The 57,319-nt window shown below is 63.6% G+C and carries 51 protein-coding genes (1 of these 51 cut by a window edge); 36 read left to right on the forward strand and 15 right to left on the reverse strand.

Annotated elements, in window-relative coordinates:
* Positions 1-221: 221 nt before the first annotated feature.
* The gene (locus tag BRAS3843_RS32485) at positions 222-437 is read right to left on the reverse strand and encodes a CsbD family protein (protein WP_008973455.1); all 216 of its coding nucleotides are present in this window, start codon (positions 435-437) and stop codon (positions 222-224) included.
* Positions 438-578: 141 nt separating this feature from the next.
* Here BRAS3843_RS32485 and BRAS3843_RS32490 point away from each other — a divergent pair, with 141 nt between their 5' ends.
* Positions 579-1,097: a cupin domain-containing protein gene (locus BRAS3843_RS32490; RefSeq protein WP_008973456.1), complete on the forward strand. Its 519-nt coding sequence runs from the start codon at positions 579-581 to the stop codon at positions 1,095-1,097.
* 98 nt (positions 1,098-1,195) lie between these two features.
* On the forward strand, positions 1,196-1,678 hold the full coding sequence (locus tag BRAS3843_RS32495) for a VOC family protein (RefSeq protein WP_035983570.1): 483 nt from the start codon (positions 1,196-1,198) through the stop codon (positions 1,676-1,678).
* A gap of 205 nt (positions 1,679-1,883) precedes the next feature.
* Here BRAS3843_RS32495 and BRAS3843_RS32500 read toward each other — a convergent pair whose 3' ends face one another.
* On the reverse strand, positions 1,884-3,314 hold the full coding sequence (locus BRAS3843_RS32500) for an MATE family efflux transporter (protein ID WP_008973458.1): 1,431 nt from the start codon (positions 3,312-3,314) through the stop codon (positions 1,884-1,886).
* A gap of 398 nt (positions 3,315-3,712) precedes the next feature.
* On the opposite strand from BRAS3843_RS32500, the gene BRAS3843_RS32505 reads away from it, so the two are divergent.
* The 4 genes from BRAS3843_RS32505 (at position 3,713) to BRAS3843_RS32520 (ending at position 7,313) form a co-directional block, all read left to right on the forward strand.
* On the forward strand, positions 3,713-4,999 hold the full coding sequence (locus BRAS3843_RS32505) for a phospholipid carrier-dependent glycosyltransferase (protein ID WP_035983572.1): 1,287 nt from the start codon (positions 3,713-3,715) through the stop codon (positions 4,997-4,999).
* 420 nt (positions 5,000-5,419) lie between these two features.
* A complete protein-coding gene (locus BRAS3843_RS32510) occupies positions 5,420-5,650 on the forward strand; it encodes a hypothetical protein (protein WP_008973461.1) in 231 nt (76 codons plus the stop codon).
* A gap of 123 nt (positions 5,651-5,773) precedes the next feature.
* Positions 5,774-6,037 (forward strand): hypothetical protein, encoded by a 264-nt coding sequence (locus BRAS3843_RS32515; protein ID WP_035983574.1) that lies wholly within the window; start codon positions 5,774-5,776, stop codon positions 6,035-6,037.
* 103 nt (positions 6,038-6,140) lie between these two features.
* The gene (locus BRAS3843_RS32520; RefSeq protein WP_008973463.1) at positions 6,141-7,313 is read left to right on the forward strand and encodes a crosslink repair DNA glycosylase YcaQ family protein; all 1,173 of its coding nucleotides are present in this window, start codon (positions 6,141-6,143) and stop codon (positions 7,311-7,313) included.
* An 85-nt stretch (positions 7,314-7,398) separates the two neighbouring features.
* Here BRAS3843_RS32520 and BRAS3843_RS32525 read toward each other — a convergent pair whose 3' ends face one another.
* A complete protein-coding gene (locus BRAS3843_RS32525) occupies positions 7,399-7,830 on the reverse strand; it encodes a DUF2809 domain-containing protein (protein WP_139025044.1) in 432 nt (143 codons plus the stop codon).
* Between the two features lie 126 nt (positions 7,831-7,956).
* On the opposite strand from BRAS3843_RS32525, the gene BRAS3843_RS32530 reads away from it, so the two are divergent.
* The 19 genes from BRAS3843_RS32530 (at position 7,957) to BRAS3843_RS32620 (ending at position 30,603) form a co-directional block, all read left to right on the forward strand.
* On the forward strand, positions 7,957-9,291 hold the full coding sequence (locus BRAS3843_RS32530) for an MFS transporter (protein WP_008973466.1): 1,335 nt from the start codon (positions 7,957-7,959) through the stop codon (positions 9,289-9,291).
* Between the two features lie 265 nt (positions 9,292-9,556).
* A complete protein-coding gene (locus BRAS3843_RS32535) occupies positions 9,557-10,663 on the forward strand; it encodes an efflux RND transporter periplasmic adaptor subunit (protein WP_008973467.1) in 1,107 nt (368 codons plus the stop codon).
* A gap of 138 nt (positions 10,664-10,801) precedes the next feature.
* Positions 10,802-13,942, forward strand: a complete 3,141-nt coding sequence (locus BRAS3843_RS32540; protein ID WP_008973468.1) for an efflux RND transporter permease subunit — start codon at positions 10,802-10,804, stop codon at positions 13,940-13,942.
* Between the two features lie 46 nt (positions 13,943-13,988).
* Complete coding sequence (locus tag BRAS3843_RS32545) at positions 13,989-14,597, forward strand: TetR family transcriptional regulator (RefSeq protein ID WP_008973469.1); 609 nt, start codon at positions 13,989-13,991, stop codon at positions 14,595-14,597.
* A 73-nt stretch (positions 14,598-14,670) separates the two neighbouring features.
* Complete coding sequence (locus BRAS3843_RS32550; protein WP_008973470.1) at positions 14,671-15,294, forward strand: flavin reductase family protein; 624 nt, start codon at positions 14,671-14,673, stop codon at positions 15,292-15,294.
* 402 nt (positions 15,295-15,696) lie between these two features.
* A complete protein-coding gene (locus BRAS3843_RS32555) occupies positions 15,697-16,980 on the forward strand; it encodes an acetyl-CoA C-acetyltransferase (RefSeq protein ID WP_008973471.1) in 1,284 nt (427 codons plus the stop codon).
* A 2-nt stretch (positions 16,981-16,982) separates the two neighbouring features.
* Positions 16,983-19,079, forward strand: a complete 2,097-nt coding sequence (locus BRAS3843_RS32560) for a 3-hydroxyacyl-CoA dehydrogenase NAD-binding domain-containing protein (protein ID WP_035983575.1) — start codon at positions 16,983-16,985, stop codon at positions 19,077-19,079.
* Positions 19,076-19,507 carry an acyl-CoA thioesterase gene (locus BRAS3843_RS32565; protein WP_008973473.1) on the forward strand — a complete coding sequence of 144 codons (432 nt, stop codon included), beginning with the start codon at positions 19,076-19,078 and terminating at the stop codon, positions 19,505-19,507. Before BRAS3843_RS32560 ends, BRAS3843_RS32565 begins: the two co-directional genes overlap by 4 nt.
* 489 nt (positions 19,508-19,996) lie before the next feature.
* Positions 19,997-20,239 (forward strand): hypothetical protein, encoded by a 243-nt coding sequence (locus BRAS3843_RS32570; RefSeq protein WP_008973474.1) that lies wholly within the window; start codon positions 19,997-19,999, stop codon positions 20,237-20,239.
* A 245-nt stretch (positions 20,240-20,484) separates the two neighbouring features.
* On the forward strand, positions 20,485-20,676 hold the full coding sequence (locus BRAS3843_RS32575) for a hypothetical protein (RefSeq protein WP_008973475.1): 192 nt from the start codon (positions 20,485-20,487) through the stop codon (positions 20,674-20,676).
* 156 nt (positions 20,677-20,832) lie between these two features.
* The gene (locus BRAS3843_RS32580; RefSeq protein ID WP_008973476.1) at positions 20,833-21,666 is read left to right on the forward strand and encodes a DeoR/GlpR family DNA-binding transcription regulator; all 834 of its coding nucleotides are present in this window, start codon (positions 20,833-20,835) and stop codon (positions 21,664-21,666) included.
* Between the two features lie 129 nt (positions 21,667-21,795).
* Positions 21,796-23,340 (forward strand): glycerol-3-phosphate dehydrogenase, encoded by a 1,545-nt coding sequence (gene glpD / locus BRAS3843_RS32585; protein ID WP_008973477.1) that lies wholly within the window; start codon positions 21,796-21,798, stop codon positions 23,338-23,340.
* The gene (locus tag BRAS3843_RS32590) at positions 23,337-24,419 is read left to right on the forward strand and encodes an ABC transporter ATP-binding protein (protein ID WP_008973478.1); all 1,083 of its coding nucleotides are present in this window, start codon (positions 23,337-23,339) and stop codon (positions 24,417-24,419) included. Before glpD ends, BRAS3843_RS32590 begins: the two co-directional genes overlap by 4 nt.
* A gap of 12 nt (positions 24,420-24,431) precedes the next feature.
* Positions 24,432-25,517 (forward strand): ABC transporter ATP-binding protein, encoded by a 1,086-nt coding sequence (locus BRAS3843_RS32595; RefSeq protein WP_008973479.1) that lies wholly within the window; start codon positions 24,432-24,434, stop codon positions 25,515-25,517.
* Positions 25,517-26,413, forward strand: coding sequence for a sugar ABC transporter permease (locus BRAS3843_RS32600; protein WP_008973480.1), 897 nt, complete (start codon positions 25,517-25,519; stop codon positions 26,411-26,413). Before BRAS3843_RS32595 ends, BRAS3843_RS32600 begins: the two co-directional genes overlap by 1 nt.
* Positions 26,414-26,421: 8 nt before the next feature.
* The gene (locus BRAS3843_RS32605) at positions 26,422-27,228 is read left to right on the forward strand and encodes a carbohydrate ABC transporter permease (protein ID WP_008973481.1); all 807 of its coding nucleotides are present in this window, start codon (positions 26,422-26,424) and stop codon (positions 27,226-27,228) included.
* A gap of 129 nt (positions 27,229-27,357) precedes the next feature.
* Positions 27,358-27,687, forward strand: coding sequence for a DUF2160 domain-containing protein (locus BRAS3843_RS32610; RefSeq protein ID WP_008973482.1), 330 nt, complete (start codon positions 27,358-27,360; stop codon positions 27,685-27,687).
* A gap of 71 nt (positions 27,688-27,758) precedes the next feature.
* A complete protein-coding gene (locus tag BRAS3843_RS32615) occupies positions 27,759-29,555 on the forward strand; it encodes an ABC transporter substrate-binding protein (protein WP_083841483.1) in 1,797 nt (598 codons plus the stop codon).
* A gap of 334 nt (positions 29,556-29,889) precedes the next feature.
* Positions 29,890-30,603: a hypothetical protein gene (locus BRAS3843_RS32620; protein ID WP_008973484.1), complete on the forward strand. Its 714-nt coding sequence runs from the start codon at positions 29,890-29,892 to the stop codon at positions 30,601-30,603.
* On the opposite strand, the gene BRAS3843_RS32625 is transcribed toward BRAS3843_RS32620, so the two are convergent.
* The gene (locus BRAS3843_RS32625; protein ID WP_035983561.1) at positions 30,592-31,401 is read right to left on the reverse strand and encodes a tetratricopeptide repeat protein; all 810 of its coding nucleotides are present in this window, start codon (positions 31,399-31,401) and stop codon (positions 30,592-30,594) included. The genes BRAS3843_RS32620 and BRAS3843_RS32625 overlap by 12 nt on opposite strands.
* Positions 31,402-31,653: 252 nt before the next feature.
* On the opposite strand from BRAS3843_RS32625, the gene exbB reads away from it, so the two are divergent.
* The 4 genes from exbB (at position 31,654) to BRAS3843_RS32645 (ending at position 36,331) form a co-directional block, all read left to right on the forward strand.
* Positions 31,654-32,412: a tonB-system energizer ExbB gene (gene exbB, locus BRAS3843_RS32630; RefSeq protein ID WP_008973486.1), complete on the forward strand. Its 759-nt coding sequence runs from the start codon at positions 31,654-31,656 to the stop codon at positions 32,410-32,412.
* 4 nt (positions 32,413-32,416) lie between these two features.
* Positions 32,417-32,842 carry a TonB system transport protein ExbD gene (gene exbD / locus BRAS3843_RS32635; protein WP_008973487.1) on the forward strand — a complete coding sequence of 142 codons (426 nt, stop codon included), beginning with the start codon at positions 32,417-32,419 and terminating at the stop codon, positions 32,840-32,842.
* Entirely contained in the window at positions 32,839-33,759 is a 921-nt protein-coding gene (locus tag BRAS3843_RS32640; RefSeq protein WP_008973488.1) for a TonB family protein, read from the forward strand. The genes exbD and BRAS3843_RS32640 overlap by 4 nt, the downstream gene beginning before the upstream one ends.
* Positions 33,760-33,952: 193 nt before the next feature.
* The gene (locus BRAS3843_RS32645; protein WP_008973489.1) at positions 33,953-36,331 is read left to right on the forward strand and encodes a TonB-dependent receptor; all 2,379 of its coding nucleotides are present in this window, start codon (positions 33,953-33,955) and stop codon (positions 36,329-36,331) included.
* A 229-nt stretch (positions 36,332-36,560) separates the two neighbouring features.
* On the opposite strand, the gene BRAS3843_RS32650 is transcribed toward BRAS3843_RS32645, so the two are convergent.
* Complete coding sequence (locus tag BRAS3843_RS32650; protein ID WP_008973490.1) at positions 36,561-37,652, reverse strand: alkene reductase; 1,092 nt, start codon at positions 37,650-37,652, stop codon at positions 36,561-36,563.
* A 124-nt stretch (positions 37,653-37,776) separates the two neighbouring features.
* On the reverse strand, positions 37,777-38,280 hold the full coding sequence (locus tag BRAS3843_RS32655) for a DUF1993 domain-containing protein (protein ID WP_008973491.1): 504 nt from the start codon (positions 38,278-38,280) through the stop codon (positions 37,777-37,779).
* 338 nt (positions 38,281-38,618) lie between these two features.
* Between BRAS3843_RS32655 and BRAS3843_RS32660 the strand changes: the two genes are divergently transcribed.
* The 5 genes from BRAS3843_RS32660 to BRAS3843_RS41060 all read left to right on the forward strand — a co-directional run bounded on the left by BRAS3843_RS32660 (position 38,619) and on the right by BRAS3843_RS41060 (position 43,539).
* Positions 38,619-39,641, forward strand: a complete 1,023-nt coding sequence (locus BRAS3843_RS32660; RefSeq protein WP_008973493.1) for an ABC transporter substrate-binding protein — start codon at positions 38,619-38,621, stop codon at positions 39,639-39,641.
* A gap of 64 nt (positions 39,642-39,705) precedes the next feature.
* Entirely contained in the window at positions 39,706-41,175 is a 1,470-nt protein-coding gene (locus tag BRAS3843_RS32665; RefSeq protein WP_008973494.1) for a sugar ABC transporter ATP-binding protein, read from the forward strand.
* 4 nt (positions 41,176-41,179) lie between these two features.
* Positions 41,180-42,163: an ABC transporter permease gene (locus tag BRAS3843_RS32670; RefSeq protein ID WP_008973495.1), complete on the forward strand. Its 984-nt coding sequence runs from the start codon at positions 41,180-41,182 to the stop codon at positions 42,161-42,163.
* The gene (locus BRAS3843_RS32675) at positions 42,160-43,110 is read left to right on the forward strand and encodes an ABC transporter permease (RefSeq protein ID WP_008973496.1); all 951 of its coding nucleotides are present in this window, start codon (positions 42,160-42,162) and stop codon (positions 43,108-43,110) included. The genes BRAS3843_RS32670 and BRAS3843_RS32675 overlap by 4 nt, the downstream gene beginning before the upstream one ends.
* A 192-nt stretch (positions 43,111-43,302) precedes the next feature.
* Positions 43,303-43,539, forward strand: a complete 237-nt coding sequence (locus tag BRAS3843_RS41060; RefSeq protein ID WP_139025046.1) for a hypothetical protein — start codon at positions 43,303-43,305, stop codon at positions 43,537-43,539.
* 137 nt (positions 43,540-43,676) lie between these two features.
* Here BRAS3843_RS41060 and BRAS3843_RS32680 read toward each other — a convergent pair whose 3' ends face one another.
* From BRAS3843_RS32680 to BRAS3843_RS32690, 3 genes are all read right to left on the reverse strand, one after another.
* Positions 43,677-45,014, reverse strand: a complete 1,338-nt coding sequence (locus BRAS3843_RS32680) for a TAXI family TRAP transporter solute-binding subunit (protein WP_008973498.1) — start codon at positions 45,012-45,014, stop codon at positions 43,677-43,679.
* A 78-nt stretch (positions 45,015-45,092) separates the two neighbouring features.
* Complete coding sequence (locus BRAS3843_RS32685; RefSeq protein ID WP_008973499.1) at positions 45,093-46,238, reverse strand: HlyD family secretion protein; 1,146 nt, start codon at positions 46,236-46,238, stop codon at positions 45,093-45,095.
* Positions 46,239-46,275: 37 nt separating this feature from the next.
* Complete coding sequence (locus tag BRAS3843_RS32690) at positions 46,276-46,752, reverse strand: DUF3302 domain-containing protein (RefSeq protein ID WP_008973500.1); 477 nt, start codon at positions 46,750-46,752, stop codon at positions 46,276-46,278.
* A gap of 326 nt (positions 46,753-47,078) precedes the next feature.
* Here BRAS3843_RS32690 and BRAS3843_RS32695 point away from each other — a divergent pair, with 326 nt between their 5' ends.
* Complete coding sequence (locus BRAS3843_RS32695) at positions 47,079-47,483, forward strand: hypothetical protein (protein WP_244425532.1); 405 nt, start codon at positions 47,079-47,081, stop codon at positions 47,481-47,483.
* Between the two features lie 286 nt (positions 47,484-47,769).
* Here the strand turns inward: BRAS3843_RS32695 and BRAS3843_RS32700 are convergent, their stop codons facing one another.
* The 6 genes from BRAS3843_RS32700 to BRAS3843_RS32725 all read right to left on the reverse strand — a co-directional run bounded on the left by BRAS3843_RS32700 (position 47,770) and on the right by BRAS3843_RS32725 (position 54,760).
* Positions 47,770-48,540: an outer membrane beta-barrel protein gene (locus tag BRAS3843_RS32700; protein ID WP_008973502.1), complete on the reverse strand. Its 771-nt coding sequence runs from the start codon at positions 48,538-48,540 to the stop codon at positions 47,770-47,772.
* A gap of 824 nt (positions 48,541-49,364) precedes the next feature.
* Positions 49,365-50,399 carry an oligopeptide/dipeptide ABC transporter ATP-binding protein gene (locus BRAS3843_RS32705; RefSeq protein WP_008973505.1) on the reverse strand — a complete coding sequence of 345 codons (1,035 nt, stop codon included), beginning with the start codon at positions 50,397-50,399 and terminating at the stop codon, positions 49,365-49,367.
* A complete protein-coding gene (locus BRAS3843_RS32710; protein ID WP_008973506.1) occupies positions 50,392-51,372 on the reverse strand; it encodes an ABC transporter ATP-binding protein in 981 nt (326 codons plus the stop codon). Before BRAS3843_RS32710 ends, BRAS3843_RS32705 begins: the two co-directional genes overlap by 8 nt.
* On the reverse strand, positions 51,369-52,190 hold the full coding sequence (locus BRAS3843_RS32715; RefSeq protein ID WP_008973507.1) for an ABC transporter permease: 822 nt from the start codon (positions 52,188-52,190) through the stop codon (positions 51,369-51,371). Before BRAS3843_RS32715 ends, BRAS3843_RS32710 begins: the two co-directional genes overlap by 4 nt.
* Positions 52,187-53,110, reverse strand: coding sequence for an ABC transporter permease (locus BRAS3843_RS32720; RefSeq protein ID WP_008973508.1), 924 nt, complete (start codon positions 53,108-53,110; stop codon positions 52,187-52,189). The genes BRAS3843_RS32715 and BRAS3843_RS32720 overlap by 4 nt, the downstream gene beginning before the upstream one ends.
* Before the next feature lie 60 nt (positions 53,111-53,170).
* Positions 53,171-54,760, reverse strand: a complete 1,590-nt coding sequence (locus BRAS3843_RS32725; protein ID WP_085967060.1) for an ABC transporter substrate-binding protein — start codon at positions 54,758-54,760, stop codon at positions 53,171-53,173.
* A 971-nt stretch (positions 54,761-55,731) separates the two neighbouring features.
* Here BRAS3843_RS32725 and BRAS3843_RS32730 point away from each other — a divergent pair.
* Positions 55,732-57,319, forward strand: the 5' portion of a protein-coding gene (locus tag BRAS3843_RS32730) for a tetratricopeptide repeat protein (RefSeq protein WP_175361175.1). The gene runs 674 nt beyond the window's last position; only the first 1,588 of its 2,262 coding nucleotides appear in the window; it begins with the start codon at positions 55,732-55,734; its stop codon lies beyond the right edge, outside the window.

Genomic DNA, 57,319 nt, shown 5'->3' on the forward strand with positions numbered 1-57,319 from the left:
GGTTTCGCGGAACTGATCCCTCCGATCGACGTACGGTGCTGATGACTGCTACGGCGCCGGTGGCTGCGCCCTCTCCCCTTGTGGGAGAGGGCTACACCGATGCCGGCGTCAGGCTCACTTGGGTGAGGGGTAATCGACAGCGACAAAAAAAAGACCGGCTCCCGCGAGGGAGCCGGTCTGTCGACGCGCGCGCACTTAAAAGAGCGTCGAGCGAACCTCGCTTAGAGGTTCTTGTTCACGGAAGACGCCGCGTTGTTGGCGGCATCCTTGGTGGCCTGCTTGGCGTCGCCCATGGCCTTCTGGCCCTTGCCCTTCACCTCCTGGACCGCGCCTTCGCCCTGCATGCGATCCGAACCGACAGCCTCGCCGATACCCTGCTTGGCCTTGCCGACGGCCTCATTGGTCGCGCCTTTGATCTTGTCCGTGGTGGCACCCATGATCGATCTCCGTTTGTTAGGACCTCGCGGAGACAACGTCTGTTGCGCTAAAAGGTTCTCGGAACCTTGATGGCGTTATCGCGACATTTTAGCTAGACTGGGCGCGGTTCCCTCCACGAAGAAAAATCGAAGAAGAAGTTCATGTCAGGTTCTCACGATCACGGCGCTCACGACCATCAGCATGATCATCCGGACGATCGCTGGAAGCATGACGGCGTGCGCGTCATTCCCGGCAATCAGCTCGATCCGAACGTGCCCTCGACGCCCGGCATGGATCGCAAGGCCGCGATCAATTTCGCGCGTGTCGGCGCGCAGAAGCTGTGGGCGGGAACCGTGACGATCAAGCCGGATGCCAAGACCGGCGCGCATCATCACGGTCATCTCGAGAGCATCATCTATGTGGTGAAGGGCAAAGCGCGGATGCGCTGGGGTGAGAAGCTGCAGTTCACTGCCGAAGCCGGCCCGGGCGATTTCATCTTCGTGCCGCCTTACGTGCCGCATCAGGAGATCAATGCCAGCCCCGACGAGGTGCTGGAATGCGTGCTGGTACGAAGTGACGGCGAGGCGGTCGCCATCAACATCGATATCGAGCCGGTCGAAAGGCCGGAGACCGTGCTGTGGGTCGACCCCGTGCACCGGGACCCGAACGAGGGACATTGATCGGCCGGCTTCCGGCGGCGGAATTTTTTTTGTTCCGCTGTCGGAAGCGTGTCGGTTCCTTCGTCCTCCGGGCACTGTCAGCCAACGAGGAACCTGTGATGTCCAAGATCGTCCCCTGCCTGTGGTTCAAGGGCGATGCCGAAGAGGCCGCCAATTTCTATGTGTCGCTGCTTCCCAACTCCCGGGTCGAGACCGTGCAGCGCAGTCCGATTGACACCCCGTCGGGAGCGGCAGGGTCGGTGCTGGTCGTGGAGTTCACGCTGGCGGGACAGCGCTTCATGGGGCTGAACGGCGGGACGAAGGTCGAGCACACGGACGCGGTGTCGTTCAAGATCGGTTGCGAGGATCAGGCCGAGGTCGACCGTCTGTGGGATGCGCTGTGCGCCAATGGTGGCCAGCCGGTGCAATGCGGTTGGCTGAAGGACCGCTGGGGCATGCGCTGGCAGATCGTGCCCGATGCCATGATGCGATATCTCGCGAGCCCCGATCGCGCCGCCGCGAACCGCGCGATGGCCGCGATGATGAAGATGGTCAAGCTCGACCTCGAAGGCCTGCGCCGCGCCTATGAGGCCGTGACTTAGACGTCCGTTTCTAAAGTCTCGGTCCTATCAATACAGCCCCAGCTGTCATCGTCCGCGAAGGCGGACGATCCAGTACGCCGTGACGTCTCTGTTCGATCTCTTCTGCCGCGGAGTACTGGATGCTCCGCCTCCGCGGAGCATGACACTGTTGGAGATGGCGAGAGCTAGATCCATACTCGACAGCCGATTTCATGGAAACGATGTTCTAGAGCCGCCAGATCCGGCGTGAGGCGAGCACGACGCTGCAGATCGCGGCATAGGCCACCAGCGACAGCATCACCATGGCGGCAAGCGCCGCCCTGCCGCCGCCGAACTGTGCGACGACAAGCCAGCCGCCGCCGGCCGCGATCAGGATCCGTGCCGTCGAGCCTATGAACGGCCACAGCACATGGCCCGCGCCTTGCCCGGCAAAGGCCAACACGAAGCCGAAGCCGAGCGCGGCATAGGCCGGCGCGACCAGGCGGAGATAGGTCGCGCCCTCGCGCAGCACGTCCGGCTCGTGGCTGAACAGCGCAAGCCAAAGCGGGGGATGCAACGCGACGCCACAGCCGATCGCGCCGACCAGGGCGGCCCCCACCGCTGCGCTGACCCAGGCGATGTGCCGGGCGCGCGCGCCTTGTCCGGCCCCGATATTGACGCCGACCATGGTGAGCGTTGCGGTGCAGAGGCCGAACAGGATCGGGATCATGATGTAGTCGAGCCGTGACGCAATGCCGTAAGCGGCAAGCTCATGGGTGCCGAAGCGGCCGACCGCCGAGGTCACCAGAATCACGGTGAGGTTCACCAGCACGGCGTTGACTGCGGTCGGAAGTCCGACCTTGAGGATGTCGGCGAACAGCCGCCGCTGCAGCGGCGCGACACGAAAGTGCAGGCTGGAGCGGCCCGAGGCCATGTAGCGCACCAGCACCAGCATCGCGCCGGCGTAATAGAGCCCGAAGGCGATGCCGGCGCCGCCGATCCCGAGCCCGGGCAGCGGGCCGAAGCCGAAGATCAGAAGCGGCGACAGCGGGATCATCACCAGCGCACCGATCAGGGTGACCAGCGCCGGCACCCGGACATTGCCGGAGCCGCGCAGCGCCGCGGCCTGCAGATTGACGATCCATACCGGAATGGCGCCGGCGAACAGATAGTTGGAATATTTCTGCGCGGCCTCCAGCGCGCCGGCGCGGCCGCCGAGCGCGTGATACAGCGCCGGGCCGCCCAGCGCGGTGCCGATGGTGAAGAAGGCTCCGAAACCGACCGACAGCAGGATCGCATGGAACACGATCGCATCGGCATCGTCCTTGCGCCCGGCGCCAATCGCGCGGGCCACGGCCGACGAGACGCCGCCGCCGATGCCGCCATTCGACATCATCGTCATCAGCATGAACAGCGGAAACACCATGGCGACGCCCGCCAGCGCATCGGTGCCGAGGAAGCCGACATAGTAAGCTTCCGCAACGTTCACCGCGGTCTGCGCCAACAGCACGGTCATGGTCGGCAGCGCCAGCCTGAACAGCGTCGGCAGCACCGGGCCGTTCAGGAGCGCGGCCCGGGCGGCGTCGGCCTTGGAAGCGGGCGGCCTGGCCGCAATCGGCGGCGGCGCCACGGCCTCGGCCGTATCGGCGCGTGCAAGGGCAGTGGCGTCGCTATTCATGGTGTCACATTCCGGGGCGGATCTGATAAATGATGATCATCATGCAATATCGCCAGCCGATTGCAAGGCGCAAGTCCATGCGGGTCATGAAATGTTGATGGGGGGCGGTCAGACGAGCAGTCCGACGCAGCCATCGACGGTATTGCCGCCGGCTGCGGTCCCCGGGATGCCGATATGTGTGGCCAGTCAGGGAGGCGATGGACAGGGCGAGTGGCGCAATACCAGTCGATTGCTCTATGATCGTAGCTCAAGATCGGCAGCCACGTCGTTGTCGAGGCGCAACAGCGGGGGGCATGGGTGTCCCCGGTTGGTGACGCAAATCTCGAGCGCAGTTGAAGGCGATGCAGAGAAGAGCTGCTTTTGATCAGCCCGTGCCAGGCAAGCCGCGCGCCTCCCAGATCGCTTCATGTGCGCCAAGCCTCTCGGTCGCACGCTGTCTCGTGATAGCGCTCAGCATCTTCGTGGTCACGCATGTCGCGCTCCTGATCGGCCTGTCCAAGCCGGAGAAATTCGTCTTCGACGAGGTGCACTACGTGCCGGCCGCGCGGCAGATGCTCGGGCTGGCGCCGGCGACGCCGCAGCTCAACCCCATGCATCCGCCGCTGGCCAAGGAGTTCATTGCGCTGTCGATCCGGACGTTCGGCGACAATGCCTTCGGCTGGCGTTATCCCGGTGCGCTGTTCGGCGCGCTCGCGGTGGTGGCCATCTACCTCTGCGGTCTTGCGCTGTTTGGGACGCAAGCGCCGGCGATCGCGGCCGCCTTGATCGCATGGTTCAATCAGATGCTGTATGTGCAGGCGCGCATCGCCATGCTCGACATTTTCGCGCTTGCTTTCAGCCTGCTCGCGATTGCAGCGTTCCTATATGGCTACAGGCGGCCGCGCCCGCAGCTTGCCTTCGCGCTCGCCGGTGCGGGCTTCGGATTTGCGGCTGCGTGCAAATGGAGCGGTGTGTTTGCTTATCTCACGGCGATCGGCGTCGTCGCGCTGGTCCGGCTGCTGCAGTATTGGCGAACCTCGTTCGCCGAGCCGAACGAGGATGACTGGTACCGGCCAGACCTCTGGGACGGCATGACATCCTATCAGATCGCAATCTGTTTCCTGATCGTCCCCGCAGTCTGCTACGTCGCGACTTTCATCCCGCTCTATGGCCTGTCGATCACCGCCATCGCCGAGGCGCAGCGCCGCATCTTTGCCGACAACATCACCACCGCGATCGCCGGCCACACCTATATGAGCGCTTGGCCGAGCTGGCCGCTGCTGCTGCGACCGGTGTGGTTGCTGTTCGACAAGACCGACGATCAGCACATTGCCGCGGTGGTGCTGCTCGGAAATCCGCTGGTGCTGTGGCCGGCGTTGCTGGCGCTGCTGGTTTGCCTGCGCGACTTCATCGTCGCGCGCCGCGACAGCGCGTTCCTGATCCTTGCATTCTATTTCGGCTGCTATCTGCCTTGGGCGCTGCTGCCGCGGGCGCTGAGCTTCCTGTACTATTATCTGCCGTCGGCGACGCTCGCGAGCCTGGCGCTGCCTTACGCTCTGACCCGGGTCCGCGCACCTTGGCTGCTATGGCTTTATGTGGCGCTGGTCGCGGCCGGCTTCATGGCAATGCTGCCGATCAGCGCCGCCTTCGTCGGCACCTCGATGCCGACGTTCAACCGCCTGATGCTGTTTCAGAGCTGGATCTGAGTGCCCGCGGTTCAAGCCCAATATTCCCCCTCGTAATCGCGCGTGGTGGCAATTCGATGTGGAAACGCTAGGATGGGTTCAAACCGCTTGATTTGATCCGGTGTCACATCGCGGGAACAGGGAACGCGGCCGAGGGAGGTACGTTCTCGTTGTGATTGCAAGCAGGTTGCGTTGCTGCCGGCGAGCCGCAAAGCGGTCGTGAGGCCGCCGATGTCCGGACAACAAAGCGGCCAGATGCGACTCTAGGCGGAGGTCTCGCCAACACAATTTGGCAGAGCTCCGGGCGCGCGACGATCTTCGCCAGGAGCAAGACAAGAGCAAGAAACGAGCAGAAAAGCAGACGACGTGTTCAACTCTCCGCGCCGGCGCGATACCCAAGGCTACCGCACAGGCAATTCCGATCAGGCTGGGTCCAGTTCCATGTCGATCTTGATCGGTGCCGGCATGATCGCGGCTGCCATCCTGTTGTCGACGCTGATATCGGCCTTGAGCAGCCGCTATATCGGCCTCGAAAGCCCGACGGAGGACACCGCCTGGCTGGTCGACCGCCTGACCGGCCGGATCTACAAATGTCAGGCCGCGGAACTCGGCCGCGCAGCCTGCAAACCGGACACCGCGACCGGCAGCATTCCCAATAAGGCGAAGCCCTGAGGCCGCTTTGTCGGCTTCCTCTCACAAAACTGTCGTCGGGCCGAAATCTTTCGAGGAGAAGGTTCCTGCTCCGGAACGCCGGTCGAGCACCGGCGTCCTTCTCTTCGAACCGAGGTCCAGATGATAAAGATCCTGATCGCCGCCGCAGCTGTTTCCGTCCTGGCATTCTCTCCGGCGTCCGCAGCCATGATGGCCTGCACCGCGGACAACATGGCGAAATCGGCTGCCGCGATGGCGCCGATGCCGACCGAGGCGAACAAGGAGATGGCGATGGCCAACACCGATATGAGCCAGGGCAAGATGCACAGCGCCTGCATGCATTACATGAAGGCGCAGAAGATGAGCATGACCAAGACCGACGGCAGCATGATGGGAATGCCGAAGTAAGCTCGCTTTCGTTCGATCTGACGCCGCGCTGCCCGCCCTGCGGGCGGCGCGATGTCGATTCCATCTTGTGCGAATTAGTCCGAATCCCGCTAGACTGTGCGCGATGTTGCGCGCAATCACCCCAATTCATCTCACCCAGCTCCAGGCAAGGCGCATCTGGCTGCAGGCCCAGCGGCTCGATGAAGAGGCGCCGTTTGGAGCTGGGCCGGACGCCGTGGCGGCAGCCACAGCCCATCTCGGCTATGTGCAGATCGACACCATCCACGTGATCGAGCGCTGCCACCATCACATCCTGTTCACCCGCAATCCCGCCTATCGGCGCGCCGATCTGAGGCAGGCTCAGAGCGTCGACAAGAGCGTGTTCGAGTATTGGACGCATGCGCTGGCCTATGTGCCGAGCAAAGACTTCCGCCTCTTCCTGCCCACCATGCGGCAATATCGTCGCGCAGGTCATCGCTGGCTGAAATCGGTCAAACCGGAGGACATGCGCAAGGTGATGCGGCTGATCCGGCAGGGCGGCGCCCTGACGATCCGCGACATCGATGACGACGTGCTGACCGAGAAGGAGCATCTATGGGCGAGCCGCAAGCCGTCGAAGCGCGCGCTGCAACTCGGCTTTTATCAGGGCGTGCTGACGATCTCCGGCCGCGAAGGCATGCTCAAGACCTATGAGCTGACCAGCCGGCATTTCGGCTGGGACAAGCCGCCCAAACCGGCAAGCGAGGCCGAGACGGCGGCCTATCTGCTTGATCGTGCCCTGCGCGCGCAAGGCGTCGTGAGCCTTGATTCCATCTGCCATCTCGATGCGCCGGCAAAGCCCAAGGTGCGCCGCCTGATCGAGGCGCGGATGCGGCGCGGCGAACTGGTGGCGGTCGATGTCGAAGGCGCGGGCAAGCAGGCGCATTGGATGCGGCCGGAGACACTTGATGGCATCGGCGATCTCGGCTCGGATCGCGTGCACATTCTCTCGCCGTTCGATCCTTTGATCATCCAACGCAAGCGCACCGAATTGTTTTTCGATTACGCGCATCGGTTCGAGGCCTATGTGCCGAAGGAGAAACGGCAGTTCGGCTATTTCGCGCTGCCGGTGCTGGTCGGCGAGGACATCGTCGCCGCGCTCGATCTCAAGACCGACCGGCAGAAGCGCAAGCTGTTGATGCAGAAATGGACTTGGGTCGGGCCGGGCAGGGCGGCCAAGGGCGAGGCGCGGAAAGCGCTGAAGCGCCGGATCGAGGACGAGCTGCACCGGTTCGAGCGGTTTCAGCTGGGGGACTGAGCAACGAATCGTAGGGTGGGTTGAGCGAGGCGAAACCCACCATCACGCAAAGAAAGATGATGGGTTTCGCTGCGCTCAACCCATCCTACGAGGTCGAGCAAGAGGAAGCGCGATCAATTTCCATGGCGAGCAGAATGCCCACTGCGTAGGCCAGGATATTCCAGATTGAAAAAATCCGTCCGAGCAGCAGCGCGCCGGCGAGCGTCAGGCGGAAGCTGTCGAGCCAGGGCGTGTGCACGAGCCGGACCAGCTCGACGACAACAGCGATCGCCAGTGCGATGGCAGCCACTCGCAGCGGCCGCAGGCGCGGGGCAAACGCGGCGAGCAGGACATACACCATCGTCGCCCACAAGACCGAGCCGCCATATTTGACGGCGAAGGCCGGCACGCCGAGCCCGCGGCCATAGAAGCGCAAGCCAAGCCCGAGCGCGATCACGATCACTGCCAGGCCAAGGGCGCGGGTGGAGCGCCACAGCATTGCGGCGCGGGAGGCCAGACACGGCGGCGATGCGGTCATCCGTACCATGCGCGGTCGAAATGCGCTGGACATGCGGGACAGCTGCACGATTCCAATTGACTCGACGCCGTCGATGCTAAAAACCCGCTGTCAATCGCGAAACAAGAATAGTCCGGGAGAAGCGCCATGGGCCTGTCCGCCACCACCTCCGTCGCGCGCGAGCGCTTAAGCGACATCGAGACCTCGACCATCCGCGCCATCTCCTGGCGGCTGATTCCGTTCCTGGTGCTCGCCTATTTCTTCTCCTATCTCGACCGCGTCAATCTCGGTTTCGCCGCGCTCACCATGAACGCGGAATTGAAGTTCACGCCGCTGATCTTCTCCTGGGGCGCCGGCATCTTCTTCATCGGCTATTTCATCTTCGAGGTGCCGAGCAACCTGGCGCTGGAGCGGTTCGGCGCCAGCCGCTGGATCGCGCGCATCATGGTGACGTGGGGCATCATTTCGGCGCTGATGGCGACCGTGTCCGGGGTCTGGAGCTTCTACACCCTGCGCTTCCTGCTTGGCGTGGCCGAGGCCGGCTTCTTTCCCGGCATCATCCTCTATCTGACCTATTGGTATCCGGCCCAGTATCGTGCGCGCTTCCTGGCGGCGTTCGCGGTGGCGGTGCCGATCTCGACCGTGATCGGCGCGCCGATCTCGGGTCTGTTGCTCGGGCTCGACGGCGTCATGGGCCTGCAGGGCTGGCAATGGCTGTTCATCCTCGAGGGCATCCCGTCGATTCTGCTCGGCGTGGTTACCTGGTTCTATCTCACCGACAGGCCTGAGCATGCCACCTGGCTTTCGGCCGAGCAGAAGGCGTGGCTTGCCGCGCGGCTCGATGCCGAGAACGCCGCCAAGCGGGCGGCCCGCCACATGACCTTGGGCGAGGCGTTGTCCTCGCCCAAGGTGATCATGCTGAGCCTGATCTATTTCGGCTTCGTTGGCGCCCTCTATGGCATGCAGTTCTGGCTGCCGCAGATCGTCAAGGCGTTCGGTCTCACCAATGCGCAGACCGGCTTCGTCACCGCGATCCCCTATCTGTTCGGCACCGTGGCGATGATCCTGTGGGCGCGGCATTCGGATGCGACGCGCGAGCGCGTGTTCCATGTCGGTGCGCCGCTGATGTTGATTGCCGTCGCGCTGGCTTTGTCGAGCTACCTCACCGATCCCACTCTGACGATGGTGGTGCTGACAATCGCCGCGATCGGGGTGTTCTGCGTGTTCGGCGTGTTCTGGACGCTGCCGACCGCGTGGCTGTCGGGAACGGCCGCGGCCGGCGCGATCGCGCTGATCAATTCGATCGGCAACCTCGCCGGCTTCGGCGGCCCGTATCTGATCGGCTGGATGAAGGACACCACCGGCTCGACCGCCAACGGCCTGCTCGCGCTCGCGGTGCTGCCCTTGATTGCGGGGGTGCTCACCTTCCTGGGCGGCCATGAGAGCAAGATCGAATTCGCAGGGCAGACGCCGGCGGAGTGAAAGCTGCTCGCTGGTCATTCCGGGGCGGTCGCGAAGCGACCGAAACCGGAAACTCGACGTGGATGGTCGCGCAAAACAAGCTCGAGATTCCGGGGTCGACGCTGGCGCGTCGCCCCGGAATGACGGTTTTCCTATCAGGAGTATTTTAACACCGTTGCCTGCGGCAACATGTCTTAACGTTCACGTAATCCTGATCGCTGACGATTATTGACATTCGTCAATCGACAATCGACACTCTATTGCAACTGCAACAATGGAGTGTCCGATGCTGCTCCGCTCGTTTTTACTCAGCTATTCCAGGCTGTTGACCGGCGTCGCGCTGGCGGCAGGGACGATTGCCCTAGCCGGCTGCAACGATACCGTGGCCCAAAAGGCCGAACCGATCCGGCCGGTGCTGGTCGCGACCGTCCACTATGAGGCTGAAACGCCGGAGCGGAGCTTCGTCGGCACCATCAGGCCGCGGATCGAGGCCGACATCGGCTTCCGGGTCGCCGGTAAGGTCGCCAAGCGCCTGGTCGAGGTCGGCCAGAAGGTCGAGGTCGGCCAGCCGCTCGCCACCCTCGATGAGGTCGACCTGAAGCTGCAGGCCGAGCAGGCCGAAGCCGAGTTCCGCGCCGCCACCGGCGTGCTGGCCCAGGCCGCCGCCGCCGAGACCCGCGCCAAGGAGCTGCGGTCGCGCGGCTGGACTACGGATGCGCAACTGGATCAGGCAAGCGCGTCAGCCGACGAGGCGCGTGCGCGGCTCAACCGTGCCGAACGCTCGGTCGAGCTGACCAAGAACTCGCTGTCCTACGCGACGCTGGAATCCGATGCCCGCGGCGTGGTCACGGCGACCATGATCGAGCCCGGTGTCGTCGTGGCCTCCGGCCAGGCGGCCATCCGTGTCGCGCGCTTTGCCGAGAAGGAAGCGGTGGTAGCGATCCCCGAGACGCTGCTCGAGCGCGCCAAGACCGGCACGGCCTATGTCACTTTGTGGTCGGACCCCGACAAGAAATATACGGCGCGCTTGCGCGAGATCGCGCCCGCGGCCGACGCCGCCACGCGCACCTATCTCGCCAAATTCTCGCTGCCGGATGCCGATGACAACGTCTCGCTCGGCATGACCGCGACGCTGACCCTGGCTGATCCCGCCACCACGCGTGTGGCGCGGCTGCCGCTGTCGGCGCTGTTCAGCGAAGGCCGCGAGCCGTCCTTCTATGTCGTCGACGACAAAGGCCAGGTTGCCCTGAAGCCGGTGACGGTGAAGTCCTACGAGAGCAACGACGTGCTGGTCACCGGCGGCGTCGACGAGGGCGAGAAGGTCGTCGCCCTCGGCGTGCAGAAGATCGATCCCACCCAGAAGGTGCGGGTCGTGTCGGCCCTGTCATTTTAGTTCACCGTCGTTCCGGGGCGATGCGGAGCATCGAACCCGGAACCTCGAGATTCCGGGTCTGGTCCTTCGGACCATCCCGGAATGACGATTTCCAACAAGCAGTCTCGCAAGCGGCAACAGACTAATCGGAGAGCAGCCATGAAGCGGTTCAATCTCTCGGCCTGGGCGGTCAGCCATCCGCCGCTGGTGCTGTTTTTGATCCTCGCGCTCGGCCTGATGGGCTTCTTCTCCTATCAGAAGCTCGGCCGCGCCGAGGATCCGTTCTTCACGGTGAAGGTGGTGAACGTCTCGGTGATGTGGCCGGGCGCCACGGCTGCCGAGATGCAGAGCCAGGTCGCCGATCCGATCGAGAAGAAGCTGCAGGAACTGCCCTATTTCGAGAAGGTGCAGACCTATTCGAAGCCGTCCTTTGCCGCGCTGCAGGTCACCTTCCGCGACTCCACGCCGCCGAAGGACGTGCCGCATCTGTTCTATCTGTTGCGCAAGAAGCTCGACGACGTCCAGGCGTCATTGCCGTCGGGAATTCTCGGGCCCTTCGTCAATGACGAGTTCTCCGACGTCGATGCCATCCTGTTCATGATGACCGGCGACGGCGCCGACTACGCGCAGCTGAAGAAGGTTGCCGAGGGCCTGCGGCAGCGGCTGTTGAAGGTGAACGGCGTTACCAAGGTCAATCTCTACGGCACCCAGGACGAGCGCATTTATGTCGAGTTCAGCCATGCCAAGCTGGCTACGCTCGGCATCACGCCGCAGGCGCTGTTCGACTCGCTCGCCAAGCAGAACAATGTGACCCCGGCCGGCACGGTCGAGACCAACGCGCAGCGGGTGCCGCTGCGCGTCACCGGTGCGCTCGACGGTGCCAAGGCCGTGGCCGAGACGCCGGTCGAAAGCAATGGCCGCGTGTTCCGGCTGGGCGACATCGCCACCGTCACCCATGGCTATGTCGATCCGCCGAGCTTCAAGGTGAGCCAGGAAGGCAAGCCCGCGCTCGGCATCGGCGTCGTCACCGCCAAGGGCGCCAACATCCTGGAGCTCGGCAAGGACGTGCATGCCGCGGCCGACGATTTCATGAAGGCTGTGCCGCAGGGCATCGAGATCGAGCAGATCGCCGACCAGCCCAAGGTGGTCGAGCATGCCGTCGGCGAGTTCGTGCACTCCTTCATCGAGGCGCTCGTCATCGTGCTGTTCGTCTCGTTCCTGGCGCTGGGATGGCGCACCGGCATCGTGGTGGCGCTGTCGGTGCCGCTGGTGCTCGGCATCGTCTTTGTCGTCATGAACGCGATGGGGCTCGACCTGCACCGCATCTCTCTCGGCGCCCTCATCATCGCGCTCGGCCTCTTGGTCGACGACGCCATCATCGCGGTCGAGATGATGGTGGTGAAGATGGAGCAGGGCTGGGACCGCATGCGCGCGGCGTCCTTTGCCTGGGAGTCCACGGCGTTCCCGATGCTGACGGGAACGCTGGTCACGGCGGCCGGCTTCCTGCCGATCGGCTTTGCCAATTCGGCGGTCGGCGAATATGCCGGCAGCATCTTCTGGATCGTTGCGATCGCGCTGGTGGCGTCCTGGTTCGTCGCGGTGATCTTCACGCCCTATATCGGCGTGAAGCTGCTGCCCGACATGAAGGCCCATCACGGGCACGACGAGCACGCGATCTACGACACCCGGATGTATCGGGCCTTGCGCCGTATCGTGCGCTGGTGCGTCGACCATCGCATCACCACGGTGGCGGCGACCGTCGGCGTGTTCGTCGCGTCGATCGTGGCTTTCGGCCATGTCCAGCAGCAGTTCTTTCCGCTCTCGGAGCGGCCCGAGCTGTTCCTGCAGCTCCGGCTGCCGGAGGGCACGGCTTTCAACGTCACCGAAAAGGCAGCGAAGAAGGCGGAGGCGCTGCTCAAGGATGACAAGGACATCGCGACCTATACGGCCTATGTCGGCCAGGGCTCGCCGCGCTTTTGGCTCGGCCTCAATCCGCAGTTGCCGAACGAGGCCTTCGCCGAGATCGTGATCGTCGCCAAGGACGTCGCCGCACGCGAACGGATCAAGGCGAAGATCGAGAATGCCGCCGCCAATGGCGCGATCAACGAGGCTCGCGTCCGCGTCGACCGCTTCAATTTCGGTCCGCCGGTCGGCTTCCCCGTGCAGTTCCGCGTCATCGGCCCGGATACCGGGAAGGTGCGGGACATCGCCTACCAGGTGCGCGACGTGATGCGCCAGAACCCGAATGTCCGCGATCCGCAGCTCGACTGGAACGAGCAGTCGCCTTACCTGAAGCTGGTCGTCGACCAGGACCGCGCCCGTGCGCTCGGGCTGACGCCGCAGGACGTCTCGCAGTCGCTGGCAATGCTGATCTCGGGTGTGCAGGTCACGACCATCCGCGATGGCATCGAGAAGGTCGGCGTCATCGCCCGCGCGGTGCCGTCCGAGCGGCTCGACCTCGCCCATGTCGGCGATCTCACCATCACCTCGCGCAATGGCGTCGCAGTGCCGCTGCAGCAGATCGCCAAGATCGAGTATGCGCATGAGGAGCCGATCCTGTGGCGGCGCAACCGCGACATGGCCATCACCGTGCGGTCCGATGTCGCCGATGGCGTGCAGGCGCCCGATGTGACCAATCAGATCTGGCCGAAGCTGGCTGAGATCCGCGCGCATCTCGAGCCGGCCTACCGGATCGAGGCGGGGGGCGCGTTCGAGGAATCCGCCAAGGGCAATGCCTCGATCTTCGTGCTGTTCCCGCTGATGGTCGCGGTGATGCTGACGCTGCTGATGATTCAGCTGCAGAGCTTCTCGCGGCTGACCCTGGTGTTCCTGACCGCGCCGCTCGGCATCGTCGGGGCTTCGCTCGGGCTCAACGTCGCCAACGCGCCGTTCGGCTTCGTGGCGCTGCTCGGCCTGATCGCGCTGGCCGGCATGATCATGCGCAACACCGTGATCCTGGTCGATCAGATCGAGACCGACGTCAGCCATGGCTTGACCCGCAAGGAGGCGATCATCGAGGCCACCGTGCGGCGCGCGCGTCCGGTGGTGCTGACCGCGCTCGCTGCAATCCTGGCGATGATCCCGCTGTCGCGCTCGGCCTTCTGGGGTCCGATGGCGATCACCATCATGGGCGGCTTGTTTGTTGCAACCTTCCTCACGCTCTTGTACTTGCCAGGGTTGTATGCTCTCTGGTTCCGCAAGAGCCTCGATCAGCGTGGGACGGACGCTCTGACCGATCCTGCGGCGCAGCATGAGCGGCATGCGGAGGTGTCCATTCCGCTTGCCCAGGCTGCTGAATAACTACTGCTGAATAGCTGGAGCCGGGCAGAGGAGAGTGATTGCAGGCATGACGCTGGTTTCCGACCATGTCGAACCCGATACGCGCGAGCGGATTCTCGTGGTGGCGGAGCGACTGTTCCGGCAGATCGGCTACCAGAAAACCACGGTCGCCGACATCGCCAAGGAGCTCCATATGAGCCCGGCGAATGTCTATCGCTTCTTCGACTCGAAGAGGGCGATTCATCAGGGGGTGGCGCGCACTCTGATGGGCCAGGTCGAGCTGGCGGCGGAAGAGATTGCCGCTCGGCCCGGGTCGGCCGTTCCACGTCTTCGTGAACTGCTCGCGACCATCCACCGCATGAACACCGAGCGCTACGTCGGCGATTCCAAGCTGCACGAAATGGTCGCGGTCGCGATGGAGGAGAGCTGGGAGGTCTGCGAGGCGCATATGCTCCTGATCACCCAGATGATTGCCCGGGTGATCGGACAGGGCATGGCTTCCGGCGAATTCCGTTCTGCCGACCTGCAACTTACGGCGATGTGCGCCACGACCGCGATGCTGCGCTTCTTCCACCCGCAGATGATCGCCCAATGCGAACGGAAGCCGGGTCCGACCATCGATCAAATGATCGATTTCGTCCTGGCCGGGCTTGGTTCGAAGGACTCCACGGTCTAGTTTCCCCGGTCATTCCGGGTTCGCCTCTTCGAGGCGCCCGGAATGACGACAATCATTGAAGGGGAAGACAGGCGTGACCGAACAGGATCTGCATTTCTACGAACCGAAGAACGGCCACGGCCTCAAGCACGATCCCTTCAACGCCATCATCGCACCGCGTCCGATCGGCTGGATCTCCTCGCGCGACAAGGATGGCCACGTCAATCTCGCACCTTACAGTTTTTTCAACGGCTTCTGCTATACCCCGCCGATCATTGGCTTTTCGTCGACGAACTGGAAGGACTCCGTCGAGAATATCCAGGACACCGGCGAGTTCGTCTGGAATCTGGCGACCCGCGCGCTCGCGACCCAGATGAATGCGACAGCGGCCCATGTCGCGCGCGACGTCAGCGAGTTCGAGCTCGCAGGCCTCACGCCGACGCCGTGCAAGCTCGTCAGCGTGCCGCGGGTCGGCGAAAGCCCGGTCGCCTTCGAATGCAAACTGACCCAGATCGTCCAGCTGCAAGGCGCCGACGGCAAAAAGGCCAATGCCTGGGTCACGTTCGGTGAGGTCGTCGCGGTTCACATCGAGAAGTCCCTGATCAAGGACGGCGTCTACCAGACGGCGCAGGCGCGCCCGATCGTGCGCGCCGGCCGCCGCGGCGACTATTTCGAAATCCGACCTGACGCCATGTTCGAGATGGTCCGGCCGGATTAGGCGCTGCACTCCTGCAAGAGCGGGCTCGGCGAGGCGCGTCCCGCGTTGCGGAACGCTGTTTTTCGTTGGCGGTCAAATCGGTTGCGCCCACAACCTCGCTCGATTCTGATGTGAAGTGTCACCTGAACCGCCGCGCTTTGCGCTAAACTGGCCTAGTCTTCTGCGTCACAACCGCCGTCATTCCGGGGCAGCCCGTCAGGGCTGAACCCGGAATCTCGAGATTCCGGGTTCGATGCTGTCGCATCGCCCCGGAATGACGGTGGAGCAGGCCATGGCTCGCGCTTGTGACGCTGTAGGATTAAGGAACACTGTCATGAACTCGTTTCGACGCGATTTCATCAGCATGCCGGCCGACATGCGCTGGTTTTCTCAACAACGTGGCAAACGCAGGGTGGCAGGCTGATGGCGCGTGCGGTCTACATCGTCGACGGCAGCCGGACGCCGTTTCTCAAGGCGCGCTCCGGTCCCGGGCCGTTCACGCCGGTCGATCTCGCGGTGCAATGCGGGCGCCCGCTGCTGGCACGCCAGCCCTTCGCACCCGATGCGTTCGACCAGGTGATCCTCGGCTGCGTCAACGTCATCGCGGACGAGATGAATCCAGCCCGCGTTGCGGCGCTCCGCCTCGGCATGGGGGAGCGGATGGTCGCCTTCACCGTGCAGATCAATTGCGGCTCCGGCATGCAGTCGATCGACACCGCTTTTCGCTATATCCGCGAGGGTCACGCCGATCTCATCCTCGCCGGCGGCGCGGAAGCCTTGAGCCATGCGCCCCTGGTGTGGCCACAGCAGGGTGTGCGCTGGTTTGCAGGGCTTGCGGCCGCCAAGACGTTGGTCGCCAAGATTGCCGCAGCCTTGAAGGCGCGGCCAAGCGACTTCAAGCCGATCATCGGGCTCGAGCGCGGGCTCACCGATCCCGTCACCGAGCTCAACATGGGACAGACCGCGGAGAAGGTCGGCCATCTCTTCGGCATCACGCGCGCGCAGTCCGATGAGTATGCCGCCGATAGCCACCGCCGCCTCGCCCGTGCGCAAGCCGAAGGCTGGCTCAAGAGCGAGGTCGAGACCGCGTTCGCGCGCGACGGAAAATTCTACGACCATGACGATGGCGTGCGGCCGGATTCGACCCCGCAGTCGCTGGCAAAGCTGCGTCCGGTGTTCGAGCGGCCCTGGGGCCAGGTCACGGCCGGCAATTCCTCGCAGATTACCGACGGCGCGTCCTGGGTGATCCTGGCGTCGGAAGACGCGGTGGCTAGACACGGGCTGGCGCCGAAGGCGGCCATCCTGGATAGCCAATGGTCGGCGCTTGATCCCTCGATCATGGGGCTCGGTCCCGTGCTGTCGGCCACTGCGCTGTTGAAGCGCAACAATCTCTCTTTGGCCGACGTCGAAACCTGGGAGCTGAACGAGGCCTTTGCGACCCAGGTGTTGGGCTGTCTCGCCGCCTGGCAGGATGAGCGGTTCTGCCGCGAGGTGCTGGGGCTCGATGGCGCGGCCGGCACGATCGATCGTGCCAGGCTCAACGTCGATGGCGGCGCGATCAGCCTCGGCCATCCCGTGGGCACGTCAGGCAACCGGATCGTGCTGCATCTGGTCAACGCGATGAAGCGGCTCGGCACGCGACGGGGCGTCGCGACCGAATGTATCGGCGGTGGGCTCGGTGGCGCCATGCTGATCGAGGCAGTGTGATGATCAAATCGCAAATCATGGATGTGCTCAGCGACCGCGTGCGCGAGCTGGGACCGGTGCCGGAGGCGGCATCTCCGTACACAAATTTCAAGCTGACCCGCGATGACGACGGCATCGCCTGGCTCTTGTTCGACCGTGCCGGTACCAGCGCCAACACCTTGTCAGCCGATGTGCTGGAGGAGTTCGACCATGTCCTGACCGAGCTGGAGACGCATCGGCCGGCCGGGCTCGTCATCCGCTCCGCGAAAGCGTCCGGGTTCATCGCCGGCGCTGACGTCAATGCCTTCCGTGGCGCGAATGACGCGCGCGGGGTTGGCATCGAGATGCTGCGCGCGCATGCGGTGGTCGACCGGCTGGAGGCCTTGCGCATCCCGACAGTGGCCGTGATCCACGGTTTCTGCCTTGGCGGCGGCCTGGAGGTGGCGCTTGCCTGCCAGTCGCGGATCGCCATCGACGATGCGCGGTTCGGCTTTCCCGAGGTGATGCTCGGCCTGCATCCGGGGCTCGGCGGCACCGCGCGCTTCCCGCTGTTGATCAACCCGGCGCAGGCGATGAGCCTGATGCTGACCGGGAAGACCATCGATGCCCGCCGGGCGAAATCGCTCGGTCTTGTCGACGCCGTGACGCAGGAACGGCATGTCCGGGGCGCGGTGAAGGATGCCGTGTTTGGGCGGCTGAAGCGCGCCCAGCCCGGCCTGCTGAACAATCTTCTCAACGCGGCCCCGGCGCGCGGGCTTCTTGCCAATCGCATGCGGCGCGAAGCGGAGAAGACCGCGCCGCGCCAGCACTATCCTGCGCCTTACGCGCTGATCGACCTCTGGGAGCGGCATGGCGGCGACAAGGTCGCGATGCTCAGGGCTGAGCAGACCTCGTTTGCCGAGCTGATGGTGAGCCCGACCGCGCAGAACCTGATCCGCGTGTTCTTCCTGCGCGAGCAGATGAAAAAGAGCGCACGCAGTGGCCATGGGATCGAGCATGTCCATGTGATCGGCGCCGGCGCGATGGGCGGTGACATCGCGGCCTGGTGCGCCAGCCAGGGCCTGCGTGTCACACTCGCTGACATGAAGCCGGAACCGATCGCAGGCGCGCTCAAGCGCGCCGCCGATCTGTTCAAGAAGACCGTCCGAAAGACCACCGAGGTCCGCGATGCGCTCGACCGCCTGATCCCGGACCTGGCGGGCGAGGGCGTCCGCAATGCCGACCTCGTCATCGAAGCGGTGCCGGAGAAGCTCGAGCTGAAGCGGACGCTTTATGCCGCCATTGAGCCGCGGATGAAGCGCGACGCGATCCTCGCCACCAACACGTCGAGCATTCCGCTGCAGGAGTTGCGCGTCGGCCTGCAACGGCCGGAAAACCTCGTGGGCTTGCATTTCTTCAACCCGGTGTCGCGGCTGCAGCTCGTGGAGGTGGTCGCGCACGACGGCACCGACGCCGCTTTGTTCAGCCGCGCGCGCGCCTTTGTCGGCGCCATCGACCGCCTGCCGCTGTCCGTGAAGAGCTCGCCCGGCTTTCTCGTCAATCGCGCGCTGACGCCTTACATGCTCGAGGCGATGGTGCTGCTCGACGAGAAGATCGACCAGGCGGTCATCGACGACGCCGCGCGCAAATTCGGTATGCCGATGGGGCCGGTCGAACTTGCCGACCAGGTCGGGCTCGACATCTGCCTCGACGTCGGTGACATGTTACGGGCGAAATTCGGCGATGCGCTGCCGCCGACCCCCGCCTGGCTGCGCGGGAAAGTGGCAAGAGGCGAGCTCGGTCGCAAGACCGGCAAAGGCTTCTATACCTGGCGAGACGGTAAGCCCGAGCGCATCGCGAGCCAGGTGATAGAGCGAGAACCGTCGCAGGAGATGATTGATCGGCTAATCCTGCCGATCTCGAACGTTTGCGTCGCTGCGCTGCACGAGGGGATTGTGGACAACGCTGATAGCGTGGACGGTGCGATGATTTTCGGCACGGGTTATGCACCGTTTCGCGGTGGCCCCTTGAACTACGCGCGCACGCGCGGCATCGAGGATGTCGTGACCACCTTGCGCAATCTGGCGCAGAAATTCGGCGATCGGTTCACGCCCGATGCCGGCTGGGAGACTTTCAGGTGACAGACGCTTCTGTTCACGCCGCATCGGCGACATCGAGCGAGCCGCGCGGCGATCTCTGCATCCGGACGCTGGCGATGCCGGCCGACACCAACGCCAATGGTGACATTTTCGGCGGCTGGCTGTTGAGCCAGATGGACGTCGGCGGCGGCGTGTTCGCTTCCAAGGTCGCGAAGTCGCGCACGGTTACAGTTGCAATCGAAGCGATGAATTTTCGTAAAGCTGTCTATGTCGGCGATCTGGTCTCGGTCTACGCCAATCTGGTTCGGGTCGGGCGCACCTCGATGACCGTGCATCTCGAAGCCTGGGTGCTCCGTCGCAGGGAAGAGCAGCCGATTCTGGTGACCGACGGCAACTTCACCTACGTCTCGATCGATGATGACGGGCGCCCACAGGCGATCAAGCGCGACGGTGCGCCCATCATGACTTAGGCGAAGCCGATCCACGTGCGTCGTTGTGAGGAGCGTTGTTCCCTCATTCGTGATGTCACAAGTTATTCGCGTTCGAAGTCTGACGTGCCATGATCTGTTAGGAAGGCGGGCGTGCAACGGCACAAGAATAGCGAACGCCGATTTCGGTAGGCAAGAATCACTCGGCAAGAATTGCCGTGTCACGTACGATGATGATCGTAGCCACGCGGTAGTCTGTCCGGGGGCGCGTGTCCTTCGTTAGTCATATTGGGGCATCGCCATTCGGTTGCCGTATTGCCGACGAATAGTTGTGGCGTTAGTGCGATGAGAGCTTGTGGTGCATTAGTCGTGATTTTGTTTCAGGCGGATCGCGCGTGAGAGCCGCAACGCAAAGCTGGGTCCCGCTCGAGGACGCCCGCCGGTGCCGCCGCTAATTGCGGTTCGAGCTTGAGGTCAGCGAATACGTGGCGAGTGCAGTGGGACGGGAGTTAAGACCGGTGGAGTCGAATTATGTCTGATATTAACGATAAGCTGACTTTGGAAGTTCTCAAAAAACTTCAGCAGCGGCTTCATCGTGCCGAGTATAAGATTGATGTCTACGAAATCGAGCTGAGCGCGTTCCGGGAGCAGCAGATCTCGATGCTGCAGGACCTGCATCGGATCTACGAGCTGCTTGGCAAGCACCAGGAAAGCCTGATGCATGGACGCTCTGCGTCCGGTGCGCCGCGCCTGTCGAGCGACGAGACCCGTTGAGTTTTTCCGCAGGTGCGAAATCTTCGTTCGATTGCCGGAGTGGAGACGATCTGCCGCCGAGTTCCGCAGACATCCTGTGATCCGCCGCGCGACGCGATTTTCGGAGTCGTTGCGGACAAGTGATCGGCACGCCAGTCCCGGACAACGGGACGTGACCATCCGGCCTGTTTTTGCCGCGTGACGTGACTGGAACCGCTAGCTTTATGCACCGTTATAGGCCCGGACTGAAGTTCAAGGACGGGGTAATGTCGGACACCTACATCATCGAGGTCGGCGGTCAGGCGGCAGGCATCGTCGTTCGCGACCGCGGTGGCTATCGCTTCTTCGCGGCGTCACATCGTTTCAATCCACTCGAAGGGCAGCTATTCCGCAATGCACGCGAGGCCGAACGCGCGGCGGTGCGGCTCGTTCAGGGTGAACTCAGCGCAGCGGCTTGAAGGTGCTTTGCCTCTCCCCGTGATGAGGAGGCGGATTGCGCCGTAACGATGCGCGTGCGTCGTGGCTCCTGGGATCGTGGGATCGAGTCACGCGCTCTTACATTGACGCTTACGTGAATCCGTCTCACCATGGCAACCCCCACCACGAGGCGTGCCATGGCTGTGCTCTCTCAACGTCAGACCGAGATCCTCAATCTGGCGCGTGCCTCCGGCCGCGTCATGGTCGAAGAGCTCGCCCGCCGTTTCGATGTCTCCGCGCAGACCATCCGCAAGGACCTGAATGATCTCTGCGAGCAGCGGGCACTGACCCGGATTCACGGTGGCGCCATCATTGCCTCGGGCGTCGAGAATCTCGCTTACGAGGCGCGGCGCTTCGTTGCGGCCGAGGAGAAGAAGGCGATCGGCGCCGCGGCCGCGGCGCGGATTCCGAACGGCTGCTCGCTCTTCATCAACATCGGCACCACCACCGAGGAGGTCGCGAGCGCGCTGTCCTCGCACCAGGACCTGCTCGTCATTACCAACAACCTCAACGTCGCGATGCTGCTCTATCGCCACCCGCGCATCGAGGTGATCGTGGCCGGCGGCACGGTGCGCCGCTCGGACGGCGGCGTGGTCGGTTCGACCGCGACGCAGCTGATCGGCCAGTTCAAGGTCGACTACGCCATCATCGGCGCCTCCGCGATCGATGAGGAGGGCGCGCTGCTCGACTTCGACTATCGCGAGGTCCAGGTCGCGCAGGCCATCATCGCCAACGCGCGCAGCGTGATGCTGGTGGCCGATTCCACCAAGCTGCACCGCAGCGCGCCGGTGCGCATCGCTCATATGAGTCAGATCCAGACCTTCGTGACCGACCGGCCGCTGCCGGACGGACTCGCGAACGTCTGCCACAGCCGCGGCATCCAGGTCGATGTCGCGATGCCGGCCTCCGAGCCGGAGGAGGGCGCCGACGCGCCCGAGCAGGCATCGCCGACCATTCTCCGCCGCGCCTGACCGCGGCGCCCGTTTCCGCCACGTTCGCGACAATCCCGTGAAATTGGTTTGCTTTCGCTTTCGTTTGTGTTTAAGTCGCAAACGAAAGTAAAATCGCCGGAGTGAAGGCGATTGTCGGGGGAACGTCGGTTGGAGCGGATTTACGACCTCGCCATTGTCGGAGGCGGCGTCAACGGCTGCGGCATCGCGCGCGATGCGGCAGGGCGCGGAAACTCCGTTTTCTTGTGTGAGATGAACGACTTGGCCAGTGGGACCTCGTCCTGGTCAACCAAGCTCGTGCACGGCGGCTTGCGCTATCTCGAATATTACGAATTTCGTCTGGTCCGCGAGGCGCTGATCGAGCGCGAAATCCTGTGGCGGATCGCACCTCACATCATCAGCCCGTTGCGGTTTGTGTTGCCGCATCACGCGGGCCTGCGGCCAGCGTGGCTGCTGCGGCTCGGGCTCTTCCTCTACGACCATCTCGGCGGTCGCAAGCTGCTCCCGCCGACGCGCTCGGTCGACCTGACAAAGGATGAGGTCGGCAAGCCGCTGATCCGCGCGCGCTATACCCGCGGCTTCGAATATTCGGATTGCTTTGTCGACGATGCCCGCCTCGTCGTGTTGACGGCCCGCGATGCCGCCGATCGTGGCGCCGTGATCCGCACCCGCACGCGCGCCACCGAAATCAGGCAGAGCGCCGGGGTCTGGCAGCTCACCGCAGAAAACACCGAGACCGGCGAGCGCGAAACCATCAAGGCGCGCGCCCTGGTCAATGCCGGCGGTCCCTGGGTCGAAGAGGTGCTCGCGCGCGGCGCCGGCGTCAATGCCAAGGCCAAGGTGCGGCTGGTGCAGGGCTCGCACATCGTGGTTCCCAAGCTGTATGACCACGACCGGGCCTATATCTTCCAGAACGCCGATGGTCGCATCGTCTTTGCGATTCCCTATCAGCAGGATTTCACGCTGATCGGCACCACCGATCGCGACTATCAGGGCGATCCGGCCAAGGTGAAGGCGACCGACGAGGAGATCAGCTATCTCTGCGCCGCGGTCGGCGAATACCTTGCCAAGAAGGTCACGCCCCAAGTCGTGGTCTGGACCTATTCCGGCGTGCGACCGCTGTATGATGACGGTGCGTCCGAGGCCAAGGCCGCAACGCGCGACTATGTGTTCGAACTTGATACGCCGGGGGGGCTGCCGCTGCTGTCGATCTATGGCGGCAAGATCACCACCTATCGGCGGCTCTCGGAAGAGGCGCTGGAGCGCCTGTCGCCCTACCTGAACGGCGGCAAGGCGAAAGAGGGCTGGACCGGCCAGGCGCCGCTACCCGGTGGCGACATGGCGGTCGCTGCGGTCTCGTCCCTGATTGCGCAACTGCGCAAGACCTATCCGTTCCTCACCGAGGTACATGCGCGCCGGCTTGCTCATGCCTATGGAACGCGCGCTGCCAAAATGCTCGGCAATGCCGCGACATCAGCTGATCTCGGCCAGGATTTCGGTGCGAGCTTGACGGAGCGCGAAGTCAGGTACCTGATGGCGGAAGAGTGGGCGTGTACAGCCGAGGACATCGTGTGGCGTCGATCGAAGCTTGGTTTGCGGCTGTCTGCGCGAGAGGTCGCCGTGCTTGACGACTGGATCGCGGCCAACCGCGCCTCTGTGGTGGCGCCCGCGCGCGAGGCGGGAGGACGCGCATGAGCGTCGTGCTCGACCATGTGACGCGCGTCGTGGACGGCATTCCGACCATCCGCGACGTGTCGCTGACCTTCCAGCGCGGCACGTTGAGCGTGCTGCTCGGGCCGACCCTGTCGGGCAAGACCTCGATCATGCGTCTGCTCGCCGGGCTGGACAAACCGACCACCGGCCGCGTGGTGGTCGACGGCAAGGATGTCACCGGCGCCGACGTGCGGCAGCGCTCGGTCGCCATGGTGTATCAGCAGTTCATCAACTATCCCTCGCTGACCGTCTACGAGAATATCGCTTCGCCCCTGCGGGTGCAGGGCAAGCCGCGCGACGTCATCGAGAAGCGTGTCGCCGAGGCGGCAAAGCTGCTGCGGCTCGAGCCTTTTCTGCAACGCACGCCGCTGCAGCTCTCCGGCGGCCAACAGCAGCGCACCGCGATCGCGCGCGCATTGGTGAAAGGCGCCGATCTCGTGCTGCTCGACGAGCCGCTCGCCAATCTCGACTACAAGCTGCGCGAGGAATTGCGCGCGGAGCTGCCGCGCATCTTCGAGGCCTCGGGCGCGATCTTCGTCTATGCGACCACGGAGCCATCGGAGGCGCTGCTGCTCGGCGGCCGCACCGTCTGCATGTGGGAGGGCAAGGCGCTGCAGGCTGGTGACACCGCGATCGTCTATCGGCGGCCCGAGACGTTGCGCGTCGGCCAGGTGTTTTCCGACCCGCCGATGAATACTGTCGGCATCGAGAAGCGCGGCGGCAACGTGCATTATGCCGATAGCGTCACGGCGCCGGCCACCGGGCTCTATGCCGGGCTTGCCGACGGCGACTACCGCGTCGGCTTCCGGCCGCATCAGCTCGGGCTCGCCAGGCCCGGCGTAAGCCAAAGCGGGCACGCATTCGCTGCAACCGTCGAGGTCACGGAGATCACGGGCTCGGAAAGCTTCGTGCATCTGGCGCGTGATGAGGCGAACTGGGTCGCCGTGCTGCACGGCGTCCATGAGTATGAACCGGGTGAGGTGCTGGACGCTGTGCTCGATCCCGCCAATGTCTTCGTCTTCGATGCCGCCGACCGGCTGGTCGCGGCGCCGGCAAGCTGAGGGAGATGCCGCATGGCCCGCATTGACCTCGTCGATCTCGCTCATTCCTACGGTGGCAACGGCACCGACGTCGAAAGCTATGCGCTGAAGCCGGTGACGATGACCTGGCGGCAGGGCGGCGCCTATGCGCTGCTTGGCCCTTCCGGCTGTGGCAAGACCACGCTGCTCAATCTGATCTCCGGCATCCTCACGCCATCGCGTGGCAAGATCCTGTTCGACGGCCAGGACATCACCCATCTCACCACGCAAAAGCGCAACATCGCGCAGGTGTTCCAGTTTCCGGTGATCTACGACACCATGACGGTCGGGCAGAACCTTGCCTTTCCGCTGAAGAACCGCGGCGTGCCGCGGTCCGAGATCGACAAGCGCGTCGCCGAGATCGCACGGCTGTTGGACCTGACCCAGGACCTCGACCGCAAGGCGACGCGGCTTACCGCGGATGCCAAGCAGAAGATCTCGCTGGGGCGCGGCCTGGTCCGCTCCGATGTGGCGGCGGTGCTGTTCGACGAGCCGCTGACGGTGATCGATCCCGAGCTGAAATGGCAGCTGCGCTCGAAATTGAAGGCGCTGCATCGCGAGCTCGACCTCACCATGATCTATGTCACCCATGACCAGACCGAGGCGCTGACCTTCGCCGACACCGTCGTGGTGATGCATGACGGGCGGGTGGTGCAGAGCGGCGCGCCGGCCGACCTGTTCGAGAAGCCCGCGCATACTTTCGTGGGCTATTTCATCGGCTCGCCCGGCATGAACATCATGGCTGCCGAGGTCAGGGGACGCGAAGCGCGCATCGACGGCCATACGCTGAGCCTGTCGCGCAGCTATGACGCGCTGCCGTCGGGAGCCAGGATCGAGATCGGTGTGCGTCCCGAATTCGTCGACGTCGCCGAGCCCGGGCCCGGGCTGCTCGCCGCCAATGTCGAACGGATCGATGATCTCGGCCGCATCCGCTTTGCGCGGGTGCGGGTCGGGGACGTGAAATTCGCTGCGCGCGTGCCGGCCGGCTTCGCGCCCTCGGGATCGTCCGTGGGGCTGAAGTTCGACCCGTCGCACGTCCATGTCTATGCCGACAGCCATCTGGTCGAGGGAGCCGCCTGATGGAGAAGACCATCAACAACAAGGCCTGGTTCCTGGTGCTGCCGGTGTTTCTGCTGGTGGCGTTCTCCGCCATCATCCCGCTGATGACGGTGGTGAACTATTCGCTGCAGGACACCTTCGGCAACAACCAGTTCTTCTGGAACGGCGTCGGCTGGTTCAAGGAGCTGCTCGATCCATCGACCGATCTCGGCGGCCGCTTCCTGGCCTCGCTGTGGCGCAACCTGATCTTCTCCGCGGTGATTCTGGCAATCGAGGTGCCGCTCGGCATCGTGGTGGCGCTGTCGATGCCGCGCTCGGGCTGGACGGTCGCGCTGTGCCTCGTGGTGCTGGCCCTGCCGCTCTTGATCCCGTGGAACGTCGTCGGCACCATCTGGCAGATCTTCGGACGCCCGGACATTGGCCTGCTCGGGTACGTGCTGAATCGGATCGGCATCGACTACAATTACGTCTCCAATGAGTTCGACGCCTGGATGACCGTCATCGTGATGGATGTCTGGCACTGGACCAGCCTGGTGGCGCTGCTCTGCTATGCCGGCCTGAAGTCGATACCGGATGCCTATTATCAGGCGGCCCAGATCGACGGCGCCTCGCGCTGGGCGGTGTTCACCGCGATCCAGCTGCCGAAGATGCACCGGGTGCTGCTGATCGCCGTGCTGCTCCGCTTCATGGACAGCTTCATGATCTACACCGAGCCGTTCGTGGTCACCGGCGGCGGGCCCGGCAATTCCACCACATTCATCTCGATCGAACTGGTCAAGATCGCGCTCGGTCAGTTCGACCTCGGCAAGGCCGCGGCGCTGTCGCTGGTCTACAACCTGATCATCCTGATCGTCTGCTGGGTGTTCTACACCATCATGACCAATGCCGGCGCCGAGCGCCGGCCGGCGAAGAAGTGAGGCGCGCGATGCATTCGATCCCGGGCCGCCGCATCATCATGACGGTCTTTCTGGTCTTCCTGCTGTTGCCGATCTACTGGCTCGTCAACATGAGCTTCAAGACCAACACCGAAATCGTCTCGACCATGACCTTGTGGCCGCACCAGCCGACGGCCGCGAACTACATGCGCATCTTCACCGATGAGAGCTGGTATTCCGGCTATATCAATTCGCTGAAATACGTTATCATCAACACCGTGATCTCGATTGCGGTGGCGCTGCCGGCGGCCTACGCTTTCGCGCGCTACCGTTTCCTCGGCGACAAGCATCTGTTCTTCTGGCTGCTGTCGAACCGCATGGCTCCGGCCGCGGTCTACGCGCTGCCGTTCTTCAACCTGTATTCGGCGATCGGGCTGTTCGATACGCCCTGGGCGGTGGCGCTGGCGCACTGCATCTTCAACGTGCCGCTGGCGGTCTGGATCCTCGAAGGCTTCGTCTCCTCGGTGCCGCGCGAGATCGACGAAACCGCCTTCCTCGACGGCTATTCCTTCCCGCGCTTCTTCATCAAGATCCTGGTGCCGCTGATCGCAAGCGGTATCGGTGTCGCCGCGTTCTTCTGCTTCATGTTCTCCTGGGTCGAATTGTTGCTCGCGCGGACGCTCACGGCGACGGAGGCCAAGCCGATCTCGGCCATCATGACCCGCACGGTCTCGGCCGCCGGCATGGATTGGGGTCTGCTTGCGGCCGCCGGGGTGCTCACCATCATCCCCGGCGCGCTCGTGATCTGGTTCGTCCGCAACTACATCGCGCGCGGCTTCGCGCTGGGACGGGTGTGATGATGAGGCAAACGGACAGCCGCGGACTCGGTGCGCTCCCTCCCCCGCAAGGGGGAGGGGGGCGCACCGCCCTCGAAGTGACGGATCGCGCATCATCCATCATCTCGCGCGCGTGGAGGCACTGAAACCATGGACAGCATTGCATGGATGGCCTGGACGCTGCCGACCGCGATTTTCTTCGTCGCGCTTGCCTGCACGCTGGCCGTGATGACGTGGCTTGCTGCGGCCTATCCGGAAGCCGAGCGCATCGGGATCCTGCGTATCCCGACCACGCGCGGTGACCGCCTGTTCATTTCGCTGATTTTAGCTGCCGTCATCCACCTAGCGTGGATTGGCCTGATTGGCACCGACACTATTACGACCTTGCCGATCGGCGAGGAAGGATTCGATATTTCGAGCCTGTGGCTCGCAACCGTGGTTTCGCTTGTCTCAGCCGTTGTGATCTTTCGCACCGTCTGAGCAACGAAAACGAGCAGATCCGGGGGGAACCCGGGCCTGAGAAAAGTCTGTCGCTGCAACGGAGGAACACCATGCGACATCTGCCGGTAAGGAAGGGGCCTGCGACGAGGGCAAGGGCCTTTATGATGACGAGTGCGTTCGCACTGATGGCAGTATCTGCCACGGTCAGCGCGCCGGCGTTCGCCGACGAGGCGGCCGCCAAGAAATGGATCGATTCCGAATTCCAGCCGTCCACGCTCTCCAAGGACGACCAGATGAAGGAGATGGATTGGTTCATCAAGGCCGCTCAGCCCTACAAGGGCATGGAGATCAACATCGTCTCCGAAACCCTGACGGTCCATGAATATGAATCCAAGACGCTGGCCAAGGCGTTCGAGGAGATCACCGGCATCAAGGTCAAGCACGACATCATCCAGGAAGGTGACGTCGTCGAGAAGATCCAGACCCAGATGCAGTCCGGCAAGAACGTCTATGACGGCTGGATCAACGATTCCGACTTCATCGGCACCCATTTCCGTTACGGCCAGGCGGTCGACCTGACGGACTGGATGGCGAAGGATGCCAAGGACGTCACCGATCCCTATCTCGACGTCGACGATTTCATCGGCAAGTCGTTCACGACCGCGCCGAACGGCCATCTCTATCAGCTGCCGGACCAGCAGTTCGCCAACCTCTATTGGTTCCGCTACGACTGGTTCACCAACCCCGACTACAAGGCCAAGTTCAAGGCCAAGTATGGCTACGAGCTCGGCGTGCCCGTGAACTGGTCGGCCTATGAGGACATCGCTGATTTCTTCACCAACGACATCAAGGAGATCAACGGCGTCAAGGTCTATGGCCACATGGACTATGGCAAGAAGGATCCCTCGCTCGGCTGGCGTTTCACCGACGCCTGGCTGTCGATGGCCGGCAACGGCGACAAGGGTATCCCGAACGGCCTGCCGGTCGACGAATGGGGCATCCGCATGGAAGGCTGCCGTCCGGTCGGCTCGTCGGTCGAGCGCGGCGGTGACGTCAACGGTCCGGCGGCGGTCTACTCGATCGTCAAATATCTCGACTGGCTGAAGAAGTATGCTCCGCCGCAGGCACAGGGCATGACCTTCTCCGAGTCGGGTCCGGTGCCGTCGCAGGGCAACATTGCCCAGCAGATCTTCTGGTACACCGCCTTCACCGCCGACATGGTGAAGCCGGGCCTTGCGGTCATGAACGCCGACGGCACGCCGAAGTGGCGCATGGCTCCCTCGCCGCATGGCTCGTACTGGAAGGACGGCATGAAGCTCGGCTACCAGGACGTCGGTTCGCTGACGCTTCTGAAGTCGACCCCGGTCGATCGCCGCAAGGCGGCCTGGCTGTATCAGCAGTTCATCGTTTCCAAGACGGTGAGCTTGAAGAAGAGCCACGTCGGTCTCACCTTCATCCGTGAATCCGACATCTGGGACAAGTCGTTCACCGAGCGTGCGCCGAAGCTCGGCGGCCTGATCGAGTTCTACCGCTCGCCCGCGCGCGTGCAGTGGACCCCGACCGGCAACAACGTGCCTGACTATCCGAAGCTCGCGCAGCTGTGGTGGCAGAACATCGGCGATGCGGCCTCGGGCGCGAAGACACCGCAACAGGCGATGGACTCGCTCGCGGCGGCCCAGGACTCGGTGCTGGAGCGTCTGGAGAAGTCCAAGGTGCAGGGCGACTGCGGTCCGAAGCTCAACAAGAAGGAAACCGCCGAGTACTGGTTCAACAAGTCGGCGAAGGACGGCAACATCGCGCCACAGCGCAAGCTTGCCAACGAGAAGCCGAAGGGCGAGACCATCGACTACGACACGCTGATCAAGTCGTGGCCGGCGTCGCCCCCGAAGCGTGCGGAAGCGAAGTGAGCCACAACGATCGTCGTCGCCCGGCTTGACCGGGCGACCCAGTACGCCACAGCGGTCGTGGTGACCGCTGACGTCCCGGAACACTGGATGCCCCGCCTGCGCGGGGCATGACGGCGGAGTAAAAAACGAAAGGCCGGGAGCGATCCCGGCCTTTTGCATTTTGGCTCTGGTTGATTAACCTGAGGCTGTTTCAATTCCTCATCCAGAGGAGCTTGCGTCAGCGAGCGTCTCGAAGGTGAGGCCGAGCAAGCAACCCCACGGGCCTCATCATGGTTCGACACGGCGCATGTGCGCCTCACCATGCGGAACCAAGACCGGAGCACGCGAGTCCACGATGCGCATGACCTTCCGTTGCGATCCCGCGCTGGAGCCGCATCTGCCGCGGCCGGTGCCGGCGCGCGCGATGCTGCCGGACTGGCTGCGGCGGATGCCGGCGTCGGCGCATTCCAACCTGCATGGCCGCGACATCCGCACCGTCAAGCAGTGTCCGCCTTTCGTCGACGCGATGGCGCATGGCGTGATGATCCTCTTGCCTTGCGACGTCGAAGTCGAGCGCGGCGCCTTCTCGTGGGATTGGGACATCCCGGCGCCCGCGACCGAGGGCCATCCTCGCGCGCCGCTGAGCTTTCATGTCGCCGCGCAATTTGCCGGCGCTCCGTTCGCGCAAGGCGAGCAGGCCGCGATCAAGTTCAACAGTTTCTGGACCATCGAATGTCCTAACGGTTGGTCGCTATTTGCGACCCATCCGGTCAATCGCGACGATCTGCCGTTTCGCACGGTGACCGGCCTCGTCGATGCGGATCGTTTCCATGACGGCGGCATCAATTTCCCGGCACTGTGGACGGCGCCCGATTTTTGCGGGACGGTGCCGAAGGGGACGCCGGTGGCGCAATGTTTTCCGGTGCCGCGCGAGACGCTGGAGCTTGTGTTCGAGCCGTTCGATGCGGCGCATGAGACCGCTTATTCCAAGACGGTCGCCGAGGTGCTGGCCGCGCCGAACGTCTATCGCAAACAGTTTCGCGCCCGGCGCGGCCGGCTAACGCGTTAAGGCAAGCCGCAGCGCGGCTTCGTCGAGCCAGAGCCGGCCGTGCGAGGCGGAGGTCAGTGCCATCGCGATCGATCCTAACATCTCGGGCCGCAGCCGGTAGGCTTCGCTGTAGGACTGCATCGCCGCCTCCGGATCGCCGCTCTCCTGCAGCGCGATGCCGAGGTTGAGCGCAGCCTCGGCATGGTCGGGCTTGAGCGCGAGCGCCTTCCTGTAGGCCGCCACTGCTGCGATGTGATCGCGCTGATCCTGTCGCACCAGGCCGAGGTCGAACCAGGCCGACGCGGGGGCGTCAGCCGATGTTGCTCGCTCCAGATAAGAGGCCGCGCCGGCGAGATCGCCATCCTCGAACGCGAGCCGGCCAAGCCGCGCGGCGGCCTCGCCAGAATCAGGAACGGCCTTGAGGATCGCCTGCCAGGTCTCGCGAGCCGGAGCCCGATGCCCGGCCTGGTCGAGAATGCGCGCCTTCTCCACCAACGTATCGCGCTGCGGCGCCAGCGCCAGCGCGCGGTCGACATGGCCGAGCGCAGCGGCAAAATCCTTGCCCGCGCGGGCGATGCGCGCCGCGAGCAGCTGCGCGGCGGCGTTGTCGGGGCGCCTGGCCAGGCTTGCCGCGATATGGACGCGGGCGGTGGCCACGTCGTGACGCGAGAACAGCACCGCGGCCAGCAGATGGCTCAGCATCGGCTCGCCGGGGCTGCGCTTCAGCTCCTGCTCGCAGAGCCGGCGCGCCTCATCGATGCGTCCGGCATTGAAGCTGGCTGCGGCGCGGCGCACGGTGTCCTCAGGCGTCGATGTCATCAGGCGACGTTATCGCGTTCCGTCGCGCAACGGAATTGCTCGGACGCCATCGGTCGTGCAGCCCCGTGATGACGTTTGTCCCGGCCGTTTCGGGAATTTTTCCCGGCGTCCCTTGGATATTTTCTGCCGACGATCGCCTTGAAGTGGGCGGCAACCGGACGCACTCTCATACCCGCAAAACGACAAAACAACAGCGCGAGCCCGCCGGAGTCCCGCTTCCGCGTCGACATGGCATCGCCTGGGGAGGACAACATGGTGCAACCGCAGCTCGATACGCTGCCCGCGGCGCTGTCGCCCTGGAGCATGTTCGTGCAGGCCGATGTCGTCGTGAAGGCGGTCATGATCGGACTGGCGCTGGCGTCGGTTGCGACATGGACCGTGCTGGTGGTCAAGCTGATCCAGCTGCGCAGCGTGCGCGGTGACGCGCGGCGCGCGCTGTCGATCGTCATGGCGGCGCGCTCGCTGATGGATGCCATCCGCCAGCTCGGCGAGCAGAACAGCGTCACCGGCCGTCTTCTTAGCGTTGCCGATGATGAGATCGAGAAGTCGCGCGGCCTGCCGGCCGACGGCATCAAGGAGCGCGTCAGCTGGCAGTTCGAGCGGATCGAGGCGGCGGCCGTGCAGCGCATCGGGCGCGGCATCGGCCTCCTCGCCACGGTCGGTGCTGTCGCGCCCTTCGTCGGGCTGTTCGGCACCGTCTGGGGCATCATGAACAGCTTTATCGGCATCTCCCAGGCCCATACGACCAACCTCGCGGTGGTGGCGCCGGGCATCGCGGAGGCGCTGCTCGCCACCGCGTTCGGCCTTGCCGCCGCGATTCCCGCCGTCGTGATCTACAATGTCTTCGCCCGCGCCACCGGCACCTATCGCGCGGTGCTGGCGGATTCCTCGGTCGCGATCATGCGCTTGCTGAGCCGCGATCTCGACCGCGCGGCGATGCCGATCGAGACCAGGCGCACCTTGCGCGCCGCGGATGCGCCGACGCTGTCGATCGCCGACAGCGCGGAGTAGGGCCATGGCGATCCGGCTTGCCAAGCGCGACGATGAGTTCGCGGAGACGCATGAGATCAACGTGACGCCGTTCATCGACGTCATGCTGGTGCTGCTGATCATCTTCATGGTGGCAGCGCCGCTTGCGACGGTCGATATTCCCGTCAACCTGCCCTCGGCCTCGGTCGAGCCTGCGCCACGCCCCGACAAGCCGATCTTCGTCACCTTCAAGGCCGACCACTCGCTCGCGGTCGACGACAATACGGCCGCTCGCGACGACCTTCCCGCCGCGCTTGATGCCGCGACCGGCGGCGATCGCAGCCAGCGGGTGCTGCTGCGGGCCGATCAGGCGCTGTCCTATGGCGAGGTGATGGATGTGATGAACCTGCTGCGCAACGCGGGTTATACGAAGGTTGCGCTCGTTGCCTTGGAAAACCGGAGCACGCCGTGAGCGTACTGACGCTCGATCCGTTCGATCGGGAGCAGGGCCGCGACGCTGCGCTGTGGACGGTGGCTGCACTCGTCGTCGCTGCGCTTCATGTCGGAATCGCCGTGGCCTACTTGCTGCTTCGGCCAGCGCCGGAGGGACGTGCGGAGGCGCCTGCCATCGACGTCGCGTTCATGCCGGCGGTCGCCCCGCCGGCGCCGGCCGCGCCGGAGGCCCTGCCGGCCACGCCGATACCGCCGGTCGAACAGTCGATGCTCGAGCCGCCGCGGGACGAGCCGGCCCCAGCTGAGCCGGCGGCCACGCCGGAGGCCGTCACCGCGCCAACGCCACTGCAGCCCCAGCCGGAGAAGGTCGAGCCGCAGCCTGAGCCGCCGATCGCGCTGACCACGCCGGAGCCGCCGCGCGCGGATGATGCGATTGTCGCGCCGCCTCCATCTCCGCCACCCAAGCCGGTCGAAGCCAAGCCGGAGACTCACAAGCCCGTGCCGGCCCACGAGCAGGTGCGGCGCAAGGAGGACGAGGCGCGCGAGAAAACGGCGCACAGGGTGGCGCCACCGAAGCCCGCGGCTGCGGCGAGCCGGCCGATGCGGATGGCTTCGGCGCCCAATCCCGGCGCGGAGAGCGAAGGCGCGCGGGCAGGGCAGGCCTCCTGGAATCGCGAAGTGGAGGCGCGACTGGCCCGGGCAGCGGCTTATCCCGCAGATGGCGGCGGAGCGAGCGGGACGGCGATGGTCAGCGTCGCGATCGATCGTAACGGCAGGTTGCGGTCGCACCGGCTCGCGCGCAGCTCGGGGGCACAAGCTCTGGATCGCGCGGCCATGTCCATCGTCGAGCGCGCCCAGCCTTATCCGCCGTTTCCGCCTGCGATGACCCAAAGCCAGGTGACCCTGAACGTTCCGCTGCATCTGCGGCCGCGCTGAGCGCGGCCGGAACGCGCAAACAACACCCCGGGAAAATCTCCTGCTCGCATTGAGAATAATGCTTGTTGCGGCCGCCCGGTCGGCTCACTCACAATGTCGCCCTGTGTATCGTTTCGTTCGACCGAGGGCGGGCCGGCCGGTTGTTGCGACCGACAGTCAGGGACAAAAAGAGGTCGAAGCGATGGGGGACGTCTTGACCAAGTTCAAAGCGCTGAAGCGCGCGCTGCTCTTGACCTGTGCGATGCTGCCGGGGGCCGCATTTGCGCAGGAGACCTTGCACACCATTGAAGTGGTCGGCGTTGCGCCGGTGCCGGGGGGAGGAGAGATCGACAAGGAAAAGATCCCGTCCAACGTCCAGACCATCGACGCGGCCGCGCTCGATCATTCCAGGGCGCCGACGCTATTGGACGGCATGGTGCAGTCCTTGCCGGGCGTCTCGCTGAGCGACCAGACCGGCAACGCGTTCCAGCGCAATCTCGATTACCGCGGCTTCACCGCCTCGCCGGTGCCGGGCACCCCGCAGGGCATCGCCGTGTATCAGAACGGCACCCGCATCAACGAAGCCTTCGGCGACGTCGTCAACTGGGACCTGCTCCCTGAAGTCGCGATCGCACGCATGACCTTGATGCCGAACAATCCGCTGTTCGGCCTCAACGCGACCGGCGGCGCGCTGTCGATCGAGATGAAGAACGGCTTCACCTATCACGGCACCGAGGCGCAGCTGTCCGGCGGCTCGTTCGGGCGTATCTCGGGCAGCGCGCAATCGGGCTATCAGGACGGAAATTTCTCGGCCTATGTCGCTGCCGACAGCACCTATGACCGCGGCTGGCGCGATTATTCGTCGTCCTCGCAGGTCCGTCGCATGTATGTCGATCTCGGCGCGCGCGGCGATCAGACCGAATTCCACGTCTCCTTCACCGGGGCCGACAACAAGCTCGGCGGGGTCGTCGCCACGCCGATCGAGATGCTGAACCAGCGCTGGTCCAGCGTCTACACCTGGCCGCAGACCACGCATCTGCAGCTCGCTTTTCTGCAGGCCAATGCGAAGTGGACGCCGACGGACACCTTGACCGTGCAGGCGAACGGCTATTTCCGTGCCTATCGCGCATTCCATTTCGACGGCAACGGCACCGATGCCCAGGCCTGCGACGCAGGTGGCGCACTCGACGGACAGCTCTGCATCGGGGACGGCGCCACCCCGATCAATCAGAACATGGCCGTTCTCAATACGCTGGCGGCCAATTCTGCGCTGGGCGAGATCGACCGCAACTGGACCCGCTCGAACAGCTATGGCGGCTCGCTGCAGGCGACATCGACCAATCAGCTGTTCGATCATGACAATCATTTCGTCGTCGGTACCAGCCTCGATCACGGCCGGTCGAATTTCCAGGCCAATTCCGAGCTCGGCACGATCGATCAGAACTTCTTCGTGACCGGCACGGGGATCACCATCGATCAGCCTTTGGCCGACCTCACGCCCGTCAACCTCACCGCCAAGAACACCTATCTCGGCTTCTACGCGACCGACACCTTCGATATCACCTCACAACTGTCGTTCACCGCCGGCGGTCGCTTCAACTGGGCCCAGATCAATCTGCAGGACGAGACCGGCCTCAATGCGCTATTGACCAGCAAGAACAATTTCCAGCGCTTCAATCCGGTGGTCGGGTTGACCTACAAGGTCACGCCCAACATGACCGCCTATGCCGGCTATTCCGAAGCCAACCGCGCGCCGACGCCACTCGAGCTCGGATGTTCCGATCCCGTCCGTCCCTGTCAGGTCGACAACTTCCTGATCGCCGATCCGCCGCTGAAGCAGGTGGTGTCGCACACGATCGAGGGCGGCCTGCGCGGCGAGTGGTCGGGCGGCGCAGCTTCAGTCGAGCCGCTGCCGCGCAAGGCGCCGGCGAAGGCGGCGGACAATGGTTGGCGGCTGCGCTGGGGAGTCAGCCTGTTCCGCACCGAGAACAGCGACGACATCATCAACATCGCAAGCCTCGTGGTTCCGAACCACGGCTACTTCCAGAATGCCGGCACCACCCTGCGCCAGGGCGTCGAGGCCAAGGTCGATCTGTCCTGGGATCGCTGGACCGCTTACGCCAACTACACCTTCGTCGACGCGACGTTCCGGAGCACGTTCAACGTCAACGATCCCAATCTGCAGACGACAGTCACCGTCACGCCCGGCAATCACATCCCGCTGGTCCCGGCGCATCGCCTGAAGCTCGGTGCGGAATATGCTGTCACCGATACCTGGAAGCTCGGCGCCGACATCAACTATGTCGGCAGCCAGTATCTGCTGCGCGACGATTCCAATGTTTATCCCAAGGTGCCGGCCTATTGGGTCGTGAACCTGCATACTTCCTACCAGGTGACGAAGAACGTCGAAGTGTTCGGGTTGGTGCAGAACCTGTTCAACAATCACTATTACTCGGCGGGCACCGTCTTCAATCCGGCCGGGTTCAACAACTCGACCCCGGGCGGGGCGAACCTGATGACCTTCAACGACCCCCGCAGCATGCTGCCCGGTGCGCCGCTCGCAGTCTATGCCGGCATCAAGGCGACGTTCTGAGTGCGCGCGATGTCATCGCGCCTCGGGTGAAAGATCGTGAGCGCAATGGCAAGAAAAGCCGGGAGCGATCCCGGCCTTTATTGTGGAGCCGCCATTCATTGTGGTCTGTCATTCCGGGGCGATGCGTAGCATCGAGCCCGGAATCCATAACCACCGCTGCGGAGTATGGATTCCGGGCTCGCCGCTGTCGCGGCGCCCCCGGAATGACTCTGTGAGAGGGGAGGCGCGACTATTCCGCCGCCTCCTTCAGCGTCGGATAATCGACATAGCCCTTGGCGCTGCCGCCATAGAAGGTGTTCTTGTCAAAATCGTTGAGCGGCGCCCCTCGCTTCAGCCGCTCGACCAGATCGGGGTTGGAGATGAACAGCTTGCCGAACGCGATCAGGTCGGCCGCATCGGCGTCCAGCACCTTGTTGGCGAGCGCGAGGTCATAGCCGTTATTGGCCATGTAGGCGCCTTTGAAGCGCTTGCGCAGCGAGGCGTAGTCGAACGGCGCGATGTCGCGCGGACCACCGGTCGCCCCCTCGATGACGTGGAGATAGACCAGGTTCAGCGCGTTGAGCTGGTCGACGATGTAATCGAACAGCGGTTGCGGATTGGAATCGGAGACGTCGTTGGCAGGTGTCACCGGCGAGATGCGGATGCCCGTCTTCTCAGGCCCGATTGCGTCCGCCACGACCTTGGAGACTTCCAGCATCAGCCTGGCGCGGTTCTCGATCGAGCCGCCATAGGCGTCGGTGCGCTTGTTGGTGCCATCCTTGGCGAACTGGTCGAGCAGATAGCCGTTGGCGCCATGGATTTCGACGCCGTCGAAACCGGCCTCGATCGCATTCAGCGCCGCCTGCTTGTAGCTCTCGATGATCCCTGGAATTTCCGACAATTCGAGCGCGCGCGGCGCGGAGACGTCGGTGAAGGCGCCGCCAACGAAGGTCTTGGTCTTGGCTTGGATCGCCGAGGGCGCGACCGGCGCGCCGCCGTTCGGCTGCAGCGAGACATGCGAGATGCGGCCGACGTGCCAGAGCTGGATGAAGATGCGGCCGCCATTGGCATGCACGCGGTCGGTGACCTTGCGCCAGCCTTCGACCTGCGCCTTGGAATAGATGCCGGGGGTGTCCTGGTATCCCTGGCCCTGCTGCGAGATCTGGCTGGCTTCGGTGATCAGGAGGCCGGCGGAGGCGCGTTGGCCATAATATTCGGCGGCCAGTGGACCCGGCACCATGCCGTCGACGGCGCGGTTGCGGGTCAAGGGCGCCATCACCGCGCGGTTTGCCAACGTGATCGGGCCAAGCTTGAAAGGCTCAAACAATTTCGACGTGCTCATGTGATCTTTCCGGATGATGGTCTGTGAAGGACAATTGTGCGCTGCCGCGAAAGTCGCAATCGGGGCAGCCATTCGCACTGCGCAGAGGAGGGCCGCGATCGGCAGGCGCGGCCGGCTGCATCGGTCAGGCCATGCCCAGGAAGTCCCGCTTGCCGATCTCGATGCCATTGTGGCGCAGGATCCCGTGCGCGATCGCGGCATGGAAATAAAAATTTGGAAACGAGATGCGGTTGACGAAGTCCTGGCCCTTCAGTGTCGTGGTCGCGTTCGGCCCGCTTGGGAAGATGACGTCCTTGGTGTCACCACCCTCGAATTGGGCCGGCTTGAAGGTCTTCAGATAATCGATGGTCTTTGTCAGGCGCTGCTGCAGCTCCGCGAAGCTGGTTTCGGTGTCCGGGGTGCTCGGGACGCCGCTATGGGAGAGCCGTGCGCAGCCCTTGGCGGCGAAATCGCAGGCGAGCTGGATCTGCTTGGTGAACGGCAGCATGTCCGGGTAGAGCCGCGCGTTCAGCAGCACCCCCGGCTGGATTTTCCTGGCCTCGCAATGGGCTTCGGCCTTGGCAAGCAGGCCAGTGAGGCTGGTGAGGATCTGGAGATAGGCGGGAACGGTCGAATCGTAAAAGGACATGTGATGCTCTCGTGAAAGGGAGACGTCGCAACGATGCGCGCCTCCGAGATGGGGTGGCACCCAAGATAATGCAACTGCATCTTTCTCTGATTTTGCGGCCCGACGCGCGATTCCCAGCGTCGCCCGCAGGGTGACCAGAACGACTTGCCCGCGGAGCACGTGTGACATCATCGCATGATCGGTCGACATGCGAGGCCAGCGGCTCGCGCTGTGACACCGATATGCACGGCACATGTCAGCTTGTCGAACCGCCAGCGCGGCGATATCGTCCGGCGCACTCCTACCAGAAAAACCAAGGTCCGCAGTCTGAAGTGCGGCCAATGAGGGAGAGGAAACTCATGACGTCCGGCATCCGGATTCTGGCTGTTTGCGCTATCGGTAGCGCAATGTTCGCGGGCTCGGCGTTCGCCGACACCAGCGGAAAGAAGATTGCGTTCTCAAACAACTATGCCGGCAATTCCTGGCGCCAGGCGATGCTCAAGAGCTATGACATCGTCACCAAGAAGGCAGTCGCCGACAAGGTCGTCGCCTCGGCCGATGTCTTCACCACCGCCGACAAGGACGTGCCGACCCAGGCGGCGCAGATTCAAAATCTCATCCTGCAGGGATATGACGCGATCGTCATCAATGCGTCTTCGCCGGATGCCCTGAACGGCGCCGTCAAGCAGGCCTGCGATGCCGGCATCGTGGTCGTATCGTTCGACGGCATCGTCACCGAACCTTGCGCCTACCGGGTCGTCGTCGATTTCAAGGCGATGGGGACGCAGGAAGTCACGGAGATGGCCAAGTTCCAGCCCAAGGGCGGCAACCTGCTCGAAATCCGCGGCCTTGCGGGGACCTCGATCGACGACGCCATTCACGCCGGCATCCTCGAGGGGGTTAAGGCGCATCCGGAGTTCAAGATCGTGAGCTCGGTGACCGGCGACTGGGATCAGACCACGGCCCAGAAGGCCGTCGCCACGGTGCTGCCTTCGCTGCCTGACGTTATCGGCGTGGTCGATCAGGGCGGCGACGGCTATGGAGCGGCCCAGGCCTTCGCAGCCGCCGGCAAGCCGCGCCCCACCATCATCATGGGCAACCGGCAGGACGAATTGCAGTGGTGGAAGGAGCAGAAGGCCAAGGACGGCTACAAGACCTGGTCCGCCTCGATCGCGCCCGGCGTCTCGACCTTGGCGTTCTGGGTCGCTCAGCAGGTGCTGGACGGTAACAAGACCATCCCCCACGATCTGCTGGTGCCTTATCTTGCTTTCACGCAGGACAATTTCGAGACCGAATTGCCCAACATCCCGAACGGCGGTGTCGCGAGCCACGAATACACGCAAGCGGAAGCCATCGCGGCGATCAAAGCCAATATGAAATGACGGCTGAAGGAGCGCGCGATTCGCGAAGCGCAAGGGAGCAAGGGCCAAGGGTGGCAGGGGTGGAATGACTGTCACGAGTCCGAAGCTCGTTAAGCTGGACGGCATCGAAAAGCATTTCGGTGCCGTCCGTGCGCTCGGTGGTGTCGATCTCGCGGTCGGGCAGGGCGAATGCCTCGGGTTAGTCGGCCATAATGGCGCGGGCAAATCGACCCTGATGCATGTCCTCGCGGGCACGGCATCGGCCGATCGTGGATCTCTGACGATCTTGGGCGAGGCGCCGGCCGGCTACTCGCCTGGTATCGCCAAGAAGCTCGGGGTGCGCTGTGTCTTTCAGGAGCTCTCGCTCTGTCCCAACCTGACGGTCGCCGAGAACACCCGCGTCTTTCATCCCTCGCTCACCGGGTTCAACTGGCGGGCTAAGGCGGGTCGGCTGATCCTCGAAAAGCTCGACGCCATTTTCCCGGGTCACGGAATCAGCGCATCCGATCTGGTTCAGGATCTCGCCATCGGGCGTCGCCAGATGGTCGAGGTCGCGCGCGCCTTCACCGCGACGGATGAGCCGGTGCGGCTGATCATCCTCGATGAGCCGACGTCTTCGCTCGATGCCCACACCGCCCGCCAGCTGCTCGGCTTCATGCGTCGCGCCGTCGCCGATGGCATAAGCTTCATCTTCATTTCGCATCTCCTGGGCGAGGTGCTCGAGCATTGCGATCGCATTGTGGTGATGCGCGATGGCAGGACGGTCGCCGACGCTGATGCTACGACGTTCGATCGCGACAGGCTGGTCGCGGCCATGGGCGACGTCGAGGTTCACGCGCGCGAGACTCGCGCGAACAAGGGCCGAGCGCGCGGGCAATCGCCGCTTCGCGTCCGTGCCCGCCCCAGGCGACAGAGCGGCATCGGCGAGCTCGTCGCGCATGAGGGCGAGATCATCGGCCTTGCCGGGCTTGCCGGCCATGGCCAGACCGAGCTCCTGCTCGCGATATTTTCGGCTGCGATGCGCGCTGATGCGCGTGCGGAGGTCACGGCCAGCGTGGCCCTGGTCGCGGGCGACCGTCAGGCTGACGGCGTATTCCCGCTGTGGTCGATTGCCGAAAATATCGGGGTGCGTTCGCTGCCCAGCCTGCGCCAGGGCCTCTTGATCTCGCCGCGACGCGAAGATGCGCTGGCCAATCTCTGGCGCGACAAGATCAGGATCCGCACGCCCGACGTTCACCACAACATTCTCTCGCTGTCCGGCGGCAATCAGCAGAAGGCATTGTTCGCCCGCGCACTTGGTTCGGACGCCCGCATCGTGCTGATGGACGATCCGATGCGCGGCGTCGACGTCGGCACCAAGCTCGAAGTCTACGATCTGATCCGCGAAGAGGCGGACGCTGGCCGGACCTTTCTCTGGTACACGACCGAAACCGATGAATTGAAGCAATGCGACCATGTCTATGTCTTCCGCAACGGCGCGATCGTTGCGGACCTGACCAGCGACGAGGTGACCGAGCAGAAGGTCATCCAGTCCTCCTTCGCGGAGGCGAGCTGAGCTCATGAGCGCAAGTGGCGTGGCTGCGAAAGAGGTTTCGCGCGTGCTCGGCCGTGGCAGCACGCCACGACTGTTGCGGGCCCTGCTGCCCGCGCTGTCGCTCGCGCTGGTGCTCTTGGCGATCAGCTATCTCAATCCGCGTGCGATCAGTTATTTCGGCTTCACGCTGATGCTCAACCTTGCGGTTCCGATTGCGCTCGCGACCATCGCGCAGATGTTCGTCATTGCCGGCAACGATCTGGACCTGTCGATCGGCGCCTTCGTCGGCTTTGTCGGCTGCGTCACCGCGACCTGGCTGCGCGAGACGCCTCTGCTGGGAACTCTCGTGCTGCTTGGCTGCATCGCGACTTACGCAGGTCTCGGCGCGCTGATCTATCTGCGCAATCTGCCCTCGATCGTGGTGACGCTCGGCATGAGCTTCGTCTGGCAGGGGCTTGCCATCCTGCTGCTGCCGAAGCCCGGTGGCAAGGCGCCCGGCTGGCTGCTGGCCACCATGAGCTTCAAGCCGCCTCTGATTCCGTTTCCGATACTGGCCGCGGCTGTCATCGCCGCGCTCGCTTATGTCGGGCTGATGCGGACATCCTACGGTGCCATCCTGCGCGGCTCCGGCGGCAACGCGGTCGCGATCGGCCGCGCCGGCTGGTCGCTCTTGAAGGCGAAGATGGTCTTGTTCGCATGCACCGGCGTGTTCGGCGTCCTGTCGGGGCTGGCGCTGATCGGCATCACCACCTCGGCTGATGCGAATATCGGCAACGGCTATACGCTGCTGTCGATCGCCGGGGTCATTCTCGGCGGCGGAGAGTTCGTCGGCGGCCGGGTCTCACCGATCGGCGCTGTGATCGGCGCGTTGACTTTGGCGCTTGCCGCGTCCCCGTTGCTGACCTTCATGCATATCCCGCCGGACTGGCAGGTCGCCGCCAACGGCGCCACCCTGATCGTCGTGCTGGCCGCTCGCGTCCTGATCAGCCGCAAGGAGGCGGAGCGATGAAGGGCACGCTTGGCAGAGCTTTCGCCACACCCTGGATCTGGTCGTTTGTCGGTGCGCTCGCGGTCTGGCTGGCGGCGGTCTTCTTCACCGGCGGCTATGGCGCTGGAGGCATGCTGACCGCGGCGCTCTCGCTTGCCGTGTTCACGGTCGTCGTCGGCGTCGGCCAGATGTTCGTGATCACGCTGGGCCCGGGCAATGTCGATTTGTCGCTGCCGGCCAATATCGGGTTGGCCAGCGCGGTGGCGATGACGGTGATGGCCGGCGACGACGGTCGCATCCTGCTGGGGCTCGCTGCGGCGCTCGCGTGTGGCCTCGCGATCGGAGCGGCCAACTACCTGCTGATCTGGGCCTTGCGGATACCGCCGATCATCGCGACGCTCTCGGCGAGCTTCGTCATTCAGTCGATCGACATCAGCTATGGTCGCGGGCTGCAGATCAAGCCGCCGCCCGGCTTTGCTGATTTCACCAACATCCAGGTCCTTGGAATTCCGATCCTGGCCGTTCTCACCGTGTTGTTCACCGTCGGCGCCGGGCTTGCGCTGCAACGTACCATCTTCGGCCGCTCCGTCCTTGCGATCGGACAGAACATGCGGGCCGCGCGGCTGGCCGGTATCCGGGTCAATCGGGTGCGCTTTGCCACCTATGCCTTGTCAGGGACGCTGGGCGGCATCGACGGCGCGCTGCTGGCCGGCTACTTCCGCGGCGCCAATGTCGATATCGGCAACGAATATCTCTTGGCCTCGATCGCGGTGGTCGTGATCGGCGGCACGTCCGTCGCGGGCGGCAAGGCCAACGTTCCCGGGCTCTGGGGCGCGGCGCTGTTCCTGGTGCTGCTGCTGACGATGCTCAATACCTTCGGCGTCAGCGCCGGCGTCCGTCTCGTGCTGACCGGGCTGATCATCGTGGCAGTCATCACCGCGGCCGGCGGCGCTGAAGCGGCACGGTGAGCGTTACCTAGGACTGACAGCCCGTAGGATGGGTAGAGCGAAGCGAAACCCATCGCCAACGGCCGGTCGCATCGACGGTGATGGGTTTCGCCTGCGGCTCAACTACGCGCTCACATCAATCAGAGTCTTGCCGATTTTGACACAGAGCAAAAATTGCTTGACTGTCGATCCGAGCAACGGGGGTCCGTACACATGAGATATCCTGATGGCACCGAGGCACATATCGGCGATCGTGTAGAGCTATGGGATGGAAACATCGGAGTTGTGGTTTTCTCTATTGATACGGACGAGTATTCGGAAGCCTATCCCAAAGATCAGTGGAAGGAATTTCTTGGGTCGGGAGTAATGATCTTATCAGAAAAGGCTGGTCTAATTCACTATAAGGAGCCCGAGACGACAATGCGTTTACTCTCGCGCAAACAGAGCTGATGGGCCAGCGTTCGTGGGAGGCTTGCGCAGAAGCCTGTAGGATGGGTTGAGCGAAGCGATACCCATCAATGATGGTTGCGAAGATGATGGGTTTCGCGAAGGGCTCAACCCATCCTACGCGCTGCTACGCTCTCTGTTCAGCTTCCACTCGATCTTGGCGCGGCTAGCGCCGCTCTGCGATCATGTATCAGATTCTCCAGGCGATGGGCCGCGACGTTCAAGGTCGCTGCATCGAGAGTGTCTTCATCTTGGTCCGGTCGGGTGCGCTGCGCCCGCAGCGTCTCGTCGATCTCGGTCTCGATCTCCAGCAATTCCGCTTCGGTCTCGGCGTGCCTTATTCTTCGCCCGAGCGCATAGAGTGAATCGAGTGCCGGCGTCTTCTTCGGATCGCCCGATCGGAGGAACTGCCAGGCCGCAGCGAGGACCGTGGCAAGCGCGCCAAGCGCCATGGGCGCCAGAAAGATGGCGTTGCTCCATTTGTCCAGGAAGGTCTGCTGAGTGCCGTTATAGAACTCCGCGGCGCCCGGATGAACGGGAAGAAAGGCGCCCGGGTCGGTATCCGGTGCCTTGAACTGCGCGAGGATCGGCAATTCGGCCGAAAGATCCCTGCGCGCGCTGGTGATGGCTTGCGTGAAGCCGGCAATCATATCGTTATCGAGGCTCTTCTTGCCAACCAGGTAGAAGGAGACCTGCAGCGTGGTGACATCGTCGTCGGGAACGGGAGGCGACCCGCGCAAGGTACCCTTCGGGATGTCGAAGCTCTCGTAGGCGCGCTCCTTCTCGGCAATTGCCCCCGCATTCTCGATCGGGATCAGGACCGGCGCAGTCTTCGCGTTCTGTGGGAAGAGACCTCGCACCAGCGACAAATATTTGTCGCTCAGCGGCATGACCAGCAGCAGGGCGCGGATCTCCTTGGTCTCGAGCGCTCGGCGGACCTGGTCGGGCGCTATGGTCTTGAATGCGACATTGGCGCGCTCGAGGTCATAGGCCTTCGTCAACACGCTGACGATCTTCTGATTGGTGTCGCCTCCAACCACCCCCACCGTCATGCGCTTCAAGTCGGCCATATCCGTCACCGGCGATCCCGGCGGTGCAATAAGCAGCGCCACGGCCTGGGCGAGGACGACGATCGCTTGCGCCTGAGAGAGGTCGCCGACATCTCCGCGGACGACGGCAAGGTCCGTCCTGCCGGACGAAAACGCCTCCGCTGATTCAATCGGGCCGGTGGTCTCGACCACCTTCAGCCGGACATGCGCGTTGTTGGCGGCAAGCCTGCTCGCGAGCGCAGATACGATCTTGGGGGCGTCACCGTCGAATGACCCGACCGCGATCGACAAGGTCACCGGCCGGACGTACCAGCGGTATGCGAACAGGCTTGCGCCCCCGGCCAGCAGTGCCAGCACAAATACGATGAGAATGCGCAGCCAGATCGGCAGCCTCACACCATCAAGCCGAATTTTCGACAGGTCATCCATGGCGCCCAGGCAGATTCCCGCAAGTTTTCAAGCTCGGCCGACTGCTCGATGTTGATACCAGAACAGCGGAGCCGCTGTCTAAATGCTTTCGAAGAAGACGTAGTTCTGCCAGCTGCGCATGCGCAAAAGAATCTTCCGCAGCAGCGACAATTCGTGAAAATGCTCGGTGTAGATGGCCGCTTCGCCTGCCGAACCGAGCGGCACCTGGTAACCGGAAATATCGTCGACGAGATCGAGAACGGCCAGAGCGCGGTCGCCGGGCAGGGGACCTCCGACATTCACGAGCGTTCCCGTGCTTTGAAGCTGACCGGCGGCGACCGCATCGATCACGAGGCGCACCTTGGCCTTGAACACGCGGCCCGGTATGCCCTTGAACAGAACTTCGGCCTCATCGCCGGCGCGAACGCGCTGCAAGGCGTTTTGTTGGAATGCCGCTGCCAAGGCTCGGTCACTTTGGCTGTCGTTGACGAAAATCATGGCTGGACGGAAGGGAGCCGGGACCACATACACGCCCGGCCGCAGCGCCAGCTCGGTGACAAAGCCGCCGGTCGGCGCGCGAACAACGGTCTGGTCCAGATCGTATTGAGCGTCGGCAAGCTCGTTGCGCAAGCGGACGATGACCGAGTGTTCACCGTCGACCGTGGCGCCATAGGCTTGCCGGGCATGATCTTCCACCGCAGCGGCTTCGGCTGTCGCCTGCTTTGCGGCATCCAGATTGCGCGTTGCGGTGTCGAGCGCGGCCTGCGCAACGACGTTCTTTTGGAATAGCGTCGACTGGCGGTCGTAGTTCTCCTGGGCAAGCTGTAGCTCCGCCCTGGCTTTGCCGGCCGTCGCCGCGGCCTGATCGACCGACGCCTTGAGCTGCGCGACATTGGCCTCCGCGTCCGCCAGCCCGGCGCGTTTTTCCTCGACCGCATATTGGTAAGGCTTGGGATCGATCTTGAAGAGAACGTCTCCGGCTTCAAGGTGCTGGTTGGTACGATCCTCGACCGGCACCTCGACCACCCGGCCTCGAACGGACGGCAATATCGGCGTAACAGTAAAGTAGATGCGCGCGTTGGTCGAAAATGGATGATTGTAGGCCATCGTGATGAACAGCAGCGAAAGGCCGAAGATGCCGCCGAGCGCCGCCGTCGCCAACGTCCATTGATTCACCGGGATTCGGAAAAGCTTGAATGTGGCATAGCAGAATGCGACATAGGTCAATGTCAGCAATATTTCCATTCGCAACCTCCCGTCCCGGGCATGGAGCGTGCATCAACTATCGCCGCACACTTCGGCTCTCTGCGGTTGCTATTTCTGGCGCTTGAGCGCCGTCAGCAACAACCGAAACCGATGATCCCGCGGGCTCGATCGCAGGCCGAGGTGGCCCTTTGCTCGACCGGGCTATTCGATCGTCGCTCTCGAGCCTGGCCTCGATCCCCGCCATGCGACGCCTGAGCTCTTCCAGCTCGGCCACTGCCTGCTGCGGCGAAGCCGGCTCGCCCGGCTTGTGACCGAAACCCCAGCCTCGATCCGGCCGATACATCATCGCCCAAATCCAGAGAAACGGCCACAGCAAGTGCAGCATGAACAGGCTGATCCAGCCGGCGGCGTGGATGGCGTCCTGATGTGGATGATGACGTGCATGCGCAATCCGGGCCGGAATGTCGTGGATCGCGATGATTCCGTACACCAGCACGATCACGACGAAGAACAACAAGCCCAGTGCGAAATAATTGAGGAATGGATCTTCCATCGGCATTCCCACATTTGGTCCGACGCGCCGTCGCAAACCTTGATGAACGCCACCTTCGTTGCTGACCTGAGCAACGCCTGCCAGGTTCGCAAGCCTTTTCCGGAACCGCTCAGCCTCGTTGATTTAGATCAAGACTCACAAAGGCCGACGCGCCTGTAACCGGGGCGGGCAGGGTTCCCTCATGGAGTGGGCTCATGGAATCCATAGCGAAAGCTGCTATCGCGACTTCTGCGGCTGTGTGCGCGACGCTGTTCTCCTTCAACTGGTCTGAGCAACGCGGAGCCTCATTGTCGGTCGAAAGCGCTCAGGCAAGGATTGGTCGCCCGTTGACACCCTTGAGTGGTGCTGGCGTAGCGCGTCGCCAATATCGACGCGGCGCGTGGGGCTACGGCGGCTATGGTTTGGCAGGCGCCGCCGCGGTCGGTACGGCTGCGGCAGTTGCGAGTTCGAATTACTACAACACGGATTACTATGGTGGTGATTCCTATGCAACGGGCTGGGGTTATCCCGGCAACTATTACGGCAATTACAGCTACCCCGGCGGCTATTACGGCGGCTACGCCAACCGCAGCTATGTCACCGGACGTCCAACATTGGTCCCGCGCTACTACGGCGGCAGTTATGCCGCGGCCGGCTACCCCGTTGGCTATGGCGGCGTTTACGCCAACCGCAGCTACGTCACCGGACGGCCGACGCTGATTCCGCGATACTATGGCGGCTGGGGCTGGTGAACGAGCGCTTTGCATTCGGACGTGGTCAGCTCCCGCGCGGGTGACCGGACCTGGTACGCCTACAGCGGATGTGATGAGGACAAGACGCGCAAAGGGCGTTGGCCGTGGTCCCGGAGGCGCAATACCCACAACGCCGTTGCACACCTTTGCGGACCGTGCTTCAGGCATCCTTAAAAAAATGGAGGCGGCTCTTGGGCCGCCTCCTGTCGTTTCATCGCGCTGATGTTCTATCCGCCGAAGTTTGCTTAGCTGATCCGCAGACGAGAGCGAGTCCTGGGGGCAGCCACTAATAGCGTGCCGTGACTGGGGCGGCGAAACCGCCGAAGCGATAGTTCAAGCGTAGAGTGATCATGTCGACGTCCTGGCTGAGGCGGTCGCCCAGGACAGTGACCCCGCCGGGCGTGACCACACCTGCGAAGGTGGCGTTGTCATGTCCCATCCAGAGATGATCGTATTCCACGCCGAAGGACCAGTTCGGTGCGAAGCCATACTCCCAGCCGACACCGAGAGCTCCGCCCCAGCGCGTGTGACCTGCCGAGGCCAAGCCGACCCCGGTGACGTTGTTGAATATATCAAAGCGATTGTGAGTGACGGCCGCGCCTCCCTTCACGTAGAACAGCGATGCGTTCCACGCCCAACCGAGTTGACCCGTGAAGAGACCGATGCCATCGGTTTTTCCGGTGGTTGAAATGAACGGATCGATCAGGCTCACGCGCGTATTCTTGATATCGGCCCAATCGCCCTGTGCCTCCAATCCGAACACGAACTGATTGGTCTGCCAGCGATAGCCGATCTGTCCGCCGACAAGGCCCCCAGAGCGATCAGCGCAACCACCGGCCACCGTTCCTGCGAGCGTGACGAAATCCACGCAACCGTGGCTTTGACCCCATCCGCCGTTGGCACCGATGTAGAAGCCGCTCCAATTGTAGATCGCCACCATGGGGGCCGGCGGCGGTGCCTTGACAGCCATATCGGCGGCCGACGCAGGAGCAGCCAAGCCCAAGGCGGCCAAGCTCAAGCCGGCGATGCTGCCACCAGCTATCAGGAGTTTCCTCATGTGATTTTCTCCGTATCCAAGCTTATTTGTAGACTGACAAATTTGTGCACTGGAGCGTGCATAATTTTTTTATTAGTAACGCGAGCTTAGTTGCGAGTGTCTCCAGCGACCGTAACAAAATGGCAACAACCAAGAGCAATCTGAGATCACGCGCCTCCGACTGAATCTTTGTGCCCCTCTGCAAGCCACAGGTGAACCTCGCTGGACGGCACATGCCTCCGGGGGAGATGCGGATTGATGGTACCTGCGAACACGATCAGTCCGTCGTCGAGCTTGGAGCGCGCAAAGATCTTGGCCTCGTCTTCGGAAGCGAATGTTCTGGTTTCGCGGGGACTTCGCCTTGGGGCACGCAGACTGCGCGGACGGCTCTCAAACGTGACGTACCAGGTAGGTGTCATCTCGCATGGACTCCGAACGCGTCTTTCCAACCCAACGTCGAGGTGGGCTCAGTCCTACGGTCCGTCGTCAGTCGACATGCCACGACCACGCGTCGTATTGCGTCAGCCTGAGCCGGCCGCCGGACGTCCAATTACCGCTACTGCTTGAGAAACAACCGTCCCGGACTGCCACACGGCGGGCGAGACGTTGAGTGTGAGGCCTGCGAAAAGGCGAATGCGACCGTCGCAGCACTCTTCAATTGGAAACTGCTTCTGGTCACGCGAGTCGCCCCTCTATGGATGAGTCCCTCACATGCAAGCTGGTCGGGTTCGACGGCCGACCATTGATCTGGATCAATCCGAAACGACGAGCTTCAGTTGCTAATTCGAGTTCCCGGCTATCGAGCAGGCAAGTTGGGCAGGGCAGTAGCAGACGTGCCCGCCGTTCTAGGGATGTCCACTTGCGGTCAGGGCCAACGCCGTCTGATCGGTGATCTCGTCAGCCCGCCAGCATCGGACCATGTGTCCGTCGGGACGCATTTCAAGCGGTGGGCCGGGCTCGCGATGACACACGGCTTCGGCGTAACGACAGCGCGGGCCGAAGGCACATCCATTCGGCGGACTTAAGGGATTGGGAAGCTCGCCCTTCGTCGTTGCAAGCGGTGCGTGGTGTAGTGGATCGGGAATGGCGGCGATCAGGCTTCGCGTATACGGGTGCGCGGGCCGCTCGAAGATTTCGCGCCAGTCGCCCGTCTCCACAATGCGGCCGAGATACATGACGGCGACCCTGTCGCTCATGTGCTCGACCACGCCGAGGTCGTGGCTGATCATGATGTAGGAGAGGCCGAGGGTTTCCTTCAATTCCAGCAGCAGGTTGATGATCTGGGCTCGGATCGAGACATCGAGCGCCGAGACCGGTTCGTCGCAGATGACGATTCTGGGATTGAGGATCAGCGCACGCGCAATGCCGATACGCTGGCGCTGGCCACCCGAGAATTCATGCGGATAGCGGTCGGCCTGTTCGGGCCGCAGGCCCACATGCCGCAACATCGTCGCAACGCGGTCTTCGATCTCGCTGGCGGCGGTCACGCCATGTACCCGCAACGGATCCTCAAGCGTGTGACGAACGGTCTGGCGTGGATTGAGCGAGGCGTAGGGATCCTGAAACACCATTTGCACGATGCGGGCCAACGTCTTCCGATTGCCCGCTCGCCGGCCTGTCACGACCTGTCCGTCCACCACGATGCGGCCGCGCGTCGGGGTCAGCAGGCCAAGCATCGAAAGTGCGACCGTCGACTTGCCGGAGCCGGACTCGCCGACCAGGCCGAGGCATTCACCTCGCTTCAGCCCGAGATCGACACCGTCGACGGCACGCAACAGCCTTCCGCCGCGGCCCAGCAAGCCGCCCCCCACCGGAAAATGAACCGCGAGATCCTCGACGCTGAGAATGACGTCGTCCCGCCTCCCCAGGGGGTCATGCATGGTGATGACACCTGACCAAACCGCCGGCCTCCAGCAACGATGTCTCCGGCGCGGTGGCCCGGCAAATATCCGTCGCCTGCGCGCAACGCGGATTGAACCGGCACCCGTCGGGGAAACTCGTGATGGCCGGGACGACGCCCGCGATCTCCTTGAGGCGCGTCCGGCCAAGCGCAGCGCGACTGCCCAGCCTCGGCAACGAGGCAACCAGGCCCTGCGTATAGGGATGCGAGGGCGTCCGGAAGATATCGGCCGAGCCGCGCTCCTCGACAATGCGTCCTGCATACATGACCGCAACGCGGCGGCAGACATTGGCGACCAGGCCGAGATCGTGGCTGATCATCAGGATTGCCGTTCCTCGCTCGGCGCACAAAGTCCGCATCAGCTCGATGATCTCCGCCTGCACGGTGACGTCGAGCGCGGTCGTCGGCTCGTCGGCGATCAGAAGATCCGGACCGCATGCGAGTGCGATGGCGATCATCACGCGCTGGCGCATGCCGCCCGACAGCTGGTGCGGGTAATCCTTCACCCGTCGCTCGGGCGCGGGGACGCGGACTCGCGCCAGCGCCTCGACCGCCAGCTGGTTGGCCTCCCGCCAGCTCTTGCCCTTGTGCAGCACGAACATCTCGGCGATCTGGCGGCCAACTGGCGAGACCGGGTTCAGCGCCGTCATCGGCTCCTGAAAGATCATGGCGATGCGGTTGCCGCGCAATGCCCGTTGCGCGGTGGCTGGAAGTCTCTGGATCTCCCGCCCGTCAAATCGGATGACGCCGCCGCCGACCGACAGAGGCGGCCGCAACAGGCCTATCAAGGCGAGCGCCGTGATGCTCTTGCCGCAGCCGGATTCGCCGACAAGGCCGAACGTCTCGCCACGATCGATGCGGAACGAAACACCCTCCACCGCGGGAACCTGGCTCGATCCGTGGTTAAGATCGATGCGCAAGTCCTCGATGTCGATCAGCGGCGCGCCCGTCATGTCCGCCGGCTCCGCGATTGTGGATCGAGAATGTCGCGCAGGCCGTCGCCGAGCAGGTTGAGGCCGAGCACGGTCAGGAAGATGGCCAGCCCCGGAAAAACCGAGAGCCACGGCGCCGTCGTGATCTGGTCGCGGGCTTCCGACAACATGCTGCCCCAGCTTGGGTAGGGCGGACGGACGCCGAGGCCGAGAAATGAAAGCGAGGCTTCGGACAGCACCGCGCTGCCCATGCCGAGCGTGCCGATGACGATGATGGGCCCTAGCATGTTCGGCAGCAGCTGCGTGATCATGATGCGCAGATCGCCGTAGCCAAGCACGGTTGCAGCCTGCACATAGCCCTGGCTCTTGAGCGACAGCGCCGAGGCCCGTGCGATCCGGCAGGTGAAGGACCAGTTGGTCAGCCCGAGTGCGATGAGCAGGCTCGTCAGGCCGGGTCCGAGCACCGCCATGATGGCGAGCGCGAAGATCAGCGAGGGGATCGCCAGCATGAGATTGGTGAGCCCGTTGACGACATCGTCCCACCAGCCGCCCCAATAGCCGGCGCTCAGGCCCAGTCCCACGCCGATGACGCTGTTGATGAGCTGCGAGACGATGCCGACCGTCAGCGAGACGCGCGCGCCATACACGACGCGCGAATAGATGTCGCGGCCCTGGCCGTCGGTCCCGAACCACCATAGCCAGCTCGGGGCCTCCTCCGCATTCATCAGGTTCGCGTCCAGGACAGGATCGGTGTGCGCCAGCCAGGGCGCGAGCAGGCCGACGAAGATCGCAAGCGCGAACAGCGCGCCACCGATGATGAGATTGGCACGGAGCTTCATGCGTATCTGATCCTGGGATCGATCACGCCGTAGAGCAGGTCGATCAGCAAGTTGACCGCGAGAAAGAACAGCACCACGACGAGAATGGAGCCCTGGACGGCGGGAATGTCGCGCTGCAGGACGCTGTCGACGAGCAGCGAGCCGATGCCCGGCCACGAGAATAATTTCTCGACGACGACCGCCTGTCCCATCAATGCGCCGAATTGCAGGCCGGTCGTCGTGAGAATGAGGACGAGCGCGTTGCGCGTCACGTGCCACTTCACGACCCGGGTCTCGCTCATGCCCTTCGAGCGCGCCGTGCGGACAAAATCAGCGGTCATGATCTCGAGCACCGCGGCGCGGGTCGTCCGCGCCAGCAGCGCCATCGGCGAGACGCCAAGGGTCATTGCCGGGAGGATCAAATATTTGAGGCCGCCATCGCCATAACCGAAACTCGGCAGCCAGCCGAGTTTCAGCGCGAACAGGTACATCAACAGCAGTCCGAGCCAGAATTTGGCCATCGAGAGGCCCGACACCGCCACGACCATCGCGGCCGTGTCGACGATGCTGCCTGGCCGCAAGGCAGAGATGAAGCCGAGCGGCACACCGATGACGATCGCAAACGCCATGGCTGCAAATATCAGTTGCAGCGTCGGCCCGGTCCGCTTTGCGATCATGGTCGTGACCGGCTCGCGCGTTCGGAACGAGGTCCCGAAATCACCGGTCGCGAGATTGGCGATGTAGGAGCCGAACCGCACGTAGACGGGCTGGTCAAGCCCGAGCTGCGTCTTCATGCGCGCCTCGACCTGCGGATCGCCGTCGTCGCTCATGGTCGAGACGATACTGCCGGGAACGACGCTGAACAGCGCAAAGACCAGCAGCACGACAGCGAGCACGGTCGGAATAGTCTGTAGGATTCGACGGATCAAGAAGGAGAGCATCGACGTTTTTCTTCTCTCCTCACACCGTTTGTTGCGATGCAAGGAGCGCGAGAACGCGGGTCACTTCGCGGGCGAGGTCTCGTCGACCCAGAGGTCCTCGACGTTCTGATGGGTCAGCTCCGTCGGGTTCAACTGAATCCCCTTGAGCCACGGCTGCACGGCCATGACCGCCTTGTTGTAGTTGAAGAACCAGACCGGCGCCTCGTCATAGAGCAGGGCATTGGCCTGTTGCAGCAGCTGGCCGCGCTTTGCGGCGTCGTCAGTCTGCCCGGACTCGTCGATCAGCTTGTCGAACGCGGTGTTCTTGAAGTTCATGTAGTTGCAGGCCGATTGTGGCGTCGACGAGTGGAAGCATTTGAGCGCGGACTGAGGGTCCGGGCCGCTCTGTTGGGAATAGATAAAGGCCTGGTAATCGCCGGTGCGAATGACTTCCGCCAGTACCGCGGTCTCGACCTGCTTGACCTTCACCTTGATGCCCACTTTGTCCAGCATCGGGATGACGGCCGTGACGATCGGCAAGCCCCAGCTTTCATTCTGGCTGGTGGTCCACTCGAATTCAAAACCTGCGGGATAGCCGGCGTCGGCGAGCAGCTGCTTGGCCTTGGCGGGGTCGTAGGGGTAGGGCTTCATGGTCTTGTCGTAGAGAGGAGAGGTCAGCGGCAGCCAGCTGGTGGCGCGATAGGCCTTGCCCTTGACCAGTTTGTTGATGATCAGGTCCGTATCGATTGCATAGTTGATCGCCTGCCGGACGCGTTTGTCGGCGAACGGCTTGAATGCGGGATTCATCCCCATGTAGCGCGTGAAGACCTCGGCGACTTCGACGATGGTACCCTTGAGATCGGGGTCGGCCTGATAGGCGACATATTGCGCAGGCCCGAGCACCGAAGTGTCGATCTCCTTGTTGCGGAAGGCGATATCGCGTGCCGCGGCCTCGCCCATCACCGACACGATGATCTTGTCAGCGTAGGGCTTGCCCGGCTTGTAGAACCGGTCCCATCGCTCGAGGACGACGCGCGATCCCGGCACGTGCTCGACAAATCTGAATGGCCCAAGCCCGATCGGCTTCTGGAGGAAGCTCTCCTTGCCGCCTTCGTCGGCCGGATAGATCGACGTGAGCGCGGTGAAGAAGTAGAACCCCGGATCGACTTTCTCGGTCAGCTTCATTTCGAGCGTGAAGTCGTCGATCTTCTTCAGGCCCGAGATGTCCTTGGCTTGCCCTTTCTCGACCGCGGCCGCGCCCTCGATGATGCGGACAAAACGTGCGCCGGGATAGGCCTTGCTGCCGTCCATGATGCGTGTGTAGGACCAGATGATGTCGTCGGCCGTCATCTTCCGGCCGTTGTGGAAATAAGCGTCGTCGCGCAGCTTGAAGGTATGAACGAGACCGCCGTCCGAGACGGTGTCCTCCTTGGCCAGCTCCAGAACCGGCCTGCCTTCAGCGGAATTCCAGATGTAGAGCGACCGATGCAAGGCTTTGGCATAGATCTCGTCCTGGGCCCGCTGTGTCGTATGAATGTCCATGCTGGTGAAGCTTGAGCCATAGGGCGCCGTCATGCGAATGGTGCCGCCCTTGCGCGGTGTCTGGGCCTCCGCCGTGACGGAGAGCGCCAGTCCCAAACTGGCCACGATCGCGATCGTCTTGAGCATCATGTTTCCCCAACACTGCAGGAACATTCCGATCAGGAGTTGACCACTCGCAGCGTATCTGGCGCAAGGGGGACATCCTGAATTTGTTAAGCCAGCGCTCAGATACAAATGACCGTTGCCGGCGCTCGCCGCCGCAACGGGCTCATTGCCTCGTTGGTGATCGCTGGATGCTCATGGCTTGAGCGAGGGTTGGGATCTTGGGCGAAGGTTGCGTCCCGTCATCTCAGGACAGGACGCCTCGTTGCGCTATCGAGGCTGAAGTGTGCGCTTTATTTGTGGAGCCGTTGCAACAACGGCTCCATCTTGAAAGGTCTCGTCCGTATCGCCATTCCCGACGTTTGCGAAGTGGCCGGCAATCGTCGGCCGTTGCTATGGCCTGGGAGACCCATGGGCGAACGGCGCCTCAGTTTTGCGCCGGTTTGGTGTCTATCCGAGCAAGGGACAACCTGGGAGGGTTCTGGCGAGCCGACCACCAGGGACAGGCTTGGCGGTCAGCATAGCGCCACGGGGGCAGGATCATGGCCAATGACGACGTGACCAAATGGGGCGAAACCGCCGGTGTGCCGCTGTCGCCCGAGCAAGTCGCGAAAGTACTCGTCGACAACGGCGTCGCGCTCGGCCAATCAGGGCGGAGCGAGGAAGCGGTCGCGGTCTACGCGGATGTCGTGCAGCGGTTCGGCGCCGCGAACGGTCCCGTTCTACGCAAGCTCGTCGCGCAGGCGCTGTTCAATGAAGCCATCATGCTCGGCAATTTGGGCCGGACCGCGGACGAACTCGCCGTCTATGAGGATCTGATCGGACGCAGCCGCGACGCCAGCGACGTCATGTTGCGGGATTTGGTCACACGGGCGCTTTTCAACAAGGGCGTCAGGCTCGGCGAGTTGGAGAGAAACGACGAAGCGCTCGCGGCTTATGAAGGCGTGGTCGGGCGGCTGGGGACTGCAAACGAACTTCCCGCGCGCGAGCTGGTTGCGATGGCGTTGCTCAACGCCGCGGTCATGTTCCGCCGATTGGGGCAGACCGCACACGCGCTGGCGAGATACGACGACATCGTCGTGCGGTTGGGCACCGCAAGCGAATTGCCGCTGCGCGATCTGCTCGCGAGGGCGTTGGGCAGCAAGGCCGTGACTCTCGGCGAGGCAGGGCGGATTGACGAGGAGATCGCGGTTTATGAGATCATGGTCCGGCGCTTCGGGGCCGAGAGCGAACTCCCCTTGCGCCGTCAGGTGGCATGGGCGCTCGGCAACAAGGCGGCCAGGCTTTGCCAGACCGGGCGAACCGAGGACGAGATCGCGGCATGGGCGGAGATCGTTGAACGGTTTGCGATGGCGAGCGAACCCTTGTTGCGCGTTCCGGCGGCGGAGGCGCTGTTCAACACGGGGAATAAGCTCGGCCAGATCGGGCGGCCCGAGGAGGCAATTGCCGCCTACGATGAACTGCTCGCGCGGTTCGGCGGCCCTGGCGAACGTTACATGCGCGAACAGGTCGCGAGGGCGCTCGTCAGTAAGGGAGGCATGCTTTCCCAGATCGGGCGGAGCGACGAAGCGCTCGCGGTCTATGACGAAGTGGTTGAGCGGTTCGGGACGGCAAGCGAACCGGCTCTGCGCGAACTGGTTGCGAATGCACGGCAGCACAAGTTGAGCAGGCTTCGCCAGCTCGGGCGCAGCGAGGACGAGATCGCGGTCTTCGACGATTTCATCGGGCATCTCGGGACAGAGAACGAACCGACGATGCGCCAGCGTGTGGCGACGGCGATGGTCCACAAGGGCGTTCGCCTTGCCGAGTTGGGGCGGGACGAGGAAGCGCTCGCGGCTTATGACGACGTGGTTGAGCGATTCGGAGCTGCCACTGAACCGGTACTCACGGAGCATGTGGCGTGGGCACTCTTCAACAAGGCTGTCAGGCTTGGCCAGTTGGAGCGGAGGGAGCACGCAATTGCAGTTTATGACGAGCTGATCGCGCGGTTCGAGACCTCCAGCCAACCGGCGTTGCGTGAGCGGGTCGCGAAGTCGCTTTACAACAAGGGAGTCGGCCTCGGCGAATTAGGACGCAGCACCGAAGCGGTCGCGGTCCATGATCAGGTGATCGGTCGGTTCGGAACAGCCGCCGAGGCCATCTTGCGCGAACATGTTGCGAAGGCGCTCGTTCATAAAGGCCTGCGGCTCGGCCAGCTTGGGCGGCTCGACGAAGAACTCGCGGTCTATGACGAACTGGTCGCGCGGTTTGGAACGGCGAGCGAACGGGTGTTGCGTGAGCAGCTCGCCAAGGCCCTCGTCAATAAGAGCATCAGGCTTGGCCAGATCGGGCGCAAAGATGAACAGATGGCAGCCGATGAGGAAGTGCTTCGGCGGTTCGGGACCGCGAAGGAGCCGTTGTTGCGCGAGCAGGTGGGAATCGCACTCTACAACAAGGGAGTGAGGCTCGGTCAATTGGGAAGGAGCGAGCAGGCGATTGCGATCTATGACGAAGTCGTCGCGCGTTTTGGAGCTGCGAGCGAGCCTGTCTTGCGTGAGCAGGTGGCGAAGTCGCTCGGCAACAAGGCGGCCAGATTGGCCAAGATGG

It is taken from the genome of Bradyrhizobium sp. STM 3843 (assembly GCF_000239815.1).
Lineage (GTDB): Bacteria > Pseudomonadota > Alphaproteobacteria > Rhizobiales > Xanthobacteraceae > Bradyrhizobium.

What these genes read in the sequence shown, in the direction of transcription:
- BRAS3843_RS32530 (WP_008973466.1), top strand. Translation starts at nt 7,957, where the DNA reads ATGGGCCTGTCCGCCACCACCTCCGTCGCGCGCGAGCGCTTAAGCGAC.
- BRAS3843_RS32715 (WP_008973507.1), bottom strand. Translation starts at nt 52,190, where the DNA reads ATGAAGCTCCGTGCCAATCTCATCATCGGTGGCGCGCTGTTCGCGCTT.
- exbD (WP_008973487.1), top strand. Translation starts at nt 32,417, where the DNA reads ATGGCGATCCGGCTTGCCAAGCGCGACGATGAGTTCGCGGAGACGCAT.
- BRAS3843_RS32605 (WP_008973481.1), top strand. Translation starts at nt 26,422, where the DNA reads ATGCATTCGATCCCGGGCCGCCGCATCATCATGACGGTCTTTCTGGTC.
- BRAS3843_RS32650 (WP_008973490.1), bottom strand. Translation starts at nt 37,652, where the DNA reads ATGAGCACGTCGAAATTGTTTGAGCCTTTCAAGCTTGGCCCGATCACG.
- BRAS3843_RS32660 (WP_008973493.1), top strand. Translation starts at nt 38,619, where the DNA reads ATGACGTCCGGCATCCGGATTCTGGCTGTTTGCGCTATCGGTAGCGCA.
- BRAS3843_RS32500 (WP_008973458.1), bottom strand. Translation starts at nt 3,314, where the DNA reads ATGAATAGCGACGCCACTGCCCTTGCACGCGCCGATACGGCCGAGGCC.
- BRAS3843_RS32720 (WP_008973508.1), bottom strand. Translation starts at nt 53,110, where the DNA reads ATGCTCTCCTTCTTGATCCGTCGAATCCTACAGACTATTCCGACCGTG.
- BRAS3843_RS32595 (WP_008973479.1), top strand. Translation starts at nt 24,432, where the DNA reads ATGGCCCGCATTGACCTCGTCGATCTCGCTCATTCCTACGGTGGCAAC.
- BRAS3843_RS32495 (WP_035983570.1), top strand. Translation starts at nt 1,196, where the DNA reads ATGTCCAAGATCGTCCCCTGCCTGTGGTTCAAGGGCGATGCCGAAGAG.
- BRAS3843_RS32545 (WP_008973469.1), top strand. Translation starts at nt 13,989, where the DNA reads ATGACGCTGGTTTCCGACCATGTCGAACCCGATACGCGCGAGCGGATT.
- BRAS3843_RS32665 (WP_008973494.1), top strand. Translation starts at nt 39,706, where the DNA reads ATGACTGTCACGAGTCCGAAGCTCGTTAAGCTGGACGGCATCGAAAAG.
- BRAS3843_RS32670 (WP_008973495.1), top strand. Translation starts at nt 41,180, where the DNA reads ATGAGCGCAAGTGGCGTGGCTGCGAAAGAGGTTTCGCGCGTGCTCGGC.
- BRAS3843_RS32625 (WP_035983561.1), bottom strand. Translation starts at nt 31,401, where the DNA reads ATGACATCGACGCCTGAGGACACCGTGCGCCGCGCCGCAGCCAGCTTC.
- BRAS3843_RS32685 (WP_008973499.1), bottom strand. Translation starts at nt 46,238, where the DNA reads ATGGAAATATTGCTGACATTGACCTATGTCGCATTCTGCTATGCCACA.
- BRAS3843_RS32540 (WP_008973468.1), top strand. Translation starts at nt 10,802, where the DNA reads ATGAAGCGGTTCAATCTCTCGGCCTGGGCGGTCAGCCATCCGCCGCTG.
- BRAS3843_RS32600 (WP_008973480.1), top strand. Translation starts at nt 25,517, where the DNA reads ATGGAGAAGACCATCAACAACAAGGCCTGGTTCCTGGTGCTGCCGGTG.
- BRAS3843_RS32535 (WP_008973467.1), top strand. Translation starts at nt 9,557, where the DNA reads ATGCTGCTCCGCTCGTTTTTACTCAGCTATTCCAGGCTGTTGACCGGC.
- BRAS3843_RS32675 (WP_008973496.1), top strand. Translation starts at nt 42,160, where the DNA reads ATGAAGGGCACGCTTGGCAGAGCTTTCGCCACACCCTGGATCTGGTCG.
- BRAS3843_RS32725 (WP_085967060.1), bottom strand. Translation starts at nt 54,760, where the DNA reads ATGATGCTCAAGACGATCGCGATCGTGGCCAGTTTGGGACTGGCGCTC.
- BRAS3843_RS32590 (WP_008973478.1), top strand. Translation starts at nt 23,337, where the DNA reads ATGAGCGTCGTGCTCGACCATGTGACGCGCGTCGTGGACGGCATTCCG.
- BRAS3843_RS32615 (WP_083841483.1), top strand. Translation starts at nt 27,759, where the DNA reads ATGCGACATCTGCCGGTAAGGAAGGGGCCTGCGACGAGGGCAAGGGCC.
- BRAS3843_RS32525 (WP_139025044.1), bottom strand. Translation starts at nt 7,830, where the DNA reads ATGACCGCATCGCCGCCGTGTCTGGCCTCCCGCGCCGCAATGCTGTGG.
- BRAS3843_RS32570 (WP_008973474.1), top strand. Translation starts at nt 19,997, where the DNA reads ATGTCTGATATTAACGATAAGCTGACTTTGGAAGTTCTCAAAAAACTT.
- BRAS3843_RS32610 (WP_008973482.1), top strand. Translation starts at nt 27,358, where the DNA reads ATGGACAGCATTGCATGGATGGCCTGGACGCTGCCGACCGCGATTTTC.
- BRAS3843_RS32485 (WP_008973455.1), bottom strand. Translation starts at nt 437, where the DNA reads ATGGGTGCCACCACGGACAAGATCAAAGGCGCGACCAATGAGGCCGTC.
- BRAS3843_RS32690 (WP_008973500.1), bottom strand. Translation starts at nt 46,752, where the DNA reads ATGGAAGATCCATTCCTCAATTATTTCGCACTGGGCTTGTTGTTCTTC.
- exbB (WP_008973486.1), top strand. Translation starts at nt 31,654, where the DNA reads ATGGTGCAACCGCAGCTCGATACGCTGCCCGCGGCGCTGTCGCCCTGG.
- BRAS3843_RS32655 (WP_008973491.1), bottom strand. Translation starts at nt 38,280, where the DNA reads ATGTCCTTTTACGATTCGACCGTTCCCGCCTATCTCCAGATCCTCACC.
- BRAS3843_RS32705 (WP_008973505.1), bottom strand. Translation starts at nt 50,399, where the DNA reads ATGCATGACCCCCTGGGGAGGCGGGACGACGTCATTCTCAGCGTCGAG.
- BRAS3843_RS32680 (WP_008973498.1), bottom strand. Translation starts at nt 45,014, where the DNA reads ATGGATGACCTGTCGAAAATTCGGCTTGATGGTGTGAGGCTGCCGATC.
- BRAS3843_RS32620 (WP_008973484.1), top strand. Translation starts at nt 29,890, where the DNA reads ATGCGCATGACCTTCCGTTGCGATCCCGCGCTGGAGCCGCATCTGCCG.
- BRAS3843_RS32555 (WP_008973471.1), top strand. Translation starts at nt 15,697, where the DNA reads ATGGCGCGTGCGGTCTACATCGTCGACGGCAGCCGGACGCCGTTTCTC.
- BRAS3843_RS32700 (WP_008973502.1), bottom strand. Translation starts at nt 48,540, where the DNA reads ATGAGGAAACTCCTGATAGCTGGTGGCAGCATCGCCGGCTTGAGCTTG.
- BRAS3843_RS32580 (WP_008973476.1), top strand. Translation starts at nt 20,833, where the DNA reads ATGGCTGTGCTCTCTCAACGTCAGACCGAGATCCTCAATCTGGCGCGT.
- BRAS3843_RS32520 (WP_008973463.1), top strand. Translation starts at nt 6,141, where the DNA reads ATGTTGCGCGCAATCACCCCAATTCATCTCACCCAGCTCCAGGCAAGG.
- BRAS3843_RS32710 (WP_008973506.1), bottom strand. Translation starts at nt 51,372, where the DNA reads ATGACGGGCGCGCCGCTGATCGACATCGAGGACTTGCGCATCGATCTT.
- BRAS3843_RS32510 (WP_008973461.1), top strand. Translation starts at nt 5,420, where the DNA reads ATGTCGATCTTGATCGGTGCCGGCATGATCGCGGCTGCCATCCTGTTG.
- BRAS3843_RS32490 (WP_008973456.1), top strand. Translation starts at nt 579, where the DNA reads ATGTCAGGTTCTCACGATCACGGCGCTCACGACCATCAGCATGATCAT.
- BRAS3843_RS41060 (WP_139025046.1), top strand. Translation starts at nt 43,303, where the DNA reads ATGAGATATCCTGATGGCACCGAGGCACATATCGGCGATCGTGTAGAG.
- BRAS3843_RS32575 (WP_008973475.1), top strand. Translation starts at nt 20,485, where the DNA reads ATGTCGGACACCTACATCATCGAGGTCGGCGGTCAGGCGGCAGGCATC.